This window comes from Pseudomonas sp. PvP009 (genome assembly GCF_017832995.1).
Classification (GTDB): domain Bacteria; phylum Pseudomonadota; class Gammaproteobacteria; order Pseudomonadales; family Pseudomonadaceae; genus Aquipseudomonas; species Aquipseudomonas syringae.
The window spans coordinates 5,398,610-5,453,704 of sequence record NZ_JAFIBG010000001.1 but is presented as its reverse complement, the minus strand read 5'-3'; the positions used below and the strand labels follow the sequence as shown (position 1 = coordinate 5,453,704).

Genomic DNA, 55,095 nt, shown 5'->3' with positions numbered 1-55,095 from the left:
GTCGAGCAATGGTACGCAACCGTGCCTCAAGCTGCTCACCTGGAAGGCAAAGACGTCAACAGCGCGTACTACAAACGTCACCTGGTCGAAACCGCATGGCGCATCCGTCTGCTGCGCGTGGCTGAAGCAAAAGCCCTAGTCGATGTAGCCAAGGTCAGCCCGGAAGCTGCACAGATCTGGGCCCACTACGAACAGGAAGAAATGCTCCACGACGACCTGTTCATTCAGGATCTGGAACGTGTCGGCGTAAGTCGCGAAGAGTTCCTGGCCACCGAACCGTACCTGTCCACCAAGTTGCTGGCGGGCTTCTTCTCCTACCTGCTGGACCACGAAGGCCCACTGGGCGTCGTTGCCTATTCCTACCTGGTCGAGTATGTGAACGTGAAGCTCGAACCACGCAAGCTCGAAGCCCTCAAGGCGTCGGTTGGCGAGAAAAACATCATCGGTCAGGTTTCCCACTCTCACACCGATATCAACGACGACCATCCGGGTGAGGTCTGGGCCGCTCTGCGCTTCCTGATCAAAGGTGAGCAGGACATCGAAGCTCTGAAACGCTATCTGGCCGAGCATCAGAAAATTCTCGCCATGTACTTCAGCGAGCTGTACATCGACACCCTGGCCAAGCCGCAAGACAAGGCCGCTTAAGCCATGGAGCAGGCAATGAATTCAAATCGACCCGGCGTTCTGATCCTGAGCCACTGCGGCTTTTCTTTCCTGGAGGACTTGAAGGAGGAGCTGCATCGCCGGCAGCTCCGGTGTTTCGTACTGACTTCATTGCCGCTTCCGGAACACGTGCCGGCCCGCCTGGAACAGATTCAGGGCTGGGCGGACCGGCTCTACACCGCAGACTCTCACCAGCTAAGACTGGAAGATGTGAACAACGCACTCCAGACGCTGCGCAAGGCCGGCGAGCAAGTCACCTGCTGCATCAGCGTTTGGGAAGGTTATCGACACCTTATGGCCGTAGCCAACGCTGCGGTCGGAACGTATGACATTGATGCCCGGCAGGCACTGGCATTGCGCAACAAGCTTGAGGTGCGCAACCAACTGGCCGAGGCAGGATTATCGCAAGCCAATGCCTATGCATTGACTGCACCGGTGCTGGAAACACTGCAAGCGAAGAACCAGCGCTACTTCATCAAACCGATCCACGGGATCGCTTCGTATGCGGCATTCCCGATGCGTAAAGACACCACCTGGGAAGCGCTTGAGAAGCTGCGCAAGGATTCGGTCCAGGACACGGTGTATGCCTCGGCATTCAACGACGGCTTGCAGTTCATGGCGGAGGATTATATCGCTGGCCAGGAATTCAGCTTTGAGACGCTGTTGGTGGATGGTCAGGCGCATGTCGTGGCCGTCCATGAAAAATACGAAGTGACCGAGACCGCTGACACTGTGCTGGAAGACAGCTGCACCACGCCGCCCGCAAGCCTTGATCAGGCGCAGATCGCGGCGGGCTTGCATTGGCTGAAGAACGTGCTGGGCTGCATGGATCTCAAATGGGGCTGCTACCACGTTGAAGCGCGTTTCACCGGGCAACACTGGGACCTGATCGAGATCAATCCGCGCGTTGGCGGCAGCTTGATTTCCCACAGCGTCGAGGCAGTCACCGCCGGCCACAGCATGCTCTCACTGTGGCTGGATCTGCTTTTGGCCAGCCAAGACGACGCCCTGCCCCGCGAAGCACTCGTGCAACGCCTGACCCAATTTGGCTGGCAGGCGGACGGCAGCAGCGCACAGACCACAGCGACTTTTTTCCGGGTTTATTTCGCCAAACCGGGAACGCTGAGTTCAGTCACCCTCAACGACCTGCCCCTGGCACCGGTGGTGAAACACATCCTGCTCAAAGCAGGTGATGTGATTCCCGCGCATGCCCGCGAAGTGTTTTTGGGCCAATTGCTTTGGACGTTCGACCGAGACCATCAGGCAACGGAACTTGAGCGTCTGGCGCGTCTTTCCGCCACGGCGCTGGACATCCAGTACAACGCTGAAAGTCATTGAGATCCCGCTGAGCGAGCGCCTGGAACAGCAATGCTGTCCATAAGCAATTTCATATATTTAAGGATGACGAACATGCCGCTGCGTGCGCCAGTATTGTTAATAGTGGACTACAACCTGAGCCGGATTAGCGATGTTCTGCACATGCGCAACTATGCACGCCAGCAATGGGGCGCCGAAACCTGGCTGGTCCGGGACAATCCTCAGGATCATGACCTGCAGATCAGTGACCGGGTCATTGATGCCGACCCGCTGGCTCCGGATTTCGTCCGCCATGCGCTGCGTCAGTTGGGCGAGGACGCTGGCAGAATCAGTGCCGGACTGGTGTTTTCCGATAACGCGGTCGCCAGCGGTGCGGCCCTGCTCGAACAACTCGGCCTGCCGGTGGACGATTCCGAGCTGGCGCTGGGTGCCTTTGACAAACTGGCCTACCGCATCGCCGAGAGTCGCGACCGTCTCCTGCTTGACCCGCTGGGGGTCATGCTGCCGGACTTTCAGCAGATCGGATGCATCAACGATGTGCGCAATTTCGCCCTGCGCCAGGAACGCGGCTTCGTCATCAAACCTGCGTGTGAAGGTAACAATCGCGGGGTGGTGATGGTCGCACCGGGGGGCGATTGCGAGCAGGCCTTTGCCGAAGTGGCGCCCTACCTGGAGGGCGGTGTGTTGGCAGAGGCGTTCATCACTTTCACCCGCGAATACTCTTATGACGGCCTGGGCGATCTGTGGTTTATCACGGAAAAAGTCAGCGCCACCGGACGTTATCCCGTGGAAGTAGCGCAGATCCTGCCCGCCCGCCTCAGCCAGCCAGAGCGTCAGGCGATTCGTCAGGCCGGCGAACAGGTCAATCGCCTAGTCGGCCAGCGAATCGGTCCGTTTCACAACGAGGTCAAACTCAGTGATGCCAATTACCAAACGGCCGTGATCGAGCCTAACCGTCGTCCCGGCGGCATGAAAATCTGGACGCTGGCGCAGGCGGTACATGGAGTCGATCTGTATGCGGCGTGGGTCGATTCGGCGTTCTGCGCGTCGGTGTCGCAGGAACTGCCGCCGGCAATCTGCAGCGCCGCCACGGTGATGTTCGGCGTACCCGAGGATATGACGCTCGACGTGATCGAACTGGGCGAAATCCGCACCATGATTGATGACACGCTGACGCTGGCCACGCAGACGCTAGAGTTCGCCAAGAACGATATCGCGCTGCTCGAATGCGCCTGGATCATCGGCGAACCAAGACTGATCCATGCAACGCCCAGAGACAACAGCGACTTCGTGGCCCATGCCTGCGTCGCGTTGCATGACGTGCGCATCGACATCCGCGATCTGGTGACGGTGCTGCGCGAACAGTGGCTCACGGTACTGAACCGTCACCTGTCCGCTGCGCAACTGTTCAAGGTCGCGTCCTGACTTCTCTTTAATACGCTTTGAGATCCCCGGCATGAAAATCCTGATTCTTCACCGTGTCCCGTATCCGCGTATCGAATACCACCGCGGGATTGACCATCACTTGCACAATGTCACGTACATCGGCAAACAATCGGCGATCGATACGCTCCCCGCCGACCTGCGTTGCCACAGCGTGGTGCGCCCCGGGCTGAATAGCGCCTTCGATGAAACGCTGGCGTGGCTGGCCGAAAGCCCACAAACCTTTGATCGCGTCATTTCGATGTCCGAGTACGAATTGCTCGACGCGGCGCGTCTGCGCGAAGTGCTGAATATCGAAGGTGCGTCGTTGCACTCGGTGACCCTGGCGCGAAACAAGCTGGAGATGAAAGCAGCGGTTCAAGCCCGGCATCTGCGTGTACCTCGCTTCATGTCGCTGGAGCGCTACATGGCGCTGCAAGGTCATGTGCCGTGGACTGCCGCAACCGTGCTGAAACCTCACAGCGGCGCGTCGAGCATGGACGTCAGCATTCATCAGCAACCGGCTCGCACCTTCGATGAGATCAGACACAAGATCAGTGGTCTTGCGCTGCGCGTTGATGAGTTTCAGGTCGAAGAGTACATCAGCGGCCCGATCCGCCATTTCGACGGTCTGGTATTGAACGGTCGCGTTATCACCCTGCTGTCCAGCGAATATGTGGGCACCTGCCTGGATTACATGGAGCGCGGTCAACCGCTCGGTTCGTGGCACATCGAAACCACGGCGTCGATGCATGAGTGGGTCAGCGCGGCGCTACAAGCGGTGCAGATTTACAATGGCTCGTTTCATCTCGAAGCGATCATGGCGGACGACGAACCGGTGTTCCTCGAGGTCGGTAACCGGGTCGGTGGTGCGGATGTGGTTGCGACCTATGAGCTCGCCACGGGCATCCACTTGCCGTCGCTGGAATTACGCATTCACGTAGACGGCGAACTGGACCTTTCGGCCTTCAGTCGCCAGCAGAACGAACTGGGTTTCGGTTGGTTTGTCTTCCCGGGGCACACCCATCCGGAGCGGATCTACCAAGGCCTTGACGGCGCCGAAGAGCTGCGAGCGAGTGAGCACGTCGTGCAATGGAACGAACTGTCAGTGGGCGCGCTGTTGCCGGAGCACGTGACGTATTCAGCGTTCGAAGCGCCATTGGCCGGCATCGTCAAAAGCGCTGCCCCCCAGCAGACCCGGGCATGGATGCAATCGTTGTTTTCACGTGTGCGCCTGGCGCACAACCTTACCTCTGTGGCGTGACACCGACCTCCTTCAACAAGGCAAATAATCCATGAAACCACTGCACGTAGTGTTGGCAGTATTGATAACGGCAATCTGGGGTGTGAATTTCTCGGTGATCAAACTGGGACTGGCCACCGTCGATCCGCTCATCCTGGCGGGTATACGCTTCAGTCTCTGTGCATTACCGGCGATTTTCTTCATCCGTAAACCCGACGTGCCGTGGCGCTACATCATCGGCTATGGCCTGGTGTTCGGCATTGGTCTGTGGGGCGTGGTCAATCTGGGTATCAAGGCAGGGCTATCAGCGGGCATCGCGTCGTTGGTGCTGCAGTTCAGCGCGTTCTTCACCATCCTGCTCGGCGGTTGGGTGTTCAAGGAAGCGCTGACCCGCTTCCAGGTGCTGGGCATGTTGATCGCCCTCGCTGGGCTGTTGTGCATCATCAAGATCAGTGACGGTTCGGTGAGCCTCACCGGCGTGTTGCTGGTGCTGGTGGGCGCGGCGTCCTGGAGCGTTGCCAACATCATCAACAAGAAGGCCAGCACCAAGGATGTCTTCGGCTTTCTGGTCTGGTCCAGCGCATTTGCACCGATTCCGCTGTTCGCCCTCGATTACGCGGTGAACGGCAGCGCCGGCTACACCGCATTTGTCAGTCAGGTGAATACGACTGCCGTGTTGTCGATCCTGTTTCAGGTCTATCCCAACACGCTGTTCGCTTACTGGATCTGGAACTCGCTGCTCAAAACCTATCCGGTCTCAACCGTGGCGCCGCTGTCTCTGCTGGTGCCGATCTTCGGCATGCTCGGCTCGGTAGTGGTGTTCAACGAAAGTGTGCCAGTAAGTAAAGTACTGGCGGTGGTGCTGATCGTACTCGGCCTGGCCGTCGGCCTCTATGGTCAGCGTATTTTCAATGCTATGTTCGCGCGTCCTGCGCGCACTTCAATGTGAATCGATAGGGAACCGGTATGAGTCTGGGAAGACGTGATTTTATGGGCGCCAGTGTAGGAGCGACCCTGATTGGAGGCGGCATGTTTGCAAGTGTAGTAAACGCACAGGTGGGTCAAGCGCCTGCCAAAGATGAAACCGTGACAACACTTGATCCCGCCGACTGGGCGTCGGTACGGGCGCAGTTCAAGCTGTCGCCGGAGTTTGTGCACATCTCCAATTTCTTTCTGGCTTCCAACCCCAAACCGGTACGCGATGCGATGGCGCGCCACCGCCAGGCCTTCGACGAGAACCCTTACACTTACCTTGAAGACAATATGTTCGCCAAACCCGAAGACATGGTTTGGCGCAAGGTTTGCGCTGCGGCGGCGGAGTACACCGGTGGCCGGGCCGAGGACATCGCGCTGACCACCAGCACCACTCAGGGCCTGGCGATGATTTATAACGGTCTGAAGCTGCGCCCCGATCAGGAAATCCTGACCACCCATCACGAGTGGTATACCCACGACGAAGCCATGCGCTTGGCAGTGGTCAAATGGGGTGGAAGCATCCGTCGCATCGACCTGTACGAAGGGCCTGAGGATGTCAGCGTCGACGCGATCGTCGCGCGCATAGAGGCGGCCATCAAACCCTCGACGCGCATTCTGGCCATGACCTGGGTGCACTCGGGCACTGGCGTGCGCTTGCCGCTTAAGGACATCGGAGCACTTGTTACCCGACTCAATCGTGATCGCGCTGAAGCCGATCAGATCATCTATGTGATCGACGGTGTGCATGGCTTCGGTTGTTCCGAGGCGCAGGTGGCCAGTCTGGGCTGCGACTTTTTCAGCGCCGGCACGCACAAGTGGATTCTTGGCCCGCACGGTACAGGGCTGGTCTGGGCACGTGAAGGCCAATGGGCGCAAATCACTCCCACCATCCCCACAATCATGGCCGCCGAGCCTAGCAACGCCTGGCGCCAGCAACGCGATCCGCAAGGTGAAACGCAGGCCGCCTGGGTCAGCCCTGGTGGGTTTCTGGCGTTTGAAAACCAATGGGGCGTGATAGAGGCGTTCGAGTTCGCCAAGAAAATCGGCCGCAAGCGCATCGCAGACCGCGTCGCCGAACTCAACGGTCAACTGAAAGAAGGCCTGGCGAAGCTGCCCAATGTGCACCTGCACACGCCCCGCTCCGCCGAGTTTTCCGCTGGCATTGTGTGCTGCGACGTTAAAGGCTGGACGCCCAAGGATGTCGTGGCAAAGTTGAAAGCGCAGAAGATCATCGCCAGTGCCACACCGTATCGCCATTCGACGGTGCGTTTCTCTGCCGGGATCATCAACACCCCTGAAGATATCGAGAAAACCCTCAAGGTCATGCGCACGTTTGCCTGACACCCAGCCAGCCCGGATCGACGCGAGTTTTGTGCCCCGCTCAATCCGGCTGCGGGACTGACGTCGACCGTTCAAATTCAATGAATCGCGCGTACTCAAGGGCAAGGATCGACGACATGAGTGAACACCCAAGCACCGCAAAAGAGTTGGCCATTTTCCTGTTCTGCTCGACGGTCTACCGGCTGTTTTCCGGCGCACTGATGGTCTCGTTGACCTGGACCATTCTCAAACAGAACAATGGCGACTACCTACCGTTGGCCTTGGCGATTTTCTGCTCGTTCATACCGGCGTTTATCACGCCGATGATGATCAAGCGCCTGTCGCGCCACATGACCGGACGGAAGATGAGCAGCTTGTTTGTAATGTGCCTGACGGGCCTGGCGCTGATCTCCGGGTTCTCGCGAAACTTTACCCTCGGCTTGCTGATCACCAACCTGTTTGTGTGGCTGATGATCATGTCGCTCGAGGCCAGCCTGGACATGTGGTTTACCCAGCTGCAAAGGGGAATGGATGAAACCAAAGTACGGCGGATCAGTGGCGCCACCACGGCCACCAGCCAGGCGGCCCTGATGATCGGTCCGTTGTTGGCAGCGGGTTTGATGCCGATTCTGACTGGCATCGGCTTTTCCCTTGTACTGAGCACCGGTTTCTTGCTGGTTGCGGTTATTTGCTACACGCGCAAAGGCCTGCCCATGGATGTTCGCGAGAAGCTCGAAGTGGCGGCTCCCGCCAGACTGCCGATGACCTTGTTTGTGCCGATGGTGCTGATTTGGCCGATTCTGGGCGCGTTCAATTTTATGCTGCCCGTGTACGTATCGAATCACGGATGGACGCTGTTTGAACTGGGTGTCCTTGATGCCGTGTTCGGCTTGGGCATGGCGTTGATCGGTGTGCTGGTCATAATCGCCAACACCGGCCGTAACCTGCTGGTTTACCTGTCGGCGCTGACTGCGCTGGCGGGAATTTCCACCGCGATGTGGTGGCTGATGCCAGACACGCTGTTTCTCAAAACGCTGAGCTTGTTAATTCTGGGCATGGCCTTTGGCGGTGCTCGTGTGCATATCCGTGTTGCGATTGCCTGTCGCTACAGCGAAGCGGCCGTTGGTTTGTACGTGAGCAAGGCAAATGCCTTGGCAACGCCAATGCTGCTGCTGATCCTCAGTCTGCAGTTGGCGATCATCGAGAACGCCTGGCTGCTACCGTTTCTGCTGGTGACCCTGTCGGTCGTGCTGTTGCTGCAGACCTCGGCAACGCGCTTTGCCCGTGGGCCAACGCCTGTCGAAGCCGTGGGTGCCTGAACGCAGAACTACAACGGCAACGGCCGATCCTGAGCCCCCCGTTTCACCACCAGCGTCGACGTCAGTCTTTGAACATTGGGCAATGTTGAAAGACTGTCTTCATAAAGCCGCTTGAACGCCGGCAGATCCTGAATGATCACGTGCAGCAAGTAATTCGGTTCGCAAAACAACCGCTGCGCATTGACTACCTGCGGTATCTCGACTAGCGCCGCCTCGAATGCTTCGACGGCTCGCCGGTTACCCTCGGGCAAAGTGACAAAGACCATCGCATAGAAGTTGAGGCCGAGGGCGACAGGATCCAGTTGCGCGCGTTAGCCGAGCAACAAATCGGACTCGTCCAATGCCCGCACCCGGCGATGATAGAGCGGCAGTCTCAAACCCAAGCGAACAGCAAGTTCGCTGACGGACAAACGACCATCATTTTGCAGCTCGGCAAGGCTATTCCATCAACTCTATCCATTCAGTAAAAACTTCCAATTGCCGGTGCCATGACGACAGTGATCTCGTAAGCAGTTATTCGGGTGCAGCTCAAGCCCCGGCAACCGGTAATCATAAATCGCCATCCCGGCACTTTGCTCATTTTTTGAATTTTCTTCTTGACTACATTTGATACGCCGCGCCGGAAAATCCAGCCCGGAATTGAGAATGGTACTGCGCACCCGGTCCTTGCTCTCCTTGACCGCCCCCTCCGGCAACCCCACCAGCGTCAGGGCCGGCAGGCCGTTGGCCAGATGCGCTTCAACAGTAACCGCCGGGGCTTCCACCCCGACCTGGGCACGACTATGGACGATAGCCAGCGACATGGATCATTCCTTGATATGAGCGATGTGCGGGTATCGTGCTTTATTTACGGGATGGGGGGAGGGGGGAATGGATACAGGGTGTGAGTGAGGCGAGAACGACGGACATATATTTGGGTTGCGTAGAAATGCCATAAACATTGTTTTAAATGCTGAAACAAACCAAGCAGGAGCATTGATATGAGCATCCGCCTTGCCCTTCCCGAGGACTCGCTGCAAATAGCGACGATTCATCTGGAGTCATGGAGAAGTGCCTATGAGGGCATCATTCCCTCTGCCTATATCAATCGGATAACGCTTGAGGCGAGGCTGTCCCACTGGACCAAGGAGATCGCTTCGGGCGAATCGGACCTGTACGTCAAAGTCGACAGGTTAGATCGGGTCTTGGGCTGGATGGCCACGGGGGCTGACAGGGAACATCCCGAAGACCGCGGCGTCGCGGAAGTACAGGCCATCTATGTCAGCCCAGCGCACACACGCCAAGGCATTGGGCGAGAGCTGTTCGACCATGTGATGCCTCTCTTTCAATCCGCTGGCCACACCAGAGTTGTCGTCTGGGTGCTGGAGAGCAATGCCCCTGCCATCGATTTCTACCATCAACGAGGGTTCGCAAAAGAGCCTATCGAAACCAAGACGATCGAACGAGGCAATGCCAGGTTGGTCGAGATCAAACTTGAACAGCTCATCACGACACCGCCCTCAACGGTGCCCTGCTCACCTTAGTCAGGCCTGCCCCTCAATAAGCACTCCCCGTAGGCCGCACCACAATCTCGCTCACATCCACCCCATCCGGCTGCTCGATCGCATAAACAAGCGCCCTTGCAATGGCGTCCGGCTCCAACGCAACCTTTCGAAATGCTTTCATCGCCTCGCGCGCGGTCTCGTCGGAAATCGAGTCGGCCAGTTCTGATTCGACCACGCCGGGGCAGACGACGGTGACGCGGATTTTGTCGGTCTCCTGCCGTAGGCCGTCGGAGATGGCGCGAACAGCGAATTTGGTGGCGCAGTACACTGCGGCGGTCGGGGAAACGGCGAGGCCGCCGATGGACGAGATGTTGATGATCTGGCCGTGCCCTTGCGCTTGCATGCTCGGCAGCACGGCGGCGATGCCGTGCAGTACGCCGCGCACGTTGACGTCGAGCATCTGGTTCCACTCTGCGATGTTCAGCGCGGCGAGCGGCGACAGGGGCATGACGCCGGCGTTGTTGATGATCACGTCGATCTTGCCGAACGCGTGTTTGGCGAAGTCGGCAAAGGCTTGCATGTCGAGCGCATCGGTCACGTCCAGCGCGCGGAAGCGTGCCGAGCCGCCCTGCGCTTCGATGTCTGCCGCCAGCGTCTGCAGACGCTCGATGCGCCGAGCGCCCAGCACCACGTGTGCGCCCTTGGCGGCGATGAGTCGGGCGGCAGCTTCGCCAATGCCGCTGCTGGCACCTGTGATCAGTACAACCTTGCCTTGAATGTTCGCCATGACTGGCTTTCCTCGTGAAGTCATCGGTGGCTCAGTTTCAGCGCGCGGCTCAAACTGATTGCGATGGCCATGCTACGAGTCGCTCATCACTGCGCGCATGCCGATACCTGCGCGACACTTGCCTATTCCTGTCTGTGGGTCTGCCGCACGCTGAATCGCTGCACAATGGCCGCTATGATGGAGTTCGATGCAAAGGAAAGGCATACAGCAAGACTGATTTGGGACGGGGTTCTTCATGGATACACCTAATGCTGCGAGCGCTCCGGGCACCGATGTTTGCCGGGCTGAAATCATCCGGTTGCTGACGCAGCGCTTTGCGGCACCCGGTGTTTATGAAACCGCTATTGCGCCGCTGCACGTTATCCGCTGCGATGCACCGTCCGAGCTGATTCATGCGCTGCATCGGCCAGCCCTTTGCGTGATCGTTCAAGGTCGCAAGGAGGTTGCGCTGGGCGATGAGCAATATGTGTACGACCCGCTCAGCTATCTGGTCGTCGCGGTGACTGTGCCGGTCGCCGGGCGCGTGCTGGAAGCGAGTGGCGAGGCGCCCTATCTGTGTATTCGTCTGGATTTCGAGCCTGCGCACATCGCCCAGCTCATTGCAGAAGCGCCATTGAACGGCGTTCCGGACGAGCCGCAGCGGGGCCTGTTTCTTGAGCCAATGGATCAGCCATTGCTGGAGACGGTGTTGAGGCTGGTGCGCCTGCTCGACACGCCTCGCGACATCGGCATGCTTGCGCCCCTCGCACTTCGGGAGCTCTACTACCGGCTGCTGCGCGGCAACAATGGGCGGCGACTCTACGAAATCGCGGTCGGGGATTCGCAGACGCATCGCGTTACGCGGGCGGTCGACTGGCTGAACAGTCATTACACCGAGCCGCTGCGCATCGACGAGCTGGCACGTCTGGCCAACCTCGGCAATTCGACGCTGCACCACCGATTCAAGGCGCTGACCGCCATGAGTCCGTTGCAGTACCAGAAAAAGCTGCGCCTGCAAGAGGCTCGACGACTGATCATCAATGAAGGCCTGGATGCCTCCAGCGCCTGCTATCGCGTCGGCTATGAAAGCCCTTCGCAATTCAGCAGGGAGTACAGCCGCCAGTTTGGCTGCCCACCCTCGACAGATCTCAGCCGAGTGCGGCAGATTGGCTGACCTCCCCGTCCGACATCAGCGTCCGGGCGCGGCCAACCGCGCATATTGGTCCTGACTGATCCACCCGGTAAAAGAGCGATCATCGGCATTGATGAACTCGACCTGAGCCGCGCCATCCTTGAATGCCAGAACCCCGACGACATCATCCTTGACGATATAGGCGCCTCGGGTGGCTTTGGCATTCGGTGTTTTTTGCAGCCAGGCCTTGTCCGCGGTGACGGTCACCAGACCGACCCACTGCTTGCTGGCGGTCCGGGTCAGATCCATGCCGGTAGCGATGTCCGGCGCCATCACGCTCATGCAGCCGGGGTGCTGCCGGCCTTGCTCGATCGTCAGAACCACGCCATCAGCCGAGGCCTTTAGTGTTCCTGGATAGACGTCATCCAGCCAGGACGACACCGCTGCGCCCTTCCCGGCCTCGACCTTGCCTTGCAGATAGAACGCACAGCTGAATGCCTCGCCGCGCGTCTCCGAGTAATAACCCTCGACCTGATGCTCGGGCGTCACGGCCAGCATCAACTGCTCGTACTTGCCGGAATGCAGTGCCGTGTCCTGAGCGAAAACCGACGTGCCGACACACAGCCAGAGGATTGCGGCCAGGGAGCAGTGAGTAAGGGGACGTTTGTCAGTCATGCTTCCATCCATAGAACGTTCGAATAGCCGGGAGGAGTGGCCAGTTCATGACTGGCGCGCCGAGACGTTAGCGTATTTCGGCGCGCAACTGTATCACTGAAATCCGGGGCGATTCATGGCTCCGACGCGAAGGCCAGTACACGTTTGAGCATCTCGTCACAGGCGTCAAGTTGCGCGACGCTGATGAACTCGTCCGGCTTGTGTCCTTGTTCCATGCTGCCCGGCCCGCAGACCACAGCCGGAATGCCTGACTGATCGAACAACCCGCCTTCGGTTCCGAAGGCAACCGTGCCGAACGCTCGGGAGCCACAGAATCCGGCAATCAATTCCGCCGCCTGGCTGTGCAGGGGAATATCCAGCCCCGGATAGCTCGACAGTTCAGTGAAGCGAATCTCGCTCCGGGCACTGACCGCCTGCATGACCGGCAACAGTTTTTGCTCGGCGTAGGCGTGCATGGCAGTGACGATCTGTTGCGGGTCCAGGGTCGGGAGCGCACGCACTTCGAAATCGAAACGGCACTGCTCGGGCACGATGTTCAAGGCCGTGCCGCCGCTGATCACGCCGGTCTGGATGGTCGAAAACGGCGGATCGAAGCGCTCGTCAAGGGCGTCAGCCACCCGTAACGCCTCGCCCAGGCGACCCAGCTCACCGATCAACTGCGCCGCATACTCAATGGCGTTGACGCCACTGGGCGCGTGGGCCGAATGGCAGGCGGCACCGTGTACATCGCAGCGCACCGCGACCTTGCCCTTGTGGCCGAGCACCGGCTGCAACTCCGTCGGCTCGCCGATCACACACAGCATCGGCTTCACCGGCCGCGCCCGAAGCGATGCCAGTAACGAGCGTACGCCCAGGCAACCCACCTCCTCGTCGTAGGACAGCGCGATATGCACCGGCATGTGCAGCGATGTCTGGGTCAGCGCCGGGACCAGCGCCAGCACGCAGGCAATGTAGCCTTTCATGTCCGCAGTGCCACGGCCGTAGAGTTTGCCATCCGCTTCGCTCAGTTCGAACGGCGGGAACGTCCATGGCTGGCCGTCGACCGGCACCACGTCGGTGTGACCGGACAACACGATGCCTGGCGCGTCAGCCGGGCCGATGGTGGCGAACAGATTGGCCTTGGTTTTCTGCGCGTTGTAGATCAACTCGCAGGAGACGCCGAAGCGTCCCAGGTATTCAACCACGAAGTCGATCAGGGCCAGATTCGATTCGCGACTGGTGGTGTCGAAGGCCACCAGCCGCGCCAACAGCTCGCGGCTGGAGCTCATCGCTCGTCTCCGGGCACGCCGTAGCCTGGTGCGCCAGCCGGGTTCAGGGCGCGGTCGAGGTAATCCTGCATCTGTGGCTGATAGGCCTGCCAAAGACTTTTCAGCTCGCCTAGCGGGTCGTGCTCGGCCCAGTCGACGCGCAGATCGACGATGGGCCAGGACTGCTCGCCCACGACTTTCAGCGCCGCCGAATGGACCGGCCCCGCTTCGCCGCCTGCTGCCAGACCGGCCTGCATCGCCTGTAACAAACGCTCTGCCAAGTGCCCGGTTGCCTGCTCGAAACACTGAATCATCGCGTCGATGACCGTCGGGCTCGCCAGCATGTTGCCAGCCACTACGCACTGATCGCCGCTGCCCGCGTTGTTGATGCCCAGTGTTTCGCTGCCGCTGAAATGCGCGACTCGCCCCTGATGATCAATCGCCGTGACCTGCCGATACTCGCTGAACGGGCTGACGTTCATGACCTGATCCAGCGCCTGAGAGGCAGAAATGCCCTGCTCCATCAGGTCCAGCGTCTGCGGTCCCAGGGCCGGGAGTGTGATGTTCTGCGACGACACCGCGCCGACACCTGCACGCAGCCAGGGGCAACGCGCGCCTACGGCAATGCTCGACGAGCTGATGGCAATGCCCAGTTGGCCGGTTTTGGCACAGCGGGCGGCAATGGAAAAAGTCATGGGCAACAGTCCTTATTCAGGGATCACGGCGATCACGTCGATTTCCATCAGCCATTGCGGCTGCCCCAGCGCCGACACCACCAGCCCGGTGGAAATCGGGAACACGCCTTTCAGCCACTTGCCCACTTCGTGATAGACCGGCTCGCGGTAGCGCGGGTCGGTGATGTAAGTGGTGGTCTTGACGATGTGCGACAGGTCACTGCCCGCCTCTTCGAGCAATTGCTTGACGTTTTTCATCGCCTGCTGCGCCTGTGCAGCCGGGTCACCCAGGCCGACCAGATTGCCGTCGAAATCGGTGCCGACCTGGCCCCTGACGTACACGGTATTGCCCGCGCGCACCGCCTGACACAGGTCGTTGTTGAGGCTTTGATTGGGGTAGGTGTCCTTGGTGTTGAACATGCGGATACGAGTATGAGTCGGCGTAGTCATGGGTAACTCCTGTGGGCATTGAGCGCGATGATCAACCGCTGACGTTGCGCAACGGCACGACGGGAGTCGCACGTTTGCCGGCGTCATAGGAACGGTATTTGTGCTGCGTGGCGATCTGATCGGCGACGTGTTTGGCGTCGTGCCATACGCCCCAGATAAACGCGGAGCCGCGGCGTGACAGCCATGGCAGGCCGACGAAGTACAGGCCTTGCTCGCAGGACACGCCACGCTGGTGACGAGGTTTGCCTTTGCTGTCGAAGGCATCGACCTGCAGCCAGCTGTAATCCAGGGCATAGCCGGTGGCCCAGATGATCGACGTGACGCCTGACTCGATCAGGTCCAGCTCGCTGAGCGGATGGGTGATGCACGGCGCATCCGCTACGCGTTCACGGGCCGACGGCTCCAGCGGCAGGTCCAGGCCGTTGCGTGCGGCGTAGGCATCAGCGGCATCAAGCAACGACAGGTAATTCGCGTCGCCACTGTCGAGGTTGCTCACCAGATCGTTCTGGAAGTGCACCTTGTTGCCGACGAAGCTTTCGGTCAGGCCTACGAGGTTCATTCCGGCCTGGGCCAGCCGGCGGAAGTCGACCGTGTAGCCGCCCCTTGCACCACTGACCGCAATGGTCACGTGCTCCTTGCCGGGCTGCATGGTTTCGCTGTCCCACAACCCCAGCACACCCATCCACCAGCAGAAATCCCGGCCGCGATAGGCGCGCGGCGGACGGTCGTGAGGGCCGACCGACAAGTACACTTTGCGACCCGAGAGCAGCAGCTCCTCGGCGATCTGCACACCCGAGGAACCAGCGCCGACCACCAGTACGCCGCCCTCGGGCAGTTGTTGCGGATTGAAATAGTGCGCCGAGTGGATCTGATGAAGCGCCTCGTTAACCGGCGCAATCGGCGGGATGACCGGCTTCTGGAACGGCCCTGTCGCCGAGACCAGATGATTGACCACATAGGTGCCGGCGCTGGTTTCGACGGTAAAGCCTGCACGCCCGGTATTGCGGGTAACGCGCTTGACCTCAACGCCGGTCTTGATCGGCGCGTTGAATGTGCGGGCATAGCGCTCGAAGTACTCGGCCACCTGCTCCTTGCCCGCGAACCCGTCCTGATCCATGGCGAATTCAAGGCCGGGAAACCGGTCATGCCAGGCCGGACCGTTGGCTACCAGCGAGTCCCAGCGGCCACTGCGCCATGCCTCGGCAACGCGGTGTTTTTCAAGCACCAGGTGCTCGATGCCAAGACGGCTCAGGTGTTCGCTGGTGGCCACTCCGGCCTGCCCTGCACCTACGACGAGCGTATCGATTTCTATGATTTTTTCTGTCATCTCGGCATCCCTCGACAGGTGATTTACGGCATGTTGACGTAAGAAAAATGGATGAAACCTCGACGCGCGGGCGCAAAAAGCCCTACGCCATCCGCAGACGCGCATCCAGTCAGTAGCAGGGGCGATCAGTCGACCAAAGCGGGGTCAGCCTGAATCATCAGCAGTTTCATTTCCTCGAAGTGCTGACGAGAGAAATCCGTAATCTTCTGCCAGTCACGGGCGGTCTTCTCGGCGACATCGTCCGCCAGCACCTTGAGCGGCTGGCCGGTGGACCAGGCCGTCACCAGAATCTGGCAGGCGCGCTCCAGGGTCCAGATGTCATCGAAGGCTTCGCCGACGGTCGGCGCGGTCACGATCACGCCGTGGTTGCCCATCAACAGGCGGCTCTTGTCCTCCAGCAAACCGGCCAGTCGAGCGCCCTCGGCGGTCGTGTCGGCCATGCCGCCGTAAAGCTCGTCCACCGCAATGCGGTTGAAGTAGCGCGCGGTGTTCTGATCGATGGGCGGAATATGCGGCTTGGCCAGGCACGCCACGGCTGTGGTGTAGACCGGGTGCAAGTGCAGCACCACGCGCGCATCGGGCAGACGCTGGTGGACCTGGCCGTGAATGGACCATGCCGTCGCATCGACATCGGGGCGATGCGCCGCGTCGGCATCATCGGCGTCGAGCAGCAACAGATCGCTGGCACGTACGCGTGAAAAATGTTTCCACTTGGGATTGAGCAGAAACTGTTTGCCATCCGCCGAAATGGCCGCGCTGAAGTGGTTGGCGACCGCTTCATGCATACCCAGATGGGCGATGATGCGAAACGTCGCGGCCAGGTCTATGCGCGTCTGCTCTTCGAAATTAAGGGCCATGCTAGTTGCTCTCCGGTCGAGCGTGCCTGCCGAACCTGCCAGGCACGTCCTTTGGTTGTCAGGGCTTGGGCATCAGGGCGGCGATGTCATCGGCGGTCGGTGCCTGGAACTTGTACTTCTCCAGCAGCGCGGCGTATTCCGGGGTCTTGCTGTACTTCTCAAGGCCGTCTTCCAGGGCCTTGCGGACCTCGTCGTTGCCCTTCTTCACGCCAAAGCCGTTGAGCACCGGGTAGATCAGGGTTTCGGAAGAAATCACCACCCGGCTACCCAGTTTTTCGACCACGCCGCGTGCGACGGCTGCGTCAGTGATCTGCGCTTCGACGGCATGGGCCAGCATGGCCTGGGTGGTCTGTGGGTCGGTGCCATACTCGCTGATGGCGATCGGTTGCAGGCCATTCTTCACGCAGTAGTCGGTCGAGAGTTTCTGCAGTTGTTGCAGCCATGAAGTGGCCGCCATGGAGCCGATCTTGTGGCCACAGAAGTCCTCTGGCGTCTTGGGCTGATAGTCGCTGCCCTTGACCGACAGAATCGCCTCACCGCTTTTCAGATAAGGAATCATGTCGATGACTTTCAGGCGGTCGGCGGTGATGTACATCGACGAGTTGGTAATGTCGAAACGTCCGCCCTGCAGCCCGCCGATCAGATTGGGAAAGCGCGTGTCGATGTTCTCGGCCTTGAGCCCCATGACCTTCGCCAGGCCGTCGAGAAACTCGATGTCGAAACCGGCGGGACGGTTCTTGTCCATGTATTCATAGGGGAAGAACGTCATGTCCGAGCCGGCGATGATCTTGCCGGGCTGCTGGAAGGCCGAAGCGGCAGACGAGGACATGGCAACCACCGCGCCCAGCAAAGCCAGGGCTACGGGACGAACAATCAGAGCTGACAGCTTCATAGGTATTCCTCGGGGAGTCATGGAGATCAGGCAACGGCGGCGTCTTTTCCGGCTTGCTGCACGAAAAATGAAGCGCCCTTGGGTTTCTGCGGCAGGCGTATGTGGTTCTCGGTGCTGCGTACCAGACCGCTCTCCTGGCCTGCGACCATCAGCCCGGCATGCTCGCTGGGCAAAGGGTTCTCACCGAACGGCAACGCGTCTTCGGCGGCATAGACGCTGATGAACAGCGTGCGTGGAAACTCGGTTTCATTAGGGCTTGAAGCGTGCAGCAGGCGTGTGTGCATGAAGCACACCGAGCCCGACGGCCCATAGCAGGCGACCGGTTGCTGACAATGCTGTTCAACCACCGCATCTTCCACGGCACCGGTGAAACGCTCGTTCTGCCAATGCGACCAAAGCGCCTGCTTATGGCTGCCCGGCGCCACGTTCAGCGGGCCGTTTTCGGGGGTCACATCGCTGATCATCAGCAACGCGGTAACCAGGTCATCGTTGCTGTGCGGTGTGAAGAGAAAGTCCTGATGCCACTTCACCTGAGTCGCGGTGTGCGGCAGCTTGGAGTTGATCTTGCTGTGATGAAAACGGGTGCCGTTGCCGCCGATCAGCTGCGCCGCGATGGCTGCCATGCGTGACTGGAATGCTGCGTGCTGGTAAGCCGGCGAGATCTCCGTGGGCGAAGCCACGCGGCGCAGCGACGGATGATCCGGCCGATGATCGCTTTCGATGTCGAAGCGCGGACGCCCGTCCTGAGTCTGCCCCCAGGCCTGACTCTGACTGCGGCTGTCGTCGACCCACTGGTCGAAGTCCTGTTGCAGCGCTGCCACTTCATCGGCTGCCAGCACGCCCTCCACTACCAGAAAACCCTGCTCGTGAAACTGGTCAATCTGCCATTGCTCGATCATGTTCTTCTCCTCTTCAACAAGGCCTCAGGCCAGTGAGACGTCTTTAAGAAAGGCTTCAACGCGGGGGTGCTGGCCGTCGCGTAGCGCCTGGGGTTTGTCATCGCAGATCACGCGTCCCTTCTCCATAAAGACGATGCGGTCAGAGACCTTGAAAGCGAAGTTCATTTCATGGGTCACGATGACCATCGTGATGCCTTCCTGGGCCAGGGTTTCAATGACCTGCAACACCTCGTTAACCTTCTCCGGGTCGAGCGCCGAGGTGGGCTCGTCGAACAGCATGATTTGCGGGCGCATCATCAGGGCGCGGGCGATGGCGACGCGTTGCTGCTGGCCACCCGACAACTGATGCGGGTATTTCCAGGCGTGCTCCAGCATCCCGACCTTGTTCAGCAACTCGTAGGCCTGCTGCTTGAGTTCGGGTACCGGCGCCAGGCGGTGATAACGCGGGGCCAGCAGGAGGTTGTTCAATACCGTCAGGTGCGGAAACAGGTTGAAGCTCTGAAACACCATGCCGATGTTCAGCCGGTAGGCGGCGTTCTCCACATAACGCGGCTTTTGCGCGCCCTGGCGAACCAGGTGAATGAATGGCTGGCCGTTGATCTTGATGTCGCCGTTGTCGATCTGCTCAAGGCCGTTGAGCAGCCGGATCAGCGTGGTTTTGCCCGAGCCTGATGGGCCGATCACCGACACCACCTCGCCGGAGTTGATCTGCAGGCTCACTGCACCGAGCACTTCGATGTCGTTGTACGCCTTGTGCAGTCGGGTCGCTTGCAGTGCCGGCCCTTCGAAGTCGATAACAGGACGAGCGACACCTGCCGATTTGCGGCTGGCCAGCTCAAGCATTTCGGCGTCAGGGGTGCGGGTGACCTTGCGTTGCGTCACGTCCAGATGACGCTCCAGGCGCTTGAGCAGGAAATCGAATACGGTCACGACCAGCACGTAATAGAACGCCACGGCCGCCATGGTTTCCATCACCAGAAAGTTCTGCGAATACAGGCGCTGACCGACCATCAGGATCTCGGTCAGCGAGATCACTGAAACCAGTGAACTGAGTTTGACGATGGAGATGTATTCGTTGGTCAGCGACGGCAGCGCCACACGCAACGCCTGCGGTATCACGATCCGCCATTGCGTACCCACGAAGCGCAGGCCCAGTGCCCGGGCAGCTTCGGTCTGGCCCTTGGCGATGGACAGCAGGCCGCCGCGATGAATTTCCGCGACGTAGGCCGTTTCGCACATCACCATGGCAATCAGGCCGGCCCAGAACGGATTGGCCAGCACCGCCGAGGTAGCGGGCACTGCCTGTGGCAAGTTGTAGACAAAGATCAGCAGTACCAGTAACGGCAAACTGCGAAATAACCATATATAGGCTTTGGCCGGCAAGTTGATCAGCGGCAAAGATGATTGTTTGGCCAGCGCAAGAACAAAACCCAGCACAATACTGATGACCCAGGTCAGTACACTGAGTTGAATGACCGTCCAGGTGGCCATCCAGAACTCCGTATCGCTGAAAAGGCCAAACATGTATTTCCAATCAAACGTCATTGTCGGCTCGCTCGGCAAATTGAATAGTGATGGGCGACGTCCTGTTGAAGTTGAAACGGGACGCTGTCCGTTTGCCCTTCTGAAGCCATCATGATTGATGCCAGGTCCGGCAGCCAAATAGTAAGTTTTGGCCCGCAGCATAGGAAAATCCTAAGCAGATAGGCCTGTATTCATCTTCAGGGCAGCAGCGCGTTAAAAAGGCTTAGCGATGCTTTAGTGTCACACCGAGTGGACTGCACACTTTTAGGGCGATTGAATAAAGACACCGCGATAATCGCTCGTAATAGGTGCGCCGCCCGCATTTGCGGGCTTGTCTGGCAAGCGTCTATTATTTAAGGGTGCTGCTGAATGACCATAGCCAGCGGCGCGCTCGACTAATCCCGCAAGACGCGAGCGCCTGGCACGCTCCTCGCTAAGCATAGGTAAAAGCTATTCAAGTGCAGCCGTCCAGGGTCTGCTCATCACGAGGTATCACGTGGCTCACTTCACCTTGAAACAGCTCAAGTATTTCGTGACAGCCGTCGAAATGGACAGCATTGCCGAGGCCTCTCGGCAGTTGCATATTTCACAGCCGTCTATTTCCGTTGCTATCAAGAACCTCGAAGAAGCCTTCAATCAGCCGCTGTTTGTGCGTCATCATGCGCAAGGTGTTTCGCTAACTTCCGGTGGCGGAAAAGTGTATGAGAAAGCCAAAGAGCTGCTGCGACTTTCCGAAGAGCTGGAACAAAACTCCCGGGCTGAAAACAAACACGTCTCCGGCACTATCGCCATTGGCTGCTTTGAGTCGGCCGCGCCACTTTACATGCCCAGGCTGGTGGCCGGTTTCAAGCGTTTATACCCGGACGTCACCATTCAGCTCTACGACGGCGAGCAACATGAACTGATGCACGGGCTGCACCGTGGGCGCTTCGATCTGGCGTTTCTGTACGACCTGGAACTGGGAACCACGATCAACAAGGAGGAATTGAATGCACCGCACAAGCCCTATGCGCTGCTGCCGGCAGCCCACCCTCTGGCCAGGAAAAAAACCGTGACCTTGCTGGAGCTGAGCCGCGAGCCGATGATCCTGCTCGACGCCGTGCCCAGCAGGACCTATTTCATCGATATCTTCACGGAAAAGGGTTATGCGCCGGTGGTCGCGTACAGCTCACCATCGATCGAAATGGTGCGCTGCATGGTCGGCCAGGGCCTGGGGTTTTCGGTACTGGTCACGCGCCCCAGAACCAATATGACCTACGACGGCGAGCTGCTGGCACAGCTCGATATCGAAGACGACATGCCCGCCTCCACCCTGGTCATGGCCTACCTGCGCAACAACCAGCCAACCCGCGCGACGCGCCTGTTCATGGACTATTGCCGGACTATCGAGCTGGCACCGCCTGCAGCCTGAAGGCGCTTACGAATCGCGCAGCCGATAAAGCCGTGAGCCATTTCTGGCCATCACATCACTAATTATCCAAACGAAGGAAAAGTCCCACATGACTTGGCAAAGGGCCGCATTGCGGGTCGTCGTTCTCACCAATATACCTTTCGTATAAACGCTCAAGACTCTTCTGGGGCACCAACGGCCCCGAGAATGTGGAAATTGTCGATTATCACTGAGGTACCCCCAATGACCAAAAACGGCATGCGCCCTGTCCACCCGGGCGAGGTTCTGAAAGAGGAATATCTTGAGCCAATGGGGCTGACCGCTGCAGCTCTGGCCAGGGCCCTAAACGTGTTGACGCCTACGGTGAACGACATTGTGCTCCAACGCAGAGGCGTGAGCGCTGATGTGGCGCTGCGTCTTGCTGCATGCCTTGAGACGAGCGCTGAGTTCTGGCTGAACCTGCAACTCACTCACGACCTACGCAAGACAGAAATGGAAAAGGCGCTCAGATTCGCGAGCAGGTCAGGTGCCTGCCCCGTTGTGCATGACAACGTTCAGCGCTGCAGCGCACTGAGTAAAACAAGGAAACCCTTATTCGGCTTTTTCAGTCCCTGCGGCCCCGCCAGCCTTCTCTTCCAGCTCGGCCATCTTGGCCTCCAGCGCTTCCAGACGAGCGCGGGTGCGGGCGAGGACGGCCATCTGGCTGTCGAACTCTTCACGGCTGACCAGATCCAGTTTGCTGAAGCCGCTTTGCAGCAGGGCCTTGAACTGGGTTTCGAATTCGCTGCGCGGTACAGGCGTTTCGCCATTGAACAGGCGAGAGGCGTGGCCGCTGAGAGCGTCAAGAAAGGCTTTGGGCGCGAGCATGGTGATTTTCCTGAATCAGAGGCCGGCAGTGTAACACGCAGTGTCTATAGTCAATCCCAGGTGCGCAATGCACGCTTATGGAGCGTAGTGACGGGCACATGAGCACCATTGCTGTGCATTAGCTCCATGATGGACCCTGCAAGGTTATGCAAAACCGGCCCAAGGGCCTGTATTCAATGAATATTCGCGAGATGGCAAGCTTTCTGCTTAGTGGCTTATGACCCATGCACTGATGCAGTCGCTGTGACGAATGCAGTGCGGCAGGCGGAGCGGGGAAGTGTTTCGTCAGAAGCGGTTTTCTGGAGTTGGTCTGGCCTGATCAGGCGGCCAGCACGTTACAAAGCCAGACACTGCGCTTAGACTTGAGTCGGGTTTGTTTTCCTGGGGCAAGTCCACCAAATTCGGGAGAAAGTTTTCATGAAGCTAGTCACTGCCATCATCAAGCCGTTCAAACTGGATGACGTTCGCGAGTCGTTATCTGAAATCGGCGTGCAGGGCATCACCGTCACTGAAGTCAAAGGCTTCGGGCGTCAGAAGGGTCACACTGAGCTTTATCGCGGTGCTGAATACGTCGTCGACTTCCTTCCCAAAGTGAAGATCGATGTCGCCATCGATGACAAGGATCTGGATCGTGTCATCGAAGCCATAACCAAGGCCGCCAACACTGGCAAGATCGGTGACGGCAAGATTTTCGTGGTCAATCTGGAACAGGCCATTCGCATCCGTACCGGCGAGACCGATACAGACGCTATTTAAGCCGCCAAACCCAACGCCCCAGGAGAAAACAATATGACTCTGCGTCAATTCGCAGGGCTCGGTGCCCTGTTGTCCCTCGCATTACCTGGTCTTGCCCTGGCGGCTGATCCAGTGGCCGAGCCGGTGCTGAACTCTGGCGACACTGCATGGATGCTGACCTCGACCGCTCTGGTCCTGTTCATGACCATCCCCGGTCTCGCGCTGTTCTACGGCGGTATGGTTCGCTCCAAGAACATTCTGTCGGTGATGATGCAGTGTTTCGCCATCACCGGTCTGATCAGCATCCTGTGGGTCGTCTACGGCTACAGCATTGCGTTTGACACAACCGGCATGGAAGCGGGCGTCGTCAACTTCAATTCCTTCTTTGGCGGTATGGGTAAAGCGTTCCTGGCAGGCATCACGCCGGCAAGCATTACCGGTCCTGCTGCGTTGTTCCCTGAGGCGGTGTTCGTCACCTTCCAGATGACCTTCGCGATCATCACCCCTGCCCTGATCGTCGGCGCTTTCGCAGAACGCATGAAGTTCTCCGCGATGCTGGTGTTCATGGGTATCTGGTTCACTCTGGTCTACGCGCCAATCGCCCACATGGTCTGGGGCGGCGTCGGTGGCTTGCTGTGGGACTGGGGCGTTCTGGACTTCGCTGGCGGTACCGTCGTACACATCAACGCCGGTGTAGCCGGTCTGGTAGCGTGCCTGGTACTGGGCAAGCGCAAAGGTTTCCCGACCACGCCGATGGCGCCGCACAACCTGGGTTACACCCTGATCGGCGCCGCGATGCTCTGGGTCGGCTGGTTCGGCTTCAACGCAGGCTCCGCAGCTGCGGCCAACGGTACTGCCGGTATGGCCATGCTGGTCACTCAAATCGCTACCGCGGCCGCCGCACTGGGCTGGATGTTCGCCGAGTGGCTGACTCACGGTAAGCCAAGTGCTCTGGGTATTGCTTCGGGCGTGGTTGCCGGCCTGGTTGCCGTTACCCCTGCGGCCGGTACCGTCGGCCCGATGGGCGCGCTGATCATCGGTCTGGCAGCAGGCGTGATCTGCTTCTTCTGCGCGACCAGCCTCAAGCGCAAGCTGGGCTATGACGACTCCCTGGATGCGTTCGGCGTTCACGGCATCGGCGGTATCGTCGGCGCGATCCTGACCGGTGTGTTCGCAGCTCCTGCACTGGGCGGCTTCGGCACCGTGACTGACATCGGTGCTCAGGTCTGGATTCAGTTCAAGGGCGTCGCGTTCACCGTTGTCTACACCGCAATCGTGACCTTCATCATCCTCAAGGTGCTGGATGCGGTCATGGGTCTGCGCGTCACCGACGAGGAAGAGTCTGTCGGTCTGGACCTCGCTCAACACAACGAGCGTGGCTACAACTTGTAAGCTTTGGCCTACGCAAAAAAGAATGCCCGGTCTCCGGGCATTTTTTTGTCTGACGTTTGTGGATATACCGCCGCTTTTTGCTGTCATTGATCTTGCCCGTGTCAATGATTTCGGCACCGTGACGCAGCGCAGGTAACGAGGTTGCGGCAGTCTTCGTCAACTTGCAGGGAAGCCGGTTTATTGCGCGCTTTGCTTTTTTCTCAGTCGAGTTAGAATGCGCGCCGAAGGTGCGGAGAACGGTATGTGGCATCAATCCAGGATTGCCTTGCGGGCCAGGCCCCGCGGGTTCCATCTGGTGACTGACGAGATAGTCGCGGGGTTGCCCCCGTTGCGCGGTTGTCGTGTCGGGCTTCTGCATGTATGGCTGCAACATACCTCGGCTTCGTTGACCGTCAACGAAAATGCCGATCCGGCGGTACGTCGCGACTTTGAGCGTTTTTTCAACCGTCTGGTGCCCCAGGGCGTGGACGGCTACGAACATGACGACGAAGGCCCTGATGACTTGCCAGCGCATTTCAAGGCCAGTCTGCTGGGCTGCCAGTTGCTATTGCCGGTTACGGCAGGGCGACTGGCGCTGGGCACCTGGCAAGGTATTTACCTGGGCGAACACCGAGACGCTGGTGGGTCTCGTAACGTCCTTGCCACCCTTCAGGGTGAGTGGACATAACCGCTGAAATCAGCGGTTGTTGAATTTTTCCGGTTGCCTTAGCAATTTTGGGCGGTTGGGCTATAACTAATCAGCTTTCGCAAGTCATGAGGTAGAACATGAGCGACGACGACGATATTAAGGACGATCTGGAAGACGACCTGGAAGGCGAAGAGGACGGTGAGGAGCTTGCAGCTGCTTCCGGAGACGACCCGGTCGAAGCAGACGATGACGTTCCGGCACCTGCCGCAAAAGGCAAAGCCAAGGCTGCAGTCTCGGTCGATGAGCTGCCTAGCGTGGAAGCCAAGAACAAGGAGCGTGATGCTCTGGCACGTGCCATGGAAGAATTCCTGGCGCGTGGTGGCAAGGTGCAGGAAGTGGAGGCCAACGTGGTCGCCGATCCGCCCAAGAAGCCTGACAACAAATACGGTAGCCGCCCTATCTGAGGCTGCGTGACTGTATGAGGAAAGCCCGCCGTCGCTGCGGGCTTTTCTATGCGCGCTTGTCAGTGTGCTTTCAGGCCCAGCGCGCCAGCACCTCGGGCAGTTGCGACAGGTTATGGATCTCGGCATCCGGAAGTCGATCCGCATCCCAGGCCTTGCCTTGCGGGTTGTACCAGATGGCGCGCATGCCAGCCTGCTGGGCACCTGCAATGTCGTCCCTGGGGTGGTCACCGACATGCACCGCCGAACCGGCATCGACCTTTGCCCGGCGCAGCGCCTCCACGAACGGTGCCGGGTCAGGCTTGCCGATGCCCAGGTCCTCGGCGCACAGCGCGAAGGCAAAGTAGTCCGCCAGCCCCAGACGACGCACATCGGCATTGCCATTGGTAATCACGCCCAGCGTGAAGGTTTTGGCGAGAATCTCCAGCATCGGTTGCACCTCAGGGAAAATCTGCACCTGATGACGGCCCTGCAGAAACACTTCAAAGCCCCGGTCGGCCAGGTCCTGCGCCTCTTCCGGGTCGTAGCCGGCATCTTCGAGTGCATGAAACAGTACGCGGCGGCGCAAGGCGCTGATGCGGTGCTTGAAGGACGGGTCTTCGGCCACCAGACGCGAGCGGATTTCCCACAGGTGCTCGACAGGAACCGCCCCCAGCCTGGGCGCGTTTTCGCCCAGCCAGTCACGCAGCGTGACTTCGGCACCGGCAATGGCGGGGGCGGTGTCCCAGAGCGTGTCGTCAAGATCAAACGTCACCAGCTTAATCATCTGCAGCTCCTTTACGTTTGGCTCGAGGATGGGCGCTGTCATAAACAGTAGCCAAATGCTGGAAGTCCAGGTGTGTGTATATCTGCGTGGTCTTGATGTCCGCATGACCGAGCAGCTCCTGCACGGCGCGCAAGTCCTGTGACGATTCGAGCAGATGGCTGGCGAACGAGTGCCGCAGCATGTGCGGGTGCAGATTCTGCCCCAGCTCTCGCTCACCGGCTGCCTTGAGTCGCACCTGAATCGCACGCGGGCCAAGGCGCTTGCCTTGCTGGCTGACAAATACCGCGTCGTCCTGCGGATGGGTCAGGGCGCGTAATGGCAGCCAGACTTCGAGTGCCTGACGCGCCTTGCTGCCCACAGGCAGTACGCGGGTCTTGCTGCCCTTACCCAGCACCTGCACCAGCCCGTCGCGCAGGTCCAGTTGGTCCAGGTTCAGGCCGGTCAGTTCGGACAGGCGCAACCCCGACGAGTACAGCAGTTCCAGAATGGCTTGGTCGCGGTGCGCCAGAAAATCATCTTCAACGCCGCCGTCCAGCAATTGCGTGGTGCGGTCGGTGTCCAGGGTCTTGGGCAGACGCCGCTCACCCTTGGGCGGTGACAGGCCGTTTGCCGGGTCGTGCTGGCAAATGCCTTCGCGATTGAGGTACTTGTAGAAGCCGCGCACCGCCGACAGCATCCGCGCCAGGCTGCGTGAAGACTGGCCCTGCTGGTGCTGGCGGGCAGTGAAGCTGCGCAGGTGCTGGATATCCAGATCACTCCAGCTCGACAACTGTGCCTTTTGGCAATACGCCAGAACCTTGCCCAGGTCGCGTCGGTAGGCTTCGAGCGTGTGAGGCGACACCTGGCGCTCACTGCGCAGGTGCATGCAGTAGGCGTCCAGATGCTGATCCATGGCTAGCGAACCGAGCGTAATGAGTGGGCGAAGCGCGGCAGCAGGCGACTCAGCACATCGGCGATATAACTGAGGAATAAGGTGCCGACCGAGCTTTTGTAATGCTGCGGATCACGGCTGCCGATGGCCAGCACGCCATGCAGTCCCAGATGATTGAGGCTGGCGATGGCGGTCGAACCGACTTCCTTGCCCTGTTCTGCACCAAACAGAAACGCCAGTTCATGCTCACGCAGAGCGCCACAGATGATTTTCTCGCCAATCAGGCCGCCGATGGCTTTCTGTGCTTCGGCGCTGCTGACCCAGCGACCCACGGGCATCGGGCTGTCGCTGAACAGGATGAGGCTGACAAAGGGCACCTGGAAGTCCTGACGCAGGCTGTCTTCGACGGCGATGACCAACTCTTCCAGACTGGTCGCATCCATCAATGCGAGGTTCAGGCGGCGGGTCTTTTCGAACAGACGGTCGTTGTCCCGTGCGACGTCCATCAATTGCGACAGGCGATGGCGCATTTCGATATTGCGCTCGCGCAGCAGCTTGAGCTGACGCTCGACCAGCGAAACGGTGTCGCCACGCTGGTGCGGGATGCGCATCGACACCAGCAGCTCGTCGTGCTCGGCGAAGAAGTCAGGGTGCTCGAGCAGGAAGGCGATGACCGCCTCTGCTTCAAGGTCTGGCGCTGCGCTATCGACAGGCGATTCGCAGGGTGTGCCTGTTGAAGCGGGAGGTTGATCGGTCATGGTACTTACTCACTCAAAGACGGACTTGGCCTTCATAGACCCTGACTGCAGGGCCGGTCATCATGACAGAATGTCCCGGCCCAGCCCATTCGATGGACAGGCGCCCTCCGGGCAGGTCGATCAGCAACGGCGAATCCATCCAGCCCTGACTGATGGCCGCGACAGCCGCCGCACAGGCACCGGTACCGCACGCCTGGGTTTCCCCGGCACCGCGCTCCCAGACACGCAACTGCGCACGCTGACGGTCCACAACGTGAAGAAAGCCGACGTTGACACGGGCCGGAAAGCGCGGGTGATGCTCGATCTTCGGCCCCAGCTGATGCACCGGTGCGTTATTGATGTCATCGACCCGCAGCACCGCGTGGGGATTGCCCATGGACACGGCCGCCATTTCGACATTCTGCCCGTCGACGTCAACGGTGTAACTGATGGCCTGTTGCGCTGCTTCGAAGGGTATCTCTTCGGGGACAAATCTTGGCGGCCCCATATCGACGCTGATCTGCCCGTCGCTGCGGATATCCAGTTCGATGATGCCGCTCTTGGTCTCGACGCGGATCTGCTTCTTGGCCGTCAGGCGCTTGTCGAGCACGAAACGGGCAAAGCAGCGTGCACCGTTGCCGCACTGCTCGACTTCGGAGCCGTCGGAATTGAAGATTCGATAGCGAAAGTCCACATCCGGGTTGTTCGGCGCCTCGACCAGCAAAAGCTGATCGAAACCGATACCGGTGTGGCGGTCGCCCCATTGTTTGGCGTGCTTGGGCAAGATATGCGCGTGCTGACTCACAAGGTCCAGGACCATGAAGTCGTTACCCAGCCCGTGCATCTTGGTAAAACGCAGCAGCATGGGGATTACTCCGGCAGCAGGCTTTCGCCAGCGAACAGCTCGGCCACGGTTTCGCGACGACGCACTTCAAAAGCCTGGGAACCGTCGACCAGTACCTCAGCGGCACGGCCACGGGTGTTGTAGTTCGAGCTCATGACGAAGCCATAGGCGCCGGCTGAATGAACGGCCAGCAGATCGCCCTCGGCCAGTGCCAGCTCGCGACCCTTGGCGAGGAAATCGCCGGTCTCGCAGATCGGCCCGACGATATCGTACGCACGCGGTTCGCTGTCACGCGGACGCACCGCCGTGACATCCATCCAGGCCTGATACAGGGCAGGCCGGATCAGGTCGTTCATCGCCGCATCGACGATGGCAAAGTCCTTGTGCTCGGTGTGCTTGAGGTATTCGACGCGGGTCAGCAGCGCCCCTGCGTTGGCAACGATGAAGCGTCCCGGCTCGAACAACAGCCCCAGGTCGCGACCAGCCAGACGCTCACGCACGGCCTTGATGTAATCCGCCGCCAGCGGAGGCTCTTCATCGCGATAACGCACGCCAAGGCCGCCACCCAGATCGATGTGGTGCAGATGAATGCCGCAATCGCCCAGACGATCGACCAGATCCAGCAGGCGATCCAGCGCATCGATGAACGGTTCGAGCGTGGTCAGCTGCGAGCCGATATGGCAGTCGACCCCGATCACTTCCAGGTTCGGCAGTTGCGAGGCGCGAATGTACACGTCTTCCGCTGCGGCAATGGCGATGCCGAACTTGTTTTCCTTGAGGCCCGTGGAGATGTAGGGGTGAGTGCCTGCATCCACGTCCGGATTGACCCGCAGCGATATCGGCGCACGAACGTTGAGTTCGGCAGCCACTTCCTGCAGGCGCTCGAGCTCGTCGGTGGATTCAACGTTGAAGCAGTGCACGCCGACTTCAAGGGCGCGACGCATGTCTTCGCGGGTCTTGCCGACACCGGAAAACACAATCTTTTCGGCCTTGCCGCCCGCCGCCAGCACACGCTCCAGTTCGCCACGCGAGACGATGTCGAAACCGGCGCCAAGGCGCGCCAGGACATTGAGCACGCCCAGGTTGGAGTTGGCTTTCACGGCGAAGCAGACCATGTGCGGCATGCCGCTCAGCGCGTCGGCGTAGGCACGGTATTGCGCTTCGATGTGAGCGCGCGAGTAGACATAGGTCGGCGTGCCGAAGCGCTCGGCAATGGCAGACAATGCTACCCCTTCCGCGAACAGCTCACCGTCGCGGTAGTTGAAGGCGTCCATTGGAGTCCCTTAAAGGTGCTTGTGCGATTGCGATTTGGCTTGTTCGTCCGGGGTTTTGGTGTCATCCGGCAGATACAGCGGGCCTTTCTGGCCACAAGCTGTGACAAGACAAGCGACCGCGACAAGCGCAGCAAGCGAAGAGATCAGGCGCTTCATGGCGAAATCCTTTGTAAAAGCATTAATTGCGCCCGAGTATACCGACCACCCGGCACCTTGCCTATGCGAGCAGCGTCCCGTCTGGCGGGCCTTTGGCGCGAAAGCCGCAGCAGAGCTATGGTTGATCGGGATTAAAGTGCTCGTGCATCGTCAATGATGAGTAAGCTTTGCATTTGCCTGGCTGCGTCCGTATCTTGCCCCTCTGCGCTATTTGCAGACACTTACCGAGGTTCCCGCAATGAGTTTGACCGAAGCCCGTTTTCACGACCTCGTCGATGCGACGCAGCAGAATATCGAAGACGTATTCGACGAGAGTGGTCTGGATGTGGACCTGGAAAACTCGGCCGGTGTACTGACGGTCAAGTTTGAAGGCGGCACGCAGCTTATCTTCAGTCGTCAGGAGCCCCTGCGTCAGCTCTGGCTGGCGGCCAGATCGGGTGGTTTTCACTTCGACTACGACGAAGAGAATCAGTGCTGGGCCTGCGATTCCAGTGACGAGCTGCTGAGCGAGATGCTGGAGCGCTTTACTGTCGAGCAGGCCGGTGTCGAACTGGACTTCTCCGAGATCTGATCGTGAGCCAGTCACCCGTTCGACCGCCCAAGCCGCTTTTCAGCAATGTCAGCCCGGCAGTAGCCTCGCCGTGTATCAGCCTGTGTCGGCTCGATGAGCAGAAGGTTTGCCTGGGGTGCTTCCGTCATGTCGAAGACATCCGCGAGTGGCGCTCTGCCGATGACGACCGCCGCCGTCAGATTCGCCATGAAGCCGATCAGCGTCGAGCCCGCGCCGAGGTTGACCAGGCCGCAGGCTAAAACCGCGTCGGGTTGTGTATTTACTGCGCTGTGTTAGTGTCAGGCCTTGCCTCTGCAGACAAGAGGCTCGTCAAACCCCGCCAACTGGTGGGGTTTTGTTTTATTCATGGAGAATAAAGGAGTCTGCCCAGACCATGACCACAGCACCTTCGATCATCCTCACTCGGCTCGACGTACAGCGTCTTGAAAAGTTTATCGCCGACCAGAATGAAGACACACCTGGCATCCAGGCATTGCAGGCCGAACTGGACCGCGCCGACCAGGTGGTTGGCCACGATGAAGTGCCTGCGGGCGTTGTGACCATGAATTCGCGCGTGCATTGCCGCGAAGAAGTCAGCGGCAAGGACTACCACCTCAAGCTGGTTTATCCACAGGATGCGGGCGCAGACGGCACCGTCTCGGTCCTGGCGCCAATGGGCTCGGCGCTGCTGGGTCTGCAAATCGGCCAACACATCGACTGGCCTGCACCGGGCGCCAAGACCCTGAAACTGACCTTGCTGGCGGTGGAATATCAGCCGGAAGCGGCGGGCGAGTACGAGTAATAGAAGACGCTACATCCGCCGAACGCCTGCGCATTCAAGAGCGGACGCAGAGCGTCCAGAACTGCATTCCCACGGAGCGTGAGGAACGACAGGCGTCCCTCAGAACACCTATCGTGCCAATGCTGAACGTCAGGCCTGATCCATCGCCTCGTTCAGCAGCTTCTCCAGTTCGGCCTTGTGGCGCAGGAAGAGGATGCTTTGTCCGTGCTTGCCGTCCAGCAGCCCGGAGAGGTCCAGGTCGGTGATGTAACAGCGGTAGCGCTGAAGCTCCAGGCGTTTGCCGAGGATTTTTTGCGCGACGGCGGCGTACAGTCGATCGCCGTATTCCAGCTCGGAAAACTCGCTGTTGTCGCAGTACAGGGTGGCGTTCAGTTGCCCTGGCGAGGTTTCCTCTATGATTGCCTGCACATCGTAAAACGCCTTGTCCGCGGCAGTCGGTGCCGGTCGATGTTCGACACGTCTGGCAGGCCCTGCGCCGGAGGGCAGCATCTGATAGTAGAGGGCTTCCAGCGTAACCGGCGCGGACGGATCATCCAGCGGCAATGAAGCGCCCCGGCGATAAACCAGCGCGTGAAGAAAGCGCTGCAGCGGCACCAGCAGGCTTTGCTCATCGTGATAAGGCAGACGCTGGTGCCAGAGCGAATTGTGCTCGTCGAGCACGTACAGGTCAGCATCCGGCTCGTTGACCCGGTAGAACACCTGAATGCATTCCGGCTGACCAAGCGGCAGGATCAGGGCCAGATCGTGGTCATCGAGTGCCTGCGGGTCCAGGTGTAGCGGGCTGTACGACGACAGCTGTTCACCCAGATACTTGAACAGGCCGGGCAGGCTGTTGATCACCACATGACCGATCTGCCCCGGCTTCATCTCCAACACGTGATACTGCTGCTGCACCTGAATCAGGTAACGGTGATTGAGCCGCCTTTCAAGTAACAAACGTGCCGTGCCGATCAGTTCTTCAACACGCTGAGCAATGGCGGGCGCGCGGTTATGGCAGAAGCAGCGCACGTGAATCTGCGGCTGTTTACCGCTCTGCGGCAGGCTGCCGAGCAGTTCGCTCATGCAGTCGAGCAGGGCGTGCGGGCCGTCGTAGCGGCTGACCAGTGTTTCGTTCCAGGTATTGAGGGTGATCTGGTCCAGCGTCAGCACCAGATTTTCCCGGACACCCGCATAACTGAGCGAGTCGGTGCGCTCGGTGGTCATCAGAATATTGAGGTCGCGGTGATGTCTGAGCGGATCGACGCCGACATTGATCAACAACAGTATCTCACTGGGCGTGCTGGGCATCAGCAACGCCTCATCGCTGACCTCGGGCAGTGGCAGTTGAATGCTCTGCTGCAAGGCGCCCATCAGATTGAACAGTTCGAACTCGCTCAGGTCACTGGCGCCGGGGTGCAATGCCACGCGGGTAGTGCTGTCGATCACGGTATTGCGGTGGCACCAGGTCAACAGCTCAAGCAATTCACGGCTGCGTTTGAGTGGTGAGAAGTTCGGCAACTCGTGAATGCCCAGATTGCCGTTATACAAGGCCCACTGGTGCTTGCCGGGCTCGCGCTTGTCGGGAGAGTGCACCAGCGTCAGCGTATCTTCGGCAAGGTCAGGGGCGATGCCAGGGTTGATGAACTCGACCTTGCCCGCCTTGCGTTCAAAAGCCGCATACAGGCGCCGACCCAGAATGGTCAGGTCGCGGGCATTGAGGGCATCGGCAGTGCTTTGCGTTTTGGCGAATCGGCTCTGAAAGCGATAGCTGTAATTCAGCTCGTTGACCAGTGAGCGGCGCTCGCCGGCCACCTGGCGGACTTTCCACTGACTGCGACTGTCGAGCAACGCCAATTGTCGCTCGTCCCACCCCCACTCCGTGGTCAGGCGCTCCAGCAGCTGGCGCTGCCAGCCGGCGTTGCGCAGGCGGGTCGATCCGGTGAGCTTCTTGTTGACCTTCAGGTACAGGCTACGCCGCACCAGCTCCAGGCGCTCCGGCTCGTTACGCGCCTGCAGATGCTCCTCGATACGCCGGTACACGACCACGTAAGGGTCCAGTTCATCCGGGTCCAGCTGATTAGCGAACACCGCTTGTTTGAAGCGCAGGCTCAGGCACTGCACGCGAGGATGCTCGCTGGAATAGACCTCGATCAACAGCAGCTTGAGCACAGACTTGTAGGGCGACTCGATGCCTTTGAACAACTGCCACAATCCGGCACCGATGAACTCGGACGGCGGAATGTGCGACATCGGGCCGAGGTCGAGCACCTCGCTGGCGCGAATGAAGCGCTTGCTCAGCAGGGTGTGGGTGTAATCATCGTAATTCTGCTCTTCATAGACCGGCACCAGCCACCACATCGGGGTGCGCCCGGCGAGCCAGATCGCGGTGCGATAAAACTCGTCGAGCAACAGATAATGCTGGGTAGTCCCGCAATCGTCCGAGCTGAGCTGCGAATCGCGCTCGCCGCTCTTGAAACGCTGTGGGTCGATCAGAAAGAAATGCGCCTCTGCGCCCATCGTCGCAGCCCAGGCTTCAAGTGCCTGGCACTTCTTGCGCAGTTCGGCGATGGCCTCCGGTTCCAGCTCGCTGTCGTGGCAGACCCAGACATCCATGTCGCTTTGTTCAGCCTGAGCCAGCGTGCCGAGGCTGCCCATCAGAAACAGGCCATGAATCGGCTGGGGCGGGTTGCCATGCCGGGCCTTGTAGGAAAAGGAGCGCGTCAGCCGCTGCGCCTCGGCCAGGGCCAGCGTGTCCGGTTCGTAATGCGAAACGCCGGCAGGCGTGCTGCCGGAAACATAACCGGGCAACAGCGGATGGTTGACGTGAAAGAACAGCGGCAGCAGGGTCAAAACGCTCTGCTGGCGGGTCGACATACCTTCCAGCGCACGCGCGTACCGCCCGTCATTGAGCGACAGGAAGCGGTTACGCAGCTGGCTGAGAACCTTGCGGTCGATGCCCTCATCCAGGTCGGGGCGAATTTCAGGATTACGCGTCATCGCAACTCAAGGCATCTGGCCTGTGCAGGCGTGGAATTACCGAGCAAGATGGCGGAGAAGGTTTGCAGCCGAGAGAAGCGGATTCGGTCGGATGGTTATTCTGGCGCCAACGTCCTGTATCGACTGGCGCTCGGATAAGTGAAGGGCCTGCCACGCTTTTTTGTGCGCAGGCCCTGCTACATTCAGGCGGCTTGCCTGGAGACGTTGAGGATGGTCAGCAAAGACTGGGCATGCTGGGCGGCCTCGAGCCCGAGGCTGGTCAGGTAACCGCCATCGACCTGGGTCGTCAGTCCTTTATCGAAGAGTCTTTGTGCGGCTGCAACGGCCGTGGGCGCCGCTACATGGTGGACTTTGAGGCCTTCCTGGGTGTTTCCCAGATTGAACAGTGCAAGAATTTCCAGTTCGGCAACCAACTCAGGGGTATACGACATAGGTACTCCAGACTTTTTGTAGTAATACGACCTCGCCGGCTGGCGGGTGTGCTCTGGAATCGACGTGTCCGATCTGCGCTCGTCGGTTCTGGATGACCGTTAAAGCCGGTTTGGCGTGTGGCCCCGGAGGATCAAGCGGCAGCGGGGCATTTGCAGTGTAGTCAGCGTCTGAAGTGTTTGCAGCATATATCTTGCTGTCACGCTCTGACCGCAGGATTACTTTTCCGGCGGCAGGTCAGGCAGGGCGCGCAGCGCCGCTTCATACCATTGTGTGTCGAAGGGACGGTCCTGCTCCAGCAGGGCATCGATCTCGATGGCCAGCACATGGGCCATCATTTCAAGAATATCTTCACGCTCATAGTTCACCAGGGTCAGCATGTTGAAGACCGCTCTGGCTGCGGGCGGATTACCGGCTTCGATCTGGTTCTCGATGGCTTCGATCAGGGTCGAGGCAGCAAAGTCTTCTTCGTCATTATCGATGTCGTCGGTCATGGTCACTCCTCAGGTAAGGCGGGCAGTCTACCCGGAATCCTGCAATCGGGCAGTCCTGCGCGCCCGAATGGTCATGTGTAGGACGCTTCCTAAAACTGCCGGGAAATGACCCAAGTCACTGAAAGATAGAGTCAGCCCGGTAGCGTGCAGCCCGTCAATTACCAGGATGGAGGCTGAGGAGGCCGACGATGCTGACGCTTTATGGATTCGCCGCAAGCAACTACTTCAACATGGTCAAGCTGGCGCTGCTGGAGAAGCAACTGCCCTTTCAGGTGGTGCCGCTGTTTGGCTGTCAGAGCCCCGAGGTGCTGGCCGTCAGCGCCCGCGGGAAGGTGCCGGTACTCGGAACGGCGGAAGGCTTCATCAGTGAGACCGACGTGATTCTGCGCTATATAGAGGACACCTCACCGGACCGGCCACTGCTGCCCGCCAGCGCTTTCGCACGCGCCCAGGTATGGACCATCGCCAAGGAAATCGAGCTGTACATCGAACTGCCGGCGCGCATGTGTTATGCGGAGGTGATCTTCGGTGGCAGACCCACGCCGCCCGACCTCAAGGCCAAGGCGCGTCGCGATCTGATCAAAGGGTTCGCCGCCCTGGCCCAGCGCGGCCTGTTTGCACCCTACGTCGCTGGCGAGCATTTCACCGTTGCCGATATCTACTTTCTGTACAGCGTCGATCTGGCGCAACAGGTCGGCGAGCGACTGTTCGGGCTGGACCTGCTGGAGGACATGCCCGCTGCCCGAGCCTTGCAGGAGCAATTGGCCTTGAGCCCGAACGTTCAGCAAGTAGCCGCTGACAGAGAGGCTGACTGGCCGGCATTCATGGTTCGCGTGCAGCGGGCAGACCGCTGAGGCAGCTCGTTCCTCACGCCCACGCATGAGGAACGATGGGCGTTACTCTGCGGTAGGCTGGCGCAGTGGCACGGGCTCTTTGCTGCGCCAGTGCGGCAGGGATTCCCAGTAGCGCTCGCCCTTGGCATCGTCGTACATGCCTTCCCAGCGCGAGATGACCAGCACTGCCAGCGCATTGCCGATCACGTTCAGAGCGGTACGCGCCATGTCCATGATCCGGTCGACACCGGCGATGAATGCCAGGCCTTCCAGAGGAATACCGGCGCTGCCCAGTGTCGCCAGCAGCACGACGAAGGAAACCCCCGGTACGCCCGCGATGCCTTTGGAGGTGACCATCAGGGTCAGTACCAGCATCAATTGCGCGCCAATCGACAGGTCGATGCCGTACAGCTGAGCGATGAAGATCGCTGCGATGCTCTGATAGAGCGTCGAGCCGTCGAGGTTGAACGAGTAGCCCGTAGGCACCACGAAGCTGCAGATCGCCTTTGGCGCGCCATAGGCTTCCATCTTCTGGATCACGCGCGGCAGCACGGTTTCGGAGCTGGCTGTGGAGTAGGACAGAATCAGCTCGTCCTTGAAGATGCGCATCAGCCTGATGACCGAAAAGCCGAATGCACGAGCGATCAGCCCCAGCACCACAAAGGCGAAGAAGGCGATGGCCACGTACACCAGAATCACCAGCTTGGCGAGCGGCAACAGGGAGGCGAAGCCGAAATTGGCGACAGTCACGGCAATCAGCGCAAACACGCCGATCGGCGCGTAGTTCATGATCATGTGAGTGACCTTGAACATAGTCTCCGAGACGCCCTGAAACAGTTTCACCAGCGGTTCACGGACCTCGGCCTGCAGGCTGGAAAGCCCAAGACCGAACAACACTGAAAAGAAGATGATCGGCAGCATCTCGCCACGCGCCATGGCAGCGAAGATGTTGGACGGGATCAGGTTGAGAATGGTCGCGATAAACGCATGATCGTGCTGAACTTCAGCAGTCGTCTGCTGATACTTGGAGATATCGACAGTGCCCAGTGTACTCATGTCGATGCCGGTGCCCGGATGGAACACGTTGGCCAGCACCAGGCCCACCAGAATCGCGATAGTGGTCACGACTTCGAAATAGAGAATGGTCTTGAGACCGATACGCCCCAGTTTCTTGGCATCACCCACGCCGGCGATACCGACGATCAGCGAGGCGACAACGATAGGGATAACGATCATCTTGATCAGACGAATGAAGATATCGCCTGCGGGCTGCAGGATGTTAGTGATCCACCAGGCCTTTTCTGCACTGAAATGATTGAGTAACGCCCCCACAGCGATACCCAGTACCAGTCCAATCAGAATCTGCCAGGCCAGACTCAGCTTTGCCTTCTTCATATTATTACCCTTGTTCAAAGTGGCTTGGGCAAATCCAAAACCCGTGCGCCGAGCGTGCTTCTTCACAGCAGTTTCGAGGCAGGAGCTCCCTTTGGAAATGTCCCGAGAAGGTCACCGCAGACGAGCATCCCAGCTCTGTAGCAGGCGAAAAAAGTCGCAACTATTCCCATGGCGCACGTATACGTCTAATGCCGTAAACGACTACCTCATGCATGATCGGCATACAAATACGGGAGAAATGTGTTGATTTATGCCGCGCAGGAGAATGGCTATTCGGCGCGAAGCTGGCTATTACGTCGCCTTAAGCTGAACAGAGGGATGCGGGACTAAAGACGGGATACTGCGGCGAGGACTCGGCTGGCAGGCCTGTTTACCTGATGTACGGTAGCTGAATGCACAGGCCGGCGTCCGCAGACATGGCGCCGGCGTGTGCAATCGAAACGGGGGCGGGCAGTTAGCCTTTACCTTTGGTGCGGGTCATGTGCGGGCCGCTGTTTTTCTCGAGGTACTCGATGATCATCCCGGCCACGTCCTTGCTGGTAGTCACTTCAATGCCTTCCAGGCCAGGCGAGGAGTTGACCTCCATCACCAGAGGGCCGTGGTTGGAACGCAGGATGTCCACACCCGCCACGCTCAGCCCCATGACCTTGGCTGCACGCAGCGCAGTCATGCGCTCTTCAGGGGTGATCTTGATCAGGCTGGCGCTGCCGCCGCGGTGCAGGTTGGAGCGGAACTCGCCTGGCTTGGCCTGGCGCTTCATCGAGGCAATGACCTTGTCGCCGACCACGAAGCAGCGAATGTCGGCGCCGCCCGCTTCCTTGATGTATTCCTGAACCATGATGTCCTGCTTGAGGCCCATGAAGGCTTCGATCACCGATTCGGCCGCCGTGGCCGTTTCGCACAGCACCACGCCGATCCCCTGAGTGCCTTCGAGCACCTTGATGACCAGCGGCGCGCCGTTGACCATCTGGATGAGGTCGGGAATATCGTCGGGCGAGTGAGCGAAACCGGTAACCGGCAAGCCGATCCCCCGGCGTGACAGGAGTTGCAACGAGCGCAGCTTGTCCCGCGAACGGGCAATGGCGACCGATTCATTGAGCGGAAACACGCCCATCATTTCAAACTGACGCAACACCGCACAGCCATAGAAAGTCACCGAAGCACCGATGCGCGGGATCACCGCATCGAAGCCCTCCAGAGGTTTGCCGCGGTAGTGAATCTGCGGCTTATGGCTGGCGATGTTCATATAGGCGCGCAGGGTGTCGATCACCACCATCTCATGGCCACGCTCAATGCCAGCTTCGACCAGACGACGGGTGGAATACAGACGCGGATTACGCGAAAGCACAGCGATCTTCATGCAACACCTGAGGAAGTAGAGGCCGGGAACACCGGCTTGTCTTGTACGTAAGTTATGCCCGGATTGACCACCAGATGGCCATCGATCAGAGCTTTGGAACCGAGCAGCAGTCGATAACGCATCGACTTGCGGCAAGCCAGCGTGAATTCCACCGGCCAGATACGATCACCCAGGGCCAGTGTGGTGCGAATGACATAACGCACCTGCGCCTGACCGTTGGAGCTTTTAATGGTTTTCATGGCAACCAGTTGCGCTTCGCAGCGACGATGCCGCAACTGAACCACAGTGCCCAGATGCGCGTTGAAGCGCACCCATTTCTGGCCATTGCGTTCAAAAGGCTCGATTTCCGTGGCATGCAGACTCGACGTGCTTGCACCGGTATCGATTTTTGCCCGCAGGCCTGCCACCCCCAGATCGGGAAGCGCCACCCACTCGCGCAGGCCGATAACTGTCAGATGATCGAATGTCTTCAATGCGATTCCGTACTGTTCAAGACTTCTGCCAGGCCTCGGGTGCGACCTGAGCCAGGGCTTTGAATGCAGGTTTGGCGAACAAATAGCCTTGCATCAGGGATATGCCGCAATCAGCCAGAAAATCCCGCTCTTCAATGTGTTCGATACCTTCGGCGATGAGTTTAATCCCCAAGTCCGTACACATTGTGACAACGCCACGAACAATGGCCTGACGTGCGCGATCACGATGAATGTCGCGAACCAGGTGCATGTCGAGCTTTATCAGATCGGGCTGGAAATCAGCCAGCAGCGTCAGGCCGGAGTAGCCGGCACCGAAATCGTCGATGGCGGTCATGAAACCGAACTCTCGGTATTCGCGCAGGATGTTGCTCAAATGGCCGTTGTTGCAGACATGTTCGCTTTCAATGGTTTCGAAAATCAACCGCTCGATGGGAAAGTCATGAAGCTTGGCCGCTTCCAGCGTGCTGCGGATACACAGCTCGGGACGATACACGGCATTTGGCAAAAAATTGATCGATAAACGTTCGGTCATGCCCAGTCTCGCAGCGCCGGCGATGGCTGTGGTCCGGCAGGTCTGATCGAAGCGATAGCGGTTCTGGTCGGTGACCTGGTTCAGTACCGACATCGCGCCTTCACCATTCGGGCCCCGGACCAGCGCCTCATGGGCAAAGATCGACTGGTCATGCAGGTTGACGATGGGTTGATAGGCATAATCAAACGAAAAGCCCAGTTCCGGACTGCCGGTGCAGCCCTCACACCCCTTTTTGGGGGAGGTCAACGAAGTTGGAAAATCTGTCACATCGCACTCCATGTGAGGTCAGGGCCATAAAATGATGAATAGCGGATTTTGACAAGCAAGGATCGGTTACTTCATGTTCTTGACAGCTATAGATCAGCAACTGCAGGCCGTCACGTTTCCTGATTAGCCGGATAACGTTCAGACTGCCACACGCATGAGGAATTCAAATGGCACAAAAGATGGAAGAAGACGATAAGGTGCGCCTGGATAAATGGCTGTGGGCCGCGCGCTTTTTCAAAACTCGCGCGCTGGCCAAAGCGGCTATCGAAAGCGGAAAGGTGCACTGTCGCGGCGAACGTTGCAAGCCCGGCAAAGAGCCTCGTATCGGTGACGAGTTTCAGATTCGCATGGGTTTCGACGACCGCACGGTAGTCGTCGAAGCTCTGTCCATCGTACGGCGTGGCGCGCCGGAGGCACAGACGCTGTATTACGAGACACCCGAGAGCATCGCCAGGCGCGAGAATGCGGCGGCTCAGCGCAAGGCCGGCAACCTGGGTGTGACCACCGACGGAAAGCCGACCAAGAAGCAACGCCGGGAGCTTTTCGGCTTCCGCGCCAGCCAGAACAACGACTGAAACACGGCACCGGGCAGCTCCGGCTATCAGTCCGACGTGCCATCCAGCTTGGAAGCGCACCGCATAGCTCCTAAAATGCGGTCAATCCGCATGGCCCACGGCGCTTTCGAGTGCCGGAAGGTGCTTCCTCAGCCGCGTGCCATCCATTGTCATTACTTCAGATACCTTTCCTACCTATGCATGATTTCCCGAACATCGATTTCACCCAGCGCTTCATCTTCGACGAAAGCGACGTTCGCGGAGAACTGGTCGCCCTGGAGCGCAGCTACGCCGAAGTGCTCGCCAAGCATCCCTACCCGGAGCCGGTCGCGCAGTTGCTTGGCGAACTGATGGCGGCTGCCGCGCTGCTCGTCGGCACCCTCAAATTCGACGGCCTGTTGATCCTCCAGGCACGCTCCAGCGGCGCAGTGCCGTTGCTGATGGTCGAGTGCTCCAGCGAGCGTGAACTGCGTGGCATTGCCCGTTATGACGAGGCACTGGTCACAGCAGGCGCAGGTCTGCAGGACCTGATGCCCGATGGCTCGCTGGCATTGACCATCGACCCGAACAAGGGCAAGCGCTATCAGGGTATCGTTGCCCTCGACGGCGTCGACCTGTCGGAAAGCCTCTCCAACTATTTCGTGATGTCCGAACAGCTGGGCACGCGTTTCTGGCTCAAGGCCGACGGCCATCGCGCCCGTGGTCTGTTGCTGCAACAGCTGCCCATCGCACAGATCACCGATCCGGAAGAACGCGACGCCAGCTGGGAGCACGTCATCACCCTGGCCAACACCCTTACGGCCGAGGAAATGCTAGGGCTGGACAACCAGACCATCCTGCATCGCCTGTATCACGAAGACCCGGTTCGCCTGTTCGACGAACAGCCCATCTGCTTTCGCTGCAGTTGCTCGCGTGAGCGCTCGGCCAATGCGCTGGCCAGCCTTGGGCTGGAGGACGCGCAGCAATTGGTTATCGAGCACAACGGCACGATCGAGATCGATTGCCAGTTCTGCAACGAACGCTATCTGTTCGATGCCACTGACGTCGCGCAGCTGTTTGCTGGCGGCGGTGTCGATTCGCCATCTGACACGCGCCATTAATCATCGCGTAAAGGGCCTCAGAAAACGGTGTGGGCCCCTGTAATGCTGTTCTGACAGGAGGGTCCTACCATTTCCAGGCATTTCTGGCATAATCCGGCCCACTTTTACGCTGTAGTAGTGGTTGTTTTTTTACTACAAAACCGTTTGGAGCACTCGGCCACAGGCCGACGGGGAACCTCATGACGCAAACCAACAACGCTGTGTACACCGATCTGAGCACCGACGAACTGGTCAAGGAAGCCCTTGCCCGCAAAGAAGGCGTACTGTCCGATACTGGCGCACTGGTTGTGGAGACAGGCCATCGCACTGGCCGTTCGCCGGTCGATCGTTTCATCGTTGAAGAGCCGAGCACTCAGGACGCCATCGCCTGGGGCCCGATCAACCGCAAGTTCCCGGAGGAGAAATTCAACGCCCTGTGGAACCGTGTCGGCGCGTACCTCGCCGAGCGCGAGCGCTTCGTTTCCCATGTTCATGTAGGCTCCGACCCTGCGCACTACCTGCCGGTCAAGATGACCACCGAGACTGCGTGGCACAATCTGTTCGGCCGTTGCCTGTTCATCAACCCTGAACAGTACAACCCGGCAGGCAAGGACGAGTGGGAAATCCAGAACGCGCCATGGTTCGTCTGCGACCCTGAGCGTGACGGCACCAACTCCGACGGCACCGTCATCATCAACTTCAAAGCCCGCAAGGTGCTGATCGCAGGCATGCGTTATGCCGGCGAAATGAAGAAAGCCATGTTCTCGGTGCAGAACTTCCTGCTCCCGGCGTCCGACGTTCTGCCGATGCACTGCGCGGCCAACATGGGCGAAGAGGGCGATGTCACCCTGTTCTTCGGCCTGTCCGGCACCGGCAAGACCACCCTGTCCGCTGATGAAAGCCGTTACCTGATCGGTGACGACGAACACGGCTGGGGCGAGGGCGTGGTGTTCAACATCGAAGGCGGTTGCTATGCCAAGTGCATCGACCTGTCCGAGAAGAACGAGCCGGTCATCTGGAAAGCCATCCAGCACGGCGCCGTACTGGAAAACGTCGTACTCGACCCGGTTACCAAAAAAGCCGACTACGCCGACAGCAGCCTGACCCAGAACAGCCGCGCCGCCTACCCGCGCGAACTGATCGAAAAACGCGCACCGAAAAACCTCGGTGGCGAGCCGAACGCCGTTATCTTCCTGACCTGCGACCTGACCGGCGTACTGCCGCCTGTGTCGATCCTCAGCGAAGAACAGGCCGCCTACCACTTCCTGTCGGGTTACACCGCACTGGTCGGCTCGACTGAAATGGGTTCGGGTTCGGGCATCAAGTCCACCTTCTCCACCTGCTTCGGCGCACCGTTCTTCCCGCGTCCGGCTGGCGAATACGCTGAACTGCTGATCAAGCGCATCCGCGGCTTCAAATCCAAGGTCTACCTGGTCAACACCGGCTGGACCGGCGGTGGCTACGGCGTCGGCAAGCGCTTCAACATCCCGACCACCCGTGGCGTGATCGCAGCGATCCAGAGCGGCGCACTGATCGGTGCCGAAACCGAACACCTCGACACCATCAACCTCGACGTACCGAAGTCGGTACCCGGCGTCGATACCGGCCTGCTCAACCCACGCAACACCTGGGCTGACAAAGCTGCCTACGACGAAGCGGCAAAAGCACTGGCTGGCCTGTTCGTGGAGAACTTCAAGAAGTTCGACGTGAGCGACGCCATCAAGGCTGCGGGTCCGAAGTTGTAATTAAACATCTTCAGGGTCACACGCCCGTGTGACCCTCGAAAATGCTCAAGCAAACGCCTCGACTTGTCGGGGCGTTTGCTTGTCTGGAATACTGATTTTCACTGAGGACGATGACCAGGAGGTGTGTTGTGGGCGTAAACGGGATTCAGATACGGCGTTTCGTGCCGAGCGACGAGTCAGGTGTATCGGCGATGATCCTGCCGATCCAGCGTGAAGAGTTCGGTATTTCCATCACCGCCGAAGACCAGCCTGACCTGAAAGCGATTCCGGACTTTTACCAGACCGGCACAGGGGATTTCTGGGTTGCGGTACAAGACGATCAGGTCATCGGCAGCATCGGTCTCAGAGACATCGGCGCAGGCCAGGCAGCACTGCGCAAGATGTTTGTCGCCGCCCCGTTTCGCGGCCGGGAATTCTCCGTTGCAGCCAGACTGCTCGAGCGCCTGATCGAGGAATCAACCCGCAAGGGCGTCAGCGAAGTTTTCCTGGGCACGACCGACAAATTTCACGCTGCGCATCGCTTCTATGAAAAGCACGGCTTTCGGGAGATCACCAAAGAAGATCTGCCAGCGAGCTTTCCGTTGATCGCGGTGGACAGCAAGTTCTACGTGCTGGGCCTGAAAGAATAATGTAGCGGGCGAGAAGCATCACCAGTGTTTGGGTGCTTCTGCCGGTTTCGTTGTATTCATCCACATAGCGTTTTCCCATCGCTCCATTCCAGGCTCCCTGCTGAATAGAGTCGTCGGGCGAAGCAGAACGTCGTTCTACTTCACGTCACCGCATAAAACTTGCGCACATACGCAGTGCTGGTCCATTTGCAGGGCGCGCCTTGGGCGACGAATACGGTATCGCCGGTATTCACGGTCAGGCCCGGGCCGTTTTCCAGGCTCAGCTCGACGCTGCCTTCGATCAGGCTCATCAGTTCATGGATCTTGTGCGGCCGCGAGATGCGTTCGTAGGGGGTGGAGTCCCACACGCCGATGCGCAGGGTGCTGGCGCTGTCTTCGAAGAGGTTGTTGCTGCGGCATTGCGGCAGCGCGCTGATCATGATCGCCGGGTCTGGCGGTGAAGACGGCGTGAGCATGGCCAGGCGGTCGAGCGCGGTGATGCCGGGTTTGTCTGGCCCGCTGGCCTGGGTGGACGCGCAGAACGCCCAGAGGCTGCCCGGTTGCGCGTCGATACGTACTTGAGTGCCGCGACCGATCACGGCACTTTCACCGGACTTGATGGTGAGGCTCTCGGTGCCGGAGGTCAGGGTGACGGACCCGCGATGCATCACCAGCATTTCGGTGTAGGGGTAGGCTGCCACTGACAGCGACGTGCCGAAATGCACGAGGCCGGCCGCAATGCCCTGATCATCGATGAACGCTGTGCGGCGTTCATTATCGAACGAGTCATGCGCATCGATGGGGCCAGTGGTGAATTCGGTGTCGACCGGGCTGAGGTCAGCGCGGGCCAATAGCAAAACAGTGGGTTGGGGCATCGGGTAGGGCTCCTGAAGTTGAAGCGTTGATGATCGTTCCCACGCTCCGGACTCAGCGTTATACACAAATCCGCTTTTGATTCTGGCCGGAGGCCGTAGGAGCGAACTTGTTCGCGAAAGGGCCGGTATAATTGCCTGCCTTCGCGAACAAGTTCGCTCCTACGCCCTGCGGGCAGAAGCCTGAAAAGCACGTATTCGGGGCTCTCCAAGACTTATGTATAACGATGAGCGCTCTGCGTGGTAATGCATTTCGTGACGCTCTGCGAGAGCATTGGCACGATGAGGTGCTTACGGGCGATCAGCCGATCGCCTGGGTAATCAGCGCAAACTGGCGAACGCCCTGAGTGGCTTGCGGGACTGCGCCCATGCTCATGCAGGTCACGCTGTCGACGCGCTTGAGGCCGGCTTCCTCCAGCCAGTCAGCCAGGCCGCTGTCGGTCGGGATGTCGATACGTACGAAGGCATAAGGCACGCGGGCCAGCAGCTCTCCAATCATGTGCCTGGCCTGGTCAACGCTCTGGGCAACAACAGGGCCGATGCACAGGCCACGACCGAACGGGCGCAGCAGGGCAAAGGCCTGCAACTGGCCGTCGCGCTCGATGCCAACAGCGTGCTCAAGGTTGTTCAGCACATCGCCCAGCGTCACCGAGCGGTCCATACCCGAACCGGCGTTGGCCAGTTCCAGCACACGAGGGTGGTCAGCCTCGCTCAGCCCCCGGCAACGTTCCTGTGCCTTCAGTTCGGTGGTGCCGGGCGGTTGCGCCTGCCCCTGACGCTGCTGGATCTCGCCAAAGCTGACGAACCCCATCTTCGCGTAGAGCGGCGCACCTGCCAGCGTGGCGTTGAGGACCGCCGTGCGGGGCGCGACGCTGCCGACGGCCAACTCCATCAGCTTGCGACCAATGCCCTTACCTTGATAGTCGTCGCTGACGATCACCAGGCCGATGGTAGAGAACTCGCCCTGATGGCAGGCAAACGCGCTGCCGATCAAACGCCCGTTGTGTAGCGCGACGAAGCCCTGAGCGACACGTTGCAGCATGGCCCAGTCTTCAAGCCGGTGCGGCCATTTCAGGGCGAGGGACAGTTCATGTGCGTTGCCGACATCGGCTGCAGTCATGGGGCGATATTCAAAGTCGAGGCGTTGCTGAGCGAGCATGAAGTCTCTCCGTCCAGAAGGATGCACAGGCAATAAAAGGTTGCTGCAGATGCTCTGTATCCCACCTGTGGCGAGAGGAGACAAGAGGCTGGCGAGCATTCGGCAGATTCCACAAAGTGCCGTTCGCCAGACCACAGTTACTGCTTAAATCAGCCGGGCCTCCGGCAGCAAATGCTTAGGGTTTTTACCCCGCGTTCAGGCTCTTTATATAGCTGCCGGCATTTGTCACTCGCCGAGCGCTGGCGCGGCGCAGTTTCTGCGGCGCAAACCCGCGTGTTTGAGCCCGAGCGCCCTGAAAAGGGTCACAAAAGCGCCGAAAACCGGGCTCTGCCCAAGGCTGGAGCGCCCCGCAAAGTCTGCTGAGCGCGCACCTCAAAACGGTGGTTTCTATCAAGCAGCCATCACTTTTAACGCCATATGCTGATTTCACGGTGTTGTAATGAGGTTGTGCTGCAGCGTGCATCACCGCCCCTGGACATCAGGCCGGATTGCTCGTCATGCCATGACCTCAACGAACTTTCAGGACCGCACACAATGAGCTTTCTTCGACCAAAATTCATTACGTTCGACTGCTACGGCACGTTGACCAATTTCCATATGGGCACCATGACGCGCGAGCTGTTTGCCGACCGCGTTCCGGCTGAACAGATGGATCAGTTCGTCAGGGATTTTTCGGCGTATCGTCTGGATCAGGTCATGGGTGACTGGATGCCATACGACGAAATCCTGAAAGTCGCACTGGCGCGCACCTGCAAGCGCTGGAACGTTGAATACCGCGAAGAAGGCCAGCTGTATTACGACGCCGTACCGACCTGGGGCCCACACGCCGATGTGCCCGCCGGCCTGTCGAAAATCGCCGACAAGATCCCGCTGGTGATTTACTCCAACGCCAGCGACAGCCAGATCATGTCCAACGTCGAAAAGCTCGGTGCACCGTTTCACAAGGTGTTCACCGCTGACCAGGCCAAGGTCTACAAGCCGCGTCTGGCAGCCTTCGAGTTCATGCTCGACAACCTGGGTTGCGGTCCGGAAGACATCTTGCATGTGTCCTCGAGCTTCCGTTATGACCTGTTCTCGGCCCACGACATGAAAATCAAAAACAAGGCCTTTGTGGCTCGCGGTCATGAACAGCCCGCCAACAGCTTCTACGAATACCACCAGATCCCGGATATCGGCGGACTGGCCGGGCTGGTCGGCCTCTAGGCTGGGCAACCCGCGCAAAACCGGCATTTTTCAAGGTGCTCTTCGATGAGTGACAAGGGGAACGATATGCGCAGTGAGTCTTACTGGCTCGATACGGCTCCAGACTTTACCGGCGCGCAGGACGGCGCAGTGGAGGGGCAGGCTGACGTGGTGGTGGTCGGTGGCGGTTTCACCGGCCTTGCTGCGGCGCGTGCATTGGCCTTGAAAGGTGCCAGCGTGGTGGTTCTGGAAGCAGGCCGGGTAATCGGCGAAGCGTCGGGCCGCAATGGCGGACAGTGCAATACCGGCGTGGCCCAGGACTACGCGTCGTTGAGCGCAACCCTGGGTGCCGATCAGGCACGCGAGTATTACAAGGCTTATGAAAGCGCGGTGCAGAGCGTCGTGACCGTAATCGAGGAGGAAAACATCGCCTGCGACATCAAGCGTAACGGCAAGCTCAAGCTGGCGGCCAAGCCAGGGCATTACGAAGGACTGGCGCGCACCTGCGAGCTGATCCGCCGCGAAGTCGATGCTGACGTCGAGCTGCTATCGGCTCAGGACGTGCGCGCCGAAATCGATTCGAACGAGTTTCACGGTGGCCTGCTGCAGCGCAACGGCATACAGATGCATGTCGGACGTTTCGGTCTGGGTCTCGCCGATGCGGCCGTGCGCCATGGCGCAAGGGTGTATCAGAACGCGACGGTAAAAGACTGGAAAGCCAACCGTGGCGGCTTTGTGGTCAACACCTCGAAAGGCTCGATCCAGGCCGGCCAGCTGATGTTGGCGACCGGTGCCTGCCAGCATGGCGGACTGGGCTGGTATCGCCGGCGCATCGTGCCGGTCGGCAGCTTCGTCATCGTCACTGAAGTATTGCCGCAAGCGCTGATCGACCAACTGTTCCCCCACCAGCGCGCTTACGTGACCAGCCGTTTGATCGGCAACTATTTCCGCCTCACGCCGGACAACCGCCTGCTGTTCGGTGGGCGCGCACGCTTCGCCATGTCCAACAGCAGCTCAGACGCCAAAAGCGGCAAGGTGTTGCAGGCGGCCATGGTGCAGATGTTTCCGCAACTGGCACACGTCAAAGTCGACTACTGCTGGGGCGGGCTGGTGGACATGACCTCCGACCGTTTGCCGCGTGCAGGCGAACACAACGGGGTCTTCTATTCGATGGGTTACAGCGGTCACGGTGTGCAGATGTCGGTGCACATGGGGCGGATGATGGCCGAAGTCATGGAAGGCAAGGCGCAGGCCAACCCCTGGAAGGACCTGAGCTGGCCAGCCATTCCCGGCCATTTCGGCAAACCATGGTTTCTGCCGCTGGTAGGCGCTTATTACCGCTATCAGGACAGCCGCCACTGAGTGTTCGTCTGACCGTCATCGTATGTGCTTGAAGGACGCTCCGGCCAACCGTGAGCAATTCGGAATTTTCCCTTTTCGACAGGTAGAACTGATATGGCTGATAAAAAAACCGACTCCGCGTTGATCACAGGCCAAGACAGCCTGCGGGTTTTCGAAGGTCTCAATCGTGGCCTGTCACGGCGCGATGCGTTGCGCATGCTGGGTGTTGCAGGCGTAGTTGCGGCGGGCTCCACCAGCCTGTTCGGCGCGGCCGGCAAGGTCTTTGCCGACGACGCGGATGCCCCTGTCAAAGGCAAACCGGGCGGCCGCATTCGGGTTGCCGGCATGTCCAGTTCTACCGCCGATACGCTGGACCCGGCCAAGGGCGCGCTGTCCACCGACTACGTGCGTCATTTCATGTTCTACAACGGCCTGACGCGTTTCGACAGCCATCTGGTGCCGCACATGGAACTGGCCGAGAAGATCGAAAGCGACAACGCGACGGTCTGGACCGTGACCCTGCGCCAGGGCGTGACCTTCCACAATGGCAAGGCGCTGACCGCTGGTGACGTGGTGTTCTCCCTGTCGCGCCACAAGGATCCGGCCACCGGTTCGAAAGTCATGCCACTGATGGCGCAGTTTTCCGAGATCAAGGCCACCGGCCCGCTGGAAGTGCAGATCACCCTCAGCTCGCCAAACGCCGAGCTGCCGTCGATCCTAGCGGTCTCGCACCTGCTGATCGTGCCTGAAGGCACCACCGACTTCAGCAAAGGCATCGGCACCGGGCCGTTCACCGTCAAGGAATTCAACCCTGGCGTGCGCTCGGTCAGTGCGCGCAACCCCAACTACTGGAAGCCGGGCCTGCCGTACCTGGACGAGATCGAATTCATCGCCATCGCCGACGAGCCATCGCGGGTCAACGCGCTGCTCTCCGGCGACGTACACATGATCAACGAGGTCAATCCGCGCTCGACCACACGCATTGCCGCCAGCGCCAAACACCGGGTGGTCGATGCCCCGTCCGGCAACTATACCGACCTGATCATTCGTCAGGACCAGATGCCCGGCAAGAGTCCGGAATTCACCGAGGCCATGAAGTACCTGCTGGACCGTGAGCAGGTCAAATCAGCGGTGTTCCGTGGCTATGCTCGCGTCGGTAACGACCACCCGATCTCGCCAGGCTCGCGCTACTTCAACGCTGACCTGCCACAGCGCGCCTACGACCCGGAAAAAGCCAAATTCCTGCTCAAGAAAGCCGGCATGGAAAGTATCACCATGGCCGTGGCGGCGTCGCCTGCCGCGACCGGTTCGGTGGACATTGCCGTGCTGCTGCAACAGTCCGCCAAGCAGGCCGGTCTGACCCTCAACGTCAACCGTCTGCCAAGCGACGGCTACTGGTCCAACCACTGGATGAAGCATCCGCTGAGCTTCGGCAACATCAACCCGCGCCCGAACGCCGACGTGATCTTCTCGCAATTCTTCCAGTCCACAGCGCCGTGGAACGAATCCGGCTGGAAAAACGACCAGTTCGATCAGTTGCTGGTGCTGGCCCGTGGCGAAACCGACGACGCCAAGCGCGGCAAAATGTATGGCGACATGCAGGCTCTGGTCAGCCAGAACTGCGGCGTCGGCATCCCTGTGTTCATCAGCAACATCGACGGTGTGGACAAGCGTGTCCAGGGCTACTCCAGCAACCCGCTGGGCGGCTTCATGGGCTACATGTTCAGCGAGCAGGTGTGGCTGGACGCGTAATTGCAACGCTGAACCGAGCAGGAGGACGCAGATGAATAGCAACACACTCTGGTTGATCGTGCAGCGCTTCGGCGCGGCGATCGTGACGTTGTTGATCGTTTCCATCGTGGTCTTCGCCATTACCGCGGTGTTGCCTGGAGACGCAGCGCAGCAGGCCCTTGGGCAATTCGCGACGCCTGAACAGGTCGCGGCGTTGCGTATCAAGCTGGGCCTGGATCAACCCGGTGTGGTGCGTTATCTGCATTGGTTGACCAACCTGCTCAGCGGCAACCTCGGCGAATCGGTCTCCAACGCGATGCCGGTCTCCGAGCTGATTGCCGGACGCTTCCCGAAAACGCTGATGCTGTCGGCCACCACCGCGCTGGTATCGGTGCCGGTAGCGCTGGCGCTGGGGATTGGCGCAGCGATGTACCGCGGCAGTCGCCTGGATAGCGCGCTGAATTTCATCACCCTGTCACTGGTCGCCGTGCCCGAGTTTCTGGTGGCAACGCTGGCGGTGCTGATTTTCGCCGTCAATCTGGGTTGGCTGTCCGCGCTGTCCTACGGCGCCGATGTCAGCTCGCCTTGGCAGTTCATGCGCACCTACGCGTTGCCGGTGATGACCCTGTGCTGCGTGATCGTGGCGCAGATGGCGCGCATGACTCGCGCTGCGGTCATTGACCAGCTGGACAGCGCGTATGTGGAAATGGCGCGCCTCAAGGGCGTCAGCCCGGTGCGTATCGTATTGCGCCATGCCTTGCCGAACGCCATCGGACCGATCGTCAACGCCGTGGCACTGAGCCTGTCGTACCTGCTCGGCGGCGTCGTCATCGTCGAGACCATCTTCAACTATCCCGGCATCGCCAGCCTGATGGTCGATGCCGTGACCAACCGTGACATGGCCCTGGTGCAGGGCTGCACGATGCTGTTCTGCTCCGCTTACCTTGGGTTGGTGCTGATGGCCGACCTGTGTGCAATTCTTTCCAATCCGAGGCTGAGAAACCAATGACTCAATTCATTGCGAAATCGACGCCTGCGGCGCCGCAACCGGTGCTTCGCAAAAAGGTGTCCCGTCCGACCTCATGGCTTGGCCTGCTGGGCGCAACGGTGTGCTTCATCTGGTTGATGGTCGCCCTGTTCGGCCCCTGGCTCGCACCGCATCCGGTGGGCGAAGTGGTCTCCGACAACATGTTCGAAAACATGAGCGCAGCCTATCCATTCGGTACTGATTACCTGGGTCGCGACATGCTCAGCCGCGTATTGGTCGGCGCGCGCTTCACCGTCGGCCTGGCATTGATTTCTGCCGTACTGGCCAGCGGCATCGGGACGCTGTGCGCGCTGCTGTCGGTGGTCGCGCCAAAATGGCTGGACGAAATCATCAGCCGCCTGATGGACGCGTTCATCTCGATCCCCAGCAAAATGCTGGCGCTGATCATGGTCTCGGCATTCGGCTCGTCCGAGGTGCTGCTGATCTGCACGGCGGTGCTGAGCTACACACCAGGCGCGTTTCGGATCGCGCGCAGCATGGCGGTGAATATCGAGGCGCTGGAATACGTGCAAGTGGCACGCACACGCGGCGAGGGCCGTATCTACATTGCCTGCCGGGAAATCCTGCCGAACATGCTCAACCCGGTCATGACCGACCTGGGCCTGCGCTTCGGCTTCATCGTCTTGCTGCTCAGCGGCATGAGCTTTCTGGGGCTCGGTGTACAGCCGCCTGACGCCGACCTGGGCTCGCTGGTCCGCGAGAACATCGGTGGCCTCAGCCAGGGCGCGCCGGCCATCGTGATCCCGGCACTGGCCATCGGCACTCTGACCATCGGCGTGAACCTGCTCATCGACCGGCTGGCCTCGCGGCGTGGTCGTCGTTCGGGAGGGCATTGAGATGAGCCAGTTGATTCGTGTGCAAGACCTGCGCGTAGTTGCCGATGGCGACCATGGCGAGCTGGAGATTGTCAAAGGCGTCAGCTTTGCGCTGGAAAAAGGTGAAGTGCTGGCACTGATCGGCGAGTCGGGCTCCGGCAAGACCACGATCGCGCTGGCCCTGCTGGGTTACGCCCGACGCGGTTGCAAGCTGGCCGGCGGGGTGGTTCAAGTGGGCGAGCACGACATGCTCAGCCTGCCCGAAAGCCAATTGCAGGGCCTGCGTGGCAATCGCGTTTCCTACATTGCGCAAAGCGCCGCAGCGGCCTTCAACCCGGCGAAAAAGCTTATCGATCAGGTGATCGAAGGTGCGTTGATTCACGGCCTGGGCAGCCGCGCGGAACTGGAAGCCAAGGCGGTCGAGCTGTTCCGCGATCTGGCCCTGCCCAATCCGGAAAGCATCGGTCGACGTTATCCGCATCAGGTCTCGGGCGGTCAGTTGCAGCGCGTCATGGCGGCCATGGCGCTGATCAGTGATCCGTTGCTGGTGATCCTCGACGAACCGACCACGGCACTGGACGTCACCACGCAGATCGACGTGCTGCGCGCATTCAAGCGGGTAGTCCGTGACCGGGGGGCCACTGCGGTTTATGTCTCCCACGACCTTGCGGTGGTGGCGCAGATGGCCGATCAGATCGTGGTGCTCAACGGTGGGCAGATCATCGAAACCAGCAGCACCGCCGCGCTGCTCAAGGGACCCGTGGACGCCTACAGCCGCAGCCTGCTGGCGGCGGCGCGTCCGGATAAAGTGCTGAGCCCGGCCAGCGAAGTGGTCAAGGACAGCACGCTGTTGACCATCACGGGCCTGACGGCGGGCTACGGCAAGAAGAACCTGCAGGGCATGCCGATGATTCGCGTGCTGGAAGACATCGACCTGACCATCCGCCGTGGTCAGGCCATCGGCGTGATCGGCGAGTCAGGCTCGGGCAAATCGACGCTGGCCCGTGTGGTCGCCGGTCTTCTGGACCCGGCGCATGGCAGCCTGACGTTCGACGGTGCCGAGTTGTCCGGCACCCTGGCGGGTCGTACCGAAGAACAGTTCCGGCGCATCCAGATGGTGTTCCAGAACGCCGACACCGCACTCAACCCGATGCACAGTATCAGCGCAATTCTGGCGCGCCCGCTGAAGATGTATTTCGGCCTGAAGGGCAGGGCCCTGCGCGAGCGCATCGATGAACTGATGGACCTGGTGCGCCTGCCCCGCGAGCTGGCCGAGCGGCGTCCCAACGAACTCTCGGGCGGGCAGAAACAACGCGTCAACCTGGCTCGCGCGCTGGCGGCCAAGCCGGACCTGATTCTCTGTGATGAAGTGACCTCGGCACTGGATACCGTGGTGGGTGCCTGCATCCTTGAACTGCTCGGCGAACTGCGCCGCAAGCTGGGGGTTTCCTACCTGTTCATCAGCCACGACATCTCCACCGTTCGCGCGCTGTGCGACGACATCGTGGTGATGTACAGCGGCCACAAGGTCGAAGAGGGCAGCCGCGAAGCCTTCAGCCGAATGCCGTTCCACCCCTACACCGATCTACTGGTGCATTCGGTGCCGGAACTGCGTCAGGGCTGGCTGGAAACCTGCGGTGTAACCAGCGGCAACCTGCCGCCCATCAGCGCACCGCCCAACAATCCGGAGCTGTGCACCTTCCTCAATCGCTGCCCGGCCCGAATCGAAGGCCTGTGCAACAAGACCGCGCCGGGCCGCCGCGTGATCGCAGGTGGCAGCGAAATCCTTTGCCACCGCGACAGCGACGAGCTGCAGGCCGTGCAAGAAAATCTGAATCCTGAAATCGTCGGAGCTTACGCATGAATGGCCGTTTTGTGAGGCTGGGCGAGCGTGATCGCCCGGTCGTGAGCCTGATGGTCGATGGCGCGCCTATCGAGGCATTGCAGGGCGATACGCTGATGGTGGCGTTGCTGACCCGCAAGGCAACGTTACGCCAGTCCGAGTTCGACCCGGGACGCCGTGCAGGTTTCTGTCTGATGGGTGCCTGCCAGGATTGCTGGGTCTGGACCCGCAGCGGTGAGCGGCTGCGCGCCTGCTCCAACGAAGTCCGCGACGGACTCGACATCGTCACCACCCAACCGGAGGCGAAATGGCCACTTCTTCACGGTTAGACGTTCGCAACCCTGGCAGCCCGAGAGTGGTCATCATCGGCGCCGGCCCGGCAGGCACCCGCTGCGCCGAAACCTTGCTGGCTGCGGGCATCAAACCGATCCTGATCGACGAAAACCGGCGTGACGGCGGGCAGATCTATCGCCGTCAGCCAGAAGGCTTCAAGCGCGATTATTCGGCGCTGTATGGCACCGAAGCGGCCAAAGCGCGTGACCTGCATGAAAGCTTCGATCGCTTGCGCCCGCAGATCGATTACCGCCCCGACACCCTGGCCTGGAACCTGACCCACGGCGAGCTGTGCTGTGCCAGTCAGGGCGTACACACCGTGGTCGAATACGACGCGCTGATCCTGTGTGCCGGGGCCACCGACCGT

At 59.8% G+C, this 55,095-nt stretch carries 56 protein-coding genes and 3 pseudogenes (2 of these 59 only partly in view); 31 read left to right on the top strand and 28 right to left on the bottom strand.

Features of this window, described 5'->3' with window-relative positions:
- The 7 genes from JOE29_RS23465 to JOE29_RS23435 all read left to right on the top strand — a co-directional run.
- Positions 1-645, top strand: the 3' portion of a protein-coding gene (locus JOE29_RS23465; RefSeq protein ID WP_058447016.1) for a hypothetical protein. 108 nt of this gene lie to the left of the window's left edge; the window shows 645 of its 753 coding nt (coding positions 109-753); its start codon lies off the left edge, out of view; its stop codon occupies positions 643-645.
- A gap of 15 nt (positions 646-660) precedes the next feature.
- A complete protein-coding gene (locus tag JOE29_RS23460) occupies positions 661-2,001 on the top strand; it encodes an ATP-grasp domain-containing protein (protein WP_210079915.1) in 1,341 nt (446 codons plus the stop codon).
- A 72-nt stretch (positions 2,002-2,073) separates the two neighbouring features.
- The gene (locus JOE29_RS23455) at positions 2,074-3,405 is read left to right on the top strand and encodes a biotin carboxylase (RefSeq protein ID WP_210079914.1); all 1,332 of its coding nucleotides are present in this window, start codon (positions 2,074-2,076) and stop codon (positions 3,403-3,405) included.
- Positions 3,406-3,436: 31 nt separating this feature from the next.
- The gene (locus tag JOE29_RS23450; protein WP_103693830.1) at positions 3,437-4,666 is read left to right on the top strand and encodes an ATP-grasp domain-containing protein; all 1,230 of its coding nucleotides are present in this window, start codon (positions 3,437-3,439) and stop codon (positions 4,664-4,666) included.
- Between the two features lie 31 nt (positions 4,667-4,697).
- Positions 4,698-5,594 (top strand): EamA family transporter, encoded by an 897-nt coding sequence (locus JOE29_RS23445; RefSeq protein WP_020308211.1) that lies wholly within the window; start codon positions 4,698-4,700, stop codon positions 5,592-5,594.
- Between the two features lie 80 nt (positions 5,595-5,674).
- Positions 5,675-6,961, top strand: coding sequence for an aminotransferase class V-fold PLP-dependent enzyme (locus JOE29_RS23440; RefSeq protein ID WP_024684040.1), 1,287 nt, complete (start codon positions 5,675-5,677; stop codon positions 6,959-6,961).
- A 116-nt stretch (positions 6,962-7,077) separates the two neighbouring features.
- A complete protein-coding gene (locus tag JOE29_RS23435; RefSeq protein ID WP_044312685.1) occupies positions 7,078-8,259 on the top strand; it encodes an MFS transporter in 1,182 nt (393 codons plus the stop codon).
- A gap of 8 nt (positions 8,260-8,267) precedes the next feature.
- On the opposite strand, the pseudogene JOE29_RS23430 reads toward JOE29_RS23435, so the two are convergent.
- Together JOE29_RS23430 and JOE29_RS23425 are read right to left on the bottom strand one after the other, a co-directional pair.
- Positions 8,268-8,719, bottom strand: a pseudogene (locus tag JOE29_RS23430) (Lrp/AsnC family transcriptional regulator).
- 148 nt (positions 8,720-8,867) lie between these two features.
- Positions 8,868-9,062 (bottom strand): annotated as a pseudogene (locus JOE29_RS23425) (magnesium chelatase domain-containing protein); the annotation flags it as partial.
- Between the two features lie 177 nt (positions 9,063-9,239).
- Here JOE29_RS23425 and JOE29_RS23420 point away from each other — a divergent pair.
- Positions 9,240-9,782: a GNAT family N-acetyltransferase gene (locus JOE29_RS23420; protein ID WP_003313963.1), complete on the top strand. Its 543-nt coding sequence runs from the start codon at positions 9,240-9,242 to the stop codon at positions 9,780-9,782.
- A gap of 13 nt (positions 9,783-9,795) precedes the next feature.
- Here the strand turns inward: JOE29_RS23420 and JOE29_RS23415 are convergent, their stop codons facing one another.
- A complete protein-coding gene (locus tag JOE29_RS23415; protein WP_210079913.1) occupies positions 9,796-10,530 on the bottom strand; it encodes an SDR family oxidoreductase in 735 nt (244 codons plus the stop codon).
- A 235-nt stretch (positions 10,531-10,765) separates the two neighbouring features.
- Here JOE29_RS23415 and JOE29_RS23410 point away from each other — a divergent pair, with 235 nt between their 5' ends.
- The gene (locus JOE29_RS23410; protein ID WP_210079912.1) at positions 10,766-11,683 is read left to right on the top strand and encodes an AraC family transcriptional regulator; all 918 of its coding nucleotides are present in this window, start codon (positions 10,766-10,768) and stop codon (positions 11,681-11,683) included.
- Positions 11,684-11,698: 15 nt separating this feature from the next.
- Here JOE29_RS23410 and JOE29_RS23405 read toward each other — a convergent pair whose 3' ends face one another.
- From JOE29_RS23405 to JOE29_RS23365, 9 genes are all read right to left on the bottom strand, one after another.
- The gene (locus tag JOE29_RS23405; protein WP_210079911.1) at positions 11,699-12,316 is read right to left on the bottom strand and encodes a hypothetical protein; all 618 of its coding nucleotides are present in this window, start codon (positions 12,314-12,316) and stop codon (positions 11,699-11,701) included.
- 113 nt (positions 12,317-12,429) lie between these two features.
- Positions 12,430-13,584: an acetylornithine deacetylase gene (gene argE / locus JOE29_RS23400; RefSeq protein WP_210079910.1), complete on the bottom strand. Its 1,155-nt coding sequence runs from the start codon at positions 13,582-13,584 to the stop codon at positions 12,430-12,432.
- Complete coding sequence (locus JOE29_RS23395; protein WP_210079909.1) at positions 13,581-14,258, bottom strand: DUF1028 domain-containing protein; 678 nt, start codon at positions 14,256-14,258, stop codon at positions 13,581-13,583. Before JOE29_RS23395 ends, argE begins: the two co-directional genes overlap by 4 nt.
- Before the next feature lie 12 nt (positions 14,259-14,270).
- A complete protein-coding gene (locus JOE29_RS23390; protein WP_003408344.1) occupies positions 14,271-14,687 on the bottom strand; it encodes a RidA family protein in 417 nt (138 codons plus the stop codon).
- A 31-nt stretch (positions 14,688-14,718) separates the two neighbouring features.
- On the bottom strand, positions 14,719-16,014 hold the full coding sequence (locus JOE29_RS23385; RefSeq protein ID WP_004412293.1) for an NAD(P)/FAD-dependent oxidoreductase: 1,296 nt from the start codon (positions 16,012-16,014) through the stop codon (positions 14,719-14,721).
- Between the two features lie 125 nt (positions 16,015-16,139).
- The gene (locus JOE29_RS23380; RefSeq protein WP_099315432.1) at positions 16,140-16,871 is read right to left on the bottom strand and encodes a class II aldolase and adducin N-terminal domain-containing protein; all 732 of its coding nucleotides are present in this window, start codon (positions 16,869-16,871) and stop codon (positions 16,140-16,142) included.
- A 58-nt stretch (positions 16,872-16,929) separates the two neighbouring features.
- Entirely contained in the window at positions 16,930-17,763 is an 834-nt protein-coding gene (locus JOE29_RS23375) for a transporter substrate-binding domain-containing protein (RefSeq protein WP_003367532.1), read from the bottom strand.
- Between the two features lie 26 nt (positions 17,764-17,789).
- Positions 17,790-18,662 carry a phytanoyl-CoA dioxygenase family protein gene (locus JOE29_RS23370; protein WP_003434995.1) on the bottom strand — a complete coding sequence of 291 codons (873 nt, stop codon included), beginning with the start codon at positions 18,660-18,662 and terminating at the stop codon, positions 17,790-17,792.
- A 24-nt stretch (positions 18,663-18,686) separates the two neighbouring features.
- Complete coding sequence (locus tag JOE29_RS23365) at positions 18,687-20,207, bottom strand: amino acid ABC transporter permease/ATP-binding protein (RefSeq protein WP_032697555.1); 1,521 nt, start codon at positions 20,205-20,207, stop codon at positions 18,687-18,689.
- A 475-nt stretch (positions 20,208-20,682) separates the two neighbouring features.
- Here JOE29_RS23365 and JOE29_RS23360 point away from each other — a divergent pair, with 475 nt between their 5' ends.
- Positions 20,683-21,597: a LysR family transcriptional regulator gene (locus tag JOE29_RS23360; protein WP_003408332.1), complete on the top strand. Its 915-nt coding sequence runs from the start codon at positions 20,683-20,685 to the stop codon at positions 21,595-21,597.
- A 222-nt stretch (positions 21,598-21,819) separates the two neighbouring features.
- Positions 21,820-22,124 (top strand): annotated as a pseudogene (locus JOE29_RS23355) (HigA family addiction module antitoxin).
- Positions 22,125-22,167: 43 nt separating this feature from the next.
- Here JOE29_RS23355 and JOE29_RS23350 read toward each other — a convergent pair.
- Positions 22,168-22,443 (bottom strand): accessory factor UbiK family protein, encoded by a 276-nt coding sequence (locus JOE29_RS23350; RefSeq protein WP_003437363.1) that lies wholly within the window; start codon positions 22,441-22,443, stop codon positions 22,168-22,170.
- Between the two features lie 417 nt (positions 22,444-22,860).
- Here JOE29_RS23350 and glnK point away from each other — a divergent pair, with 417 nt between their 5' ends.
- From glnK to sutA, 4 genes are all read left to right on the top strand, one after another.
- Positions 22,861-23,199, top strand: a complete 339-nt coding sequence (gene glnK / locus JOE29_RS23345) for a P-II family nitrogen regulator (protein ID WP_002555808.1) — start codon at positions 22,861-22,863, stop codon at positions 23,197-23,199.
- A gap of 33 nt (positions 23,200-23,232) precedes the next feature.
- Positions 23,233-24,570, top strand: coding sequence for an ammonium transporter (locus JOE29_RS23340; protein WP_003344468.1), 1,338 nt, complete (start codon positions 23,233-23,235; stop codon positions 24,568-24,570).
- A gap of 241 nt (positions 24,571-24,811) precedes the next feature.
- The gene (locus JOE29_RS23335) at positions 24,812-25,237 is read left to right on the top strand and encodes a secondary thiamine-phosphate synthase enzyme YjbQ (RefSeq protein ID WP_003318084.1); all 426 of its coding nucleotides are present in this window, start codon (positions 24,812-24,814) and stop codon (positions 25,235-25,237) included.
- A 98-nt stretch (positions 25,238-25,335) separates the two neighbouring features.
- Positions 25,336-25,662: a transcriptional regulator SutA gene (sutA, locus tag JOE29_RS23330; protein WP_003425837.1), complete on the top strand. Its 327-nt coding sequence runs from the start codon at positions 25,336-25,338 to the stop codon at positions 25,660-25,662.
- A 70-nt stretch (positions 25,663-25,732) separates the two neighbouring features.
- Here sutA and JOE29_RS23325 read toward each other — a convergent pair whose 3' ends face one another.
- From JOE29_RS23325 to JOE29_RS23300, 6 genes are read right to left on the bottom strand one after another with little or no spacing between them, the layout of a single operon-like run.
- On the bottom strand, positions 25,733-26,425 hold the full coding sequence (locus tag JOE29_RS23325; protein WP_004403714.1) for an HAD family hydrolase: 693 nt from the start codon (positions 26,423-26,425) through the stop codon (positions 25,733-25,735).
- Complete coding sequence (xerC, locus tag JOE29_RS23320; protein WP_210079908.1) at positions 26,418-27,317, bottom strand: tyrosine recombinase XerC; 900 nt, start codon at positions 27,315-27,317, stop codon at positions 26,418-26,420. The genes JOE29_RS23325 and xerC overlap by 8 nt, the downstream gene beginning before the upstream one ends.
- Before the next feature lie 2 nt (positions 27,318-27,319).
- Positions 27,320-28,054 (bottom strand): DUF484 family protein, encoded by a 735-nt coding sequence (locus JOE29_RS23315; protein ID WP_004403712.1) that lies wholly within the window; start codon positions 28,052-28,054, stop codon positions 27,320-27,322.
- A 13-nt stretch (positions 28,055-28,067) separates the two neighbouring features.
- A complete protein-coding gene (gene dapF / locus JOE29_RS23310) occupies positions 28,068-28,898 on the bottom strand; it encodes a diaminopimelate epimerase (RefSeq protein ID WP_044312678.1) in 831 nt (276 codons plus the stop codon).
- 5 nt (positions 28,899-28,903) lie between these two features.
- Positions 28,904-30,151: a diaminopimelate decarboxylase gene (gene lysA, locus JOE29_RS23305; RefSeq protein WP_003425829.1), complete on the bottom strand. Its 1,248-nt coding sequence runs from the start codon at positions 30,149-30,151 to the stop codon at positions 28,904-28,906.
- Between the two features lie 9 nt (positions 30,152-30,160).
- Positions 30,161-30,307 (bottom strand): lipoprotein, encoded by a 147-nt coding sequence (locus tag JOE29_RS23300; RefSeq protein ID WP_002555817.1) that lies wholly within the window; start codon positions 30,305-30,307, stop codon positions 30,161-30,163.
- A 238-nt stretch (positions 30,308-30,545) separates the two neighbouring features.
- Between JOE29_RS23300 and cyaY the strand changes: the two genes are divergently transcribed.
- The 3 genes from cyaY (at position 30,546) to rnk (ending at position 31,659) form a co-directional block, all read left to right on the top strand.
- On the top strand, positions 30,546-30,878 hold the full coding sequence (cyaY, locus tag JOE29_RS23295; protein WP_003408323.1) for an iron donor protein CyaY: 333 nt from the start codon (positions 30,546-30,548) through the stop codon (positions 30,876-30,878).
- Positions 30,879-30,880: 2 nt separating this feature from the next.
- Entirely contained in the window at positions 30,881-31,117 is a 237-nt protein-coding gene (locus tag JOE29_RS23290) for a DUF1289 domain-containing protein (RefSeq protein ID WP_003318094.1), read from the top strand.
- Between the two features lie 134 nt (positions 31,118-31,251).
- The gene (gene rnk, locus JOE29_RS23285) at positions 31,252-31,659 is read left to right on the top strand and encodes a nucleoside diphosphate kinase regulator (protein ID WP_210079907.1); all 408 of its coding nucleotides are present in this window, start codon (positions 31,252-31,254) and stop codon (positions 31,657-31,659) included.
- A gap of 129 nt (positions 31,660-31,788) precedes the next feature.
- On the opposite strand, the gene JOE29_RS23280 is transcribed toward rnk, so the two are convergent.
- The 3 genes from JOE29_RS23280 to JOE29_RS23270 all read right to left on the bottom strand — a co-directional run bounded on the left by JOE29_RS23280 (position 31,789) and on the right by JOE29_RS23270 (position 35,558).
- Positions 31,789-34,635 (bottom strand): class I adenylate cyclase, encoded by a 2,847-nt coding sequence (locus JOE29_RS23280; RefSeq protein ID WP_210079906.1) that lies wholly within the window; start codon positions 34,633-34,635, stop codon positions 31,789-31,791.
- 182 nt (positions 34,636-34,817) lie between these two features.
- Positions 34,818-35,066 carry a TIGR02647 family protein gene (locus JOE29_RS23275; RefSeq protein ID WP_003344490.1) on the bottom strand — a complete coding sequence of 83 codons (249 nt, stop codon included), beginning with the start codon at positions 35,064-35,066 and terminating at the stop codon, positions 34,818-34,820.
- A gap of 216 nt (positions 35,067-35,282) precedes the next feature.
- Complete coding sequence (locus tag JOE29_RS23270) at positions 35,283-35,558, bottom strand: hypothetical protein (protein ID WP_003344493.1); 276 nt, start codon at positions 35,556-35,558, stop codon at positions 35,283-35,285.
- A gap of 188 nt (positions 35,559-35,746) precedes the next feature.
- On the opposite strand from JOE29_RS23270, the gene JOE29_RS23265 reads away from it, so the two are divergent.
- A complete protein-coding gene (locus JOE29_RS23265; protein WP_003304367.1) occupies positions 35,747-36,412 on the top strand; it encodes a glutathione S-transferase in 666 nt (221 codons plus the stop codon).
- 42 nt (positions 36,413-36,454) lie between these two features.
- Here the strand turns inward: JOE29_RS23265 and gltP are convergent, their stop codons facing one another.
- From gltP to JOE29_RS23245, 4 genes are all read right to left on the bottom strand, one after another.
- Positions 36,455-37,786, bottom strand: coding sequence for a glutamate/aspartate:proton symporter GltP (gene gltP / locus JOE29_RS23260; protein ID WP_003344498.1), 1,332 nt, complete (start codon positions 37,784-37,786; stop codon positions 36,455-36,457).
- Between the two features lie 454 nt (positions 37,787-38,240).
- Positions 38,241-39,146 carry a 30S ribosomal protein S6--L-glutamate ligase gene (gene rimK, locus JOE29_RS23255; RefSeq protein ID WP_003318100.1) on the bottom strand — a complete coding sequence of 302 codons (906 nt, stop codon included), beginning with the start codon at positions 39,144-39,146 and terminating at the stop codon, positions 38,241-38,243.
- On the bottom strand, positions 39,143-39,586 hold the full coding sequence (locus JOE29_RS23250) for an ATP-dependent zinc protease (protein ID WP_170855945.1): 444 nt from the start codon (positions 39,584-39,586) through the stop codon (positions 39,143-39,145). The genes rimK and JOE29_RS23250 overlap by 4 nt, the downstream gene beginning before the upstream one ends.
- Before the next feature lie 49 nt (positions 39,587-39,635).
- Positions 39,636-40,418, bottom strand: coding sequence for an EAL domain-containing protein (locus tag JOE29_RS23245; protein ID WP_003318102.1), 783 nt, complete (start codon positions 40,416-40,418; stop codon positions 39,636-39,638).
- Between the two features lie 167 nt (positions 40,419-40,585).
- On the opposite strand from JOE29_RS23245, the gene JOE29_RS23240 reads away from it, so the two are divergent.
- The 4 genes from JOE29_RS23240 (at position 40,586) to JOE29_RS23225 (ending at position 44,425) form a co-directional block, all read left to right on the top strand.
- Positions 40,586-40,993: a S4 domain-containing protein gene (locus tag JOE29_RS23240; protein ID WP_210079905.1), complete on the top strand. Its 408-nt coding sequence runs from the start codon at positions 40,586-40,588 to the stop codon at positions 40,991-40,993.
- 176 nt (positions 40,994-41,169) lie between these two features.
- A complete protein-coding gene (hslO, locus tag JOE29_RS23235) occupies positions 41,170-42,072 on the top strand; it encodes an Hsp33 family molecular chaperone HslO (protein ID WP_003318104.1) in 903 nt (300 codons plus the stop codon).
- A gap of 179 nt (positions 42,073-42,251) precedes the next feature.
- Positions 42,252-43,796, top strand: coding sequence for a phosphoenolpyruvate carboxykinase (locus tag JOE29_RS23230; protein ID WP_044312674.1), 1,545 nt, complete (start codon positions 42,252-42,254; stop codon positions 43,794-43,796).
- A gap of 128 nt (positions 43,797-43,924) precedes the next feature.
- The gene (locus JOE29_RS23225) at positions 43,925-44,425 is read left to right on the top strand and encodes a GNAT family N-acetyltransferase (RefSeq protein ID WP_210079904.1); all 501 of its coding nucleotides are present in this window, start codon (positions 43,925-43,927) and stop codon (positions 44,423-44,425) included.
- Between the two features lie 140 nt (positions 44,426-44,565).
- On the opposite strand, the gene JOE29_RS23220 is transcribed toward JOE29_RS23225, so the two are convergent.
- Both JOE29_RS23220 and JOE29_RS23215 read right to left on the bottom strand, forming a co-directional pair.
- Positions 44,566-45,279 carry a cupin domain-containing protein gene (locus JOE29_RS23220; RefSeq protein ID WP_210079903.1) on the bottom strand — a complete coding sequence of 238 codons (714 nt, stop codon included), beginning with the start codon at positions 45,277-45,279 and terminating at the stop codon, positions 44,566-44,568.
- A gap of 298 nt (positions 45,280-45,577) precedes the next feature.
- The gene (locus tag JOE29_RS23215) at positions 45,578-46,435 is read right to left on the bottom strand and encodes a GNAT family N-acetyltransferase (RefSeq protein ID WP_029571769.1); all 858 of its coding nucleotides are present in this window, start codon (positions 46,433-46,435) and stop codon (positions 45,578-45,580) included.
- Positions 46,436-46,969: 534 nt separating this feature from the next.
- Here JOE29_RS23215 and JOE29_RS23210 point away from each other — a divergent pair.
- The 8 genes from JOE29_RS23210 to JOE29_RS23175 form a co-directional block, all read left to right on the top strand.
- On the top strand, positions 46,970-47,638 hold the full coding sequence (locus JOE29_RS23210; protein ID WP_003425796.1) for a haloacid dehalogenase type II: 669 nt from the start codon (positions 46,970-46,972) through the stop codon (positions 47,636-47,638).
- A gap of 66 nt (positions 47,639-47,704) precedes the next feature.
- Entirely contained in the window at positions 47,705-48,979 is a 1,275-nt protein-coding gene (locus tag JOE29_RS23205) for an FAD-binding oxidoreductase (RefSeq protein ID WP_024663736.1), read from the top strand.
- A gap of 93 nt (positions 48,980-49,072) precedes the next feature.
- Positions 49,073-50,710, top strand: coding sequence for an ABC transporter substrate-binding protein (locus JOE29_RS23200; protein WP_003318111.1), 1,638 nt, complete (start codon positions 49,073-49,075; stop codon positions 50,708-50,710).
- Between the two features lie 31 nt (positions 50,711-50,741).
- Positions 50,742-51,698, top strand: a complete 957-nt coding sequence (locus JOE29_RS23195; protein ID WP_003318112.1) for an ABC transporter permease — start codon at positions 50,742-50,744, stop codon at positions 51,696-51,698.
- Complete coding sequence (locus JOE29_RS23190; RefSeq protein ID WP_003425791.1) at positions 51,695-52,573, top strand: ABC transporter permease; 879 nt, start codon at positions 51,695-51,697, stop codon at positions 52,571-52,573. Before JOE29_RS23195 ends, JOE29_RS23190 begins: the two co-directional genes overlap by 4 nt.
- 1 nt (position 52,574) lies before the next feature.
- Positions 52,575-54,416 (top strand): ABC transporter ATP-binding protein, encoded by a 1,842-nt coding sequence (locus tag JOE29_RS23185; protein ID WP_210079902.1) that lies wholly within the window; start codon positions 52,575-52,577, stop codon positions 54,414-54,416.
- On the top strand, positions 54,413-54,724 hold the full coding sequence (locus JOE29_RS23180; protein ID WP_003318115.1) for a (2Fe-2S)-binding protein: 312 nt from the start codon (positions 54,413-54,415) through the stop codon (positions 54,722-54,724). Before JOE29_RS23185 ends, JOE29_RS23180 begins: the two co-directional genes overlap by 4 nt.
- A protein-coding gene (locus JOE29_RS23175; RefSeq protein ID WP_074953812.1) for an FAD-dependent oxidoreductase crosses the window boundary here: on the top strand, positions 54,703-55,095 show its 5' portion. The gene runs 1,017 nt beyond the window's last position; the window shows 393 of its 1,410 coding nt (coding positions 1-393); the start codon lies at positions 54,703-54,705; its stop codon lies beyond the right edge, outside the window. Before JOE29_RS23180 ends, JOE29_RS23175 begins: the two co-directional genes overlap by 22 nt.

Excerpts from the sequence above, each read along its gene's own strand:
- JOE29_RS23460 (WP_210079915.1), top strand. The coding sequence starts at position 661 with ATGAATTCAAATCGACCCGGCGTTCTGATCCTGAGCCACTGCGGCTTT.
- JOE29_RS23455 (WP_210079914.1), top strand. The coding sequence starts at position 2,074 with ATGCCGCTGCGTGCGCCAGTATTGTTAATAGTGGACTACAACCTGAGC.
- JOE29_RS23450 (WP_103693830.1), top strand. The coding sequence starts at position 3,437 with ATGAAAATCCTGATTCTTCACCGTGTCCCGTATCCGCGTATCGAATAC.
- JOE29_RS23445 (WP_020308211.1), top strand. The coding sequence starts at position 4,698 with ATGAAACCACTGCACGTAGTGTTGGCAGTATTGATAACGGCAATCTGG.
- JOE29_RS23440 (WP_024684040.1), top strand. The coding sequence starts at position 5,675 with ATGTTTGCAAGTGTAGTAAACGCACAGGTGGGTCAAGCGCCTGCCAAA.
- JOE29_RS23435 (WP_044312685.1), top strand. The coding sequence starts at position 7,078 with ATGAGTGAACACCCAAGCACCGCAAAAGAGTTGGCCATTTTCCTGTTC.
- JOE29_RS23420 (WP_003313963.1), top strand. The coding sequence starts at position 9,240 with ATGAGCATCCGCCTTGCCCTTCCCGAGGACTCGCTGCAAATAGCGACG.
- JOE29_RS23415 (WP_210079913.1), bottom strand. The coding sequence starts at position 10,530 with ATGGCGAACATTCAAGGCAAGGTTGTACTGATCACAGGTGCCAGCAGC.
- JOE29_RS23410 (WP_210079912.1), top strand. The coding sequence starts at position 10,766 with ATGGATACACCTAATGCTGCGAGCGCTCCGGGCACCGATGTTTGCCGG.
- JOE29_RS23405 (WP_210079911.1), bottom strand. The coding sequence starts at position 12,316 with ATGACTGACAAACGTCCCCTTACTCACTGCTCCCTGGCCGCAATCCTC.
- argE (WP_210079910.1), bottom strand. The coding sequence starts at position 13,584 with ATGAGCTCCAGCCGCGAGCTGTTGGCGCGGCTGGTGGCCTTCGACACC.
- JOE29_RS23395 (WP_210079909.1), bottom strand. The coding sequence starts at position 14,258 with ATGACTTTTTCCATTGCCGCCCGCTGTGCCAAAACCGGCCAACTGGGC.
- JOE29_RS23390 (WP_003408344.1), bottom strand. The coding sequence starts at position 14,687 with ATGACTACGCCGACTCATACTCGTATCCGCATGTTCAACACCAAGGAC.
- JOE29_RS23385 (WP_004412293.1), bottom strand. The coding sequence starts at position 16,014 with ATGACAGAAAAAATCATAGAAATCGATACGCTCGTCGTAGGTGCAGGG.
- JOE29_RS23380 (WP_099315432.1), bottom strand. The coding sequence starts at position 16,871 with ATGGCCCTTAATTTCGAAGAGCAGACGCGCATAGACCTGGCCGCGACG.
- JOE29_RS23375 (WP_003367532.1), bottom strand. The coding sequence starts at position 17,763 with ATGAAGCTGTCAGCTCTGATTGTTCGTCCCGTAGCCCTGGCTTTGCTG.
- JOE29_RS23370 (WP_003434995.1), bottom strand. The coding sequence starts at position 18,662 with ATGATCGAGCAATGGCAGATTGACCAGTTTCACGAGCAGGGTTTTCTG.
- JOE29_RS23365 (WP_032697555.1), bottom strand. The coding sequence starts at position 20,207 with ATGACGTTTGATTGGAAATACATGTTTGGCCTTTTCAGCGATACGGAG.
- JOE29_RS23350 (WP_003437363.1), bottom strand. The coding sequence starts at position 22,443 with ATGCTCGCGCCCAAAGCCTTTCTTGACGCTCTCAGCGGCCACGCCTCT.
- glnK (WP_002555808.1), top strand. The coding sequence starts at position 22,861 with ATGAAGCTAGTCACTGCCATCATCAAGCCGTTCAAACTGGATGACGTT.
- JOE29_RS23340 (WP_003344468.1), top strand. The coding sequence starts at position 23,233 with ATGACTCTGCGTCAATTCGCAGGGCTCGGTGCCCTGTTGTCCCTCGCA.
- JOE29_RS23335 (WP_003318084.1), top strand. The coding sequence starts at position 24,812 with ATGTGGCATCAATCCAGGATTGCCTTGCGGGCCAGGCCCCGCGGGTTC.
- sutA (WP_003425837.1), top strand. The coding sequence starts at position 25,336 with ATGAGCGACGACGACGATATTAAGGACGATCTGGAAGACGACCTGGAA.
- JOE29_RS23325 (WP_004403714.1), bottom strand. The coding sequence starts at position 26,425 with ATGATTAAGCTGGTGACGTTTGATCTTGACGACACGCTCTGGGACACC.
- xerC (WP_210079908.1), bottom strand. The coding sequence starts at position 27,317 with ATGGATCAGCATCTGGACGCCTACTGCATGCACCTGCGCAGTGAGCGC.
- JOE29_RS23315 (WP_004403712.1), bottom strand. The coding sequence starts at position 28,054 with ATGACCGATCAACCTCCCGCTTCAACAGGCACACCCTGCGAATCGCCT.
- dapF (WP_044312678.1), bottom strand. The coding sequence starts at position 28,898 with ATGCTGCTGCGTTTTACCAAGATGCACGGGCTGGGTAACGACTTCATG.
- lysA (WP_003425829.1), bottom strand. The coding sequence starts at position 30,151 with ATGGACGCCTTCAACTACCGCGACGGTGAGCTGTTCGCGGAAGGGGTA.
- JOE29_RS23300 (WP_002555817.1), bottom strand. The coding sequence starts at position 30,307 with ATGAAGCGCCTGATCTCTTCGCTTGCTGCGCTTGTCGCGGTCGCTTGT.
- cyaY (WP_003408323.1), top strand. The coding sequence starts at position 30,546 with ATGAGTTTGACCGAAGCCCGTTTTCACGACCTCGTCGATGCGACGCAG.
- rnk (WP_210079907.1), top strand. The coding sequence starts at position 31,252 with ATGACCACAGCACCTTCGATCATCCTCACTCGGCTCGACGTACAGCGT.
- JOE29_RS23280 (WP_210079906.1), bottom strand. The coding sequence starts at position 34,635 with ATGACGCGTAATCCTGAAATTCGCCCCGACCTGGATGAGGGCATCGAC.
- JOE29_RS23275 (WP_003344490.1), bottom strand. The coding sequence starts at position 35,066 with ATGTCGTATACCCCTGAGTTGGTTGCCGAACTGGAAATTCTTGCACTG.
- JOE29_RS23270 (WP_003344493.1), bottom strand. The coding sequence starts at position 35,558 with ATGACCGACGACATCGATAATGACGAAGAAGACTTTGCTGCCTCGACC.
- JOE29_RS23265 (WP_003304367.1), top strand. The coding sequence starts at position 35,747 with ATGCTGACGCTTTATGGATTCGCCGCAAGCAACTACTTCAACATGGTC.
- gltP (WP_003344498.1), bottom strand. The coding sequence starts at position 37,786 with ATGAAGAAGGCAAAGCTGAGTCTGGCCTGGCAGATTCTGATTGGACTG.
- rimK (WP_003318100.1), bottom strand. The coding sequence starts at position 39,146 with ATGAAGATCGCTGTGCTTTCGCGTAATCCGCGTCTGTATTCCACCCGT.
- JOE29_RS23240 (WP_210079905.1), top strand. The coding sequence starts at position 40,586 with ATGGCACAAAAGATGGAAGAAGACGATAAGGTGCGCCTGGATAAATGG.
- hslO (WP_003318104.1), top strand. The coding sequence starts at position 41,170 with ATGCATGATTTCCCGAACATCGATTTCACCCAGCGCTTCATCTTCGAC.
- JOE29_RS23230 (WP_044312674.1), top strand. The coding sequence starts at position 42,252 with ATGACGCAAACCAACAACGCTGTGTACACCGATCTGAGCACCGACGAA.
- JOE29_RS23220 (WP_210079903.1), bottom strand. The coding sequence starts at position 45,279 with ATGCCCCAACCCACTGTTTTGCTATTGGCCCGCGCTGACCTCAGCCCG.
- JOE29_RS23215 (WP_029571769.1), bottom strand. The coding sequence starts at position 46,435 with ATGCTCGCTCAGCAACGCCTCGACTTTGAATATCGCCCCATGACTGCA.
- JOE29_RS23210 (WP_003425796.1), top strand. The coding sequence starts at position 46,970 with ATGAGCTTTCTTCGACCAAAATTCATTACGTTCGACTGCTACGGCACG.
- JOE29_RS23205 (WP_024663736.1), top strand. The coding sequence starts at position 47,705 with ATGCGCAGTGAGTCTTACTGGCTCGATACGGCTCCAGACTTTACCGGC.
- JOE29_RS23200 (WP_003318111.1), top strand. The coding sequence starts at position 49,073 with ATGGCTGATAAAAAAACCGACTCCGCGTTGATCACAGGCCAAGACAGC.
- JOE29_RS23195 (WP_003318112.1), top strand. The coding sequence starts at position 50,742 with ATGAATAGCAACACACTCTGGTTGATCGTGCAGCGCTTCGGCGCGGCG.
- JOE29_RS23190 (WP_003425791.1), top strand. The coding sequence starts at position 51,695 with ATGACTCAATTCATTGCGAAATCGACGCCTGCGGCGCCGCAACCGGTG.
- JOE29_RS23185 (WP_210079902.1), top strand. The coding sequence starts at position 52,575 with ATGAGCCAGTTGATTCGTGTGCAAGACCTGCGCGTAGTTGCCGATGGC.
- JOE29_RS23180 (WP_003318115.1), top strand. The coding sequence starts at position 54,413 with ATGAATGGCCGTTTTGTGAGGCTGGGCGAGCGTGATCGCCCGGTCGTG.